The 56,254-nt window shown below is 69.7% G+C and carries 55 protein-coding genes and 2 tRNA genes (2 of these 57 only partly in view); 32 read left to right on the top strand and 25 right to left on the bottom strand.

Translation table 11 applies throughout. From position 1 onward, the window contains the following. The 3 genes in view from AB0K12_RS09205 to AB0K12_RS09195 are tightly spaced (at most 32 nt apart) and all read right to left on the bottom strand, a layout consistent with a single transcriptional unit that may run on beyond the window. Positions 1–174 carry the 5' end (the start) of a DUF350 domain-containing protein gene (locus tag AB0K12_RS09205; protein ID WP_364557243.1) on the bottom strand. It extends 258 nt beyond the left edge of the window, so the window shows 174 of its 432 coding nt (coding positions 1–174); it begins with the start codon at positions 172–174; its stop codon lies beyond the left edge, outside the window. 32 nt (positions 175–206) lie between these two features. Next, the gene (locus tag AB0K12_RS09200; RefSeq protein WP_364557240.1) at positions 207–1,352 is read right to left on the bottom strand and encodes a glutathionylspermidine synthase family protein; all 1,146 of its coding nucleotides are present in this window, start codon (positions 1,350–1,352) and stop codon (positions 207–209) included. A gap of 3 nt (positions 1,353–1,355) precedes the next feature. Then, complete coding sequence (locus AB0K12_RS09195) at positions 1,356–1,901, bottom strand: hypothetical protein (RefSeq protein WP_364557237.1); 546 nt, start codon at positions 1,899–1,901, stop codon at positions 1,356–1,358. Between the two features lie 129 nt (positions 1,902–2,030). On the opposite strand from AB0K12_RS09195, the gene AB0K12_RS09190 reads away from it, so the two are divergent. Next, a complete protein-coding gene (locus AB0K12_RS09190) occupies positions 2,031–3,053 on the top strand; it encodes a PHP domain-containing protein (protein ID WP_364557234.1) in 1,023 nt (340 codons plus the stop codon). Between the two features lie 221 nt (positions 3,054–3,274). Next, a complete protein-coding gene (locus tag AB0K12_RS09185; protein ID WP_364557230.1) occupies positions 3,275–3,997 on the top strand; it encodes a YafY family protein in 723 nt (240 codons plus the stop codon). A 370-nt stretch (positions 3,998–4,367) separates the two neighbouring features. On the opposite strand, the gene AB0K12_RS09180 is transcribed toward AB0K12_RS09185, so the two are convergent. The 3 genes from AB0K12_RS09180 to aceE all read right to left on the bottom strand — a co-directional run bounded on the left by AB0K12_RS09180 (position 4,368) and on the right by aceE (position 9,572). Then, positions 4,368–5,105: a maleylpyruvate isomerase family mycothiol-dependent enzyme gene (locus tag AB0K12_RS09180; protein WP_364557227.1), complete on the bottom strand. Its 738-nt coding sequence runs from the start codon at positions 5,103–5,105 to the stop codon at positions 4,368–4,370. 10 nt (positions 5,106–5,115) lie between these two features. Beyond that, complete coding sequence (locus AB0K12_RS09175; protein ID WP_364557224.1) at positions 5,116–6,636, bottom strand: alpha/beta hydrolase; 1,521 nt, start codon at positions 6,634–6,636, stop codon at positions 5,116–5,118. A 188-nt stretch (positions 6,637–6,824) separates the two neighbouring features. Beyond that, positions 6,825–9,572: a pyruvate dehydrogenase (acetyl-transferring), homodimeric type gene (gene aceE / locus AB0K12_RS09170; RefSeq protein WP_364557222.1), complete on the bottom strand. Its 2,748-nt coding sequence runs from the start codon at positions 9,570–9,572 to the stop codon at positions 6,825–6,827. 716 nt (positions 9,573–10,288) lie between these two features. On the opposite strand from aceE, the gene AB0K12_RS09165 reads away from it, so the two are divergent. The 7 genes from AB0K12_RS09165 (at position 10,289) to AB0K12_RS09135 (ending at position 13,761) form a co-directional block, all read left to right on the top strand. Next, positions 10,289–10,471 (top strand): DUF1918 domain-containing protein, encoded by a 183-nt coding sequence (locus tag AB0K12_RS09165; protein WP_364557219.1) that lies wholly within the window; start codon positions 10,289–10,291, stop codon positions 10,469–10,471. 9 nt (positions 10,472–10,480) lie between these two features. After that, positions 10,481–10,888, top strand: coding sequence for a secondary thiamine-phosphate synthase enzyme YjbQ (locus tag AB0K12_RS09160; protein ID WP_364557216.1), 408 nt, complete (start codon positions 10,481–10,483; stop codon positions 10,886–10,888). A 117-nt stretch (positions 10,889–11,005) separates the two neighbouring features. Continuing rightward, complete coding sequence (locus AB0K12_RS09155; protein WP_345387640.1) at positions 11,006–11,437, top strand: DUF3052 domain-containing protein; 432 nt, start codon at positions 11,006–11,008, stop codon at positions 11,435–11,437. Positions 11,438–11,473: 36 nt separating this feature from the next. After that, on the top strand, positions 11,474–11,929 hold the full coding sequence (locus tag AB0K12_RS09150; RefSeq protein WP_364557212.1) for a peroxiredoxin: 456 nt from the start codon (positions 11,474–11,476) through the stop codon (positions 11,927–11,929). Positions 11,930–12,001: 72 nt separating this feature from the next. Beyond that, on the top strand, positions 12,002–12,283 hold the full coding sequence (locus AB0K12_RS09145) for a hypothetical protein (RefSeq protein ID WP_364557210.1): 282 nt from the start codon (positions 12,002–12,004) through the stop codon (positions 12,281–12,283). A 447-nt stretch (positions 12,284–12,730) separates the two neighbouring features. Continuing rightward, the gene (locus AB0K12_RS09140; RefSeq protein ID WP_364557764.1) at positions 12,731–13,672 is read left to right on the top strand and encodes an ROK family protein; all 942 of its coding nucleotides are present in this window, start codon (positions 12,731–12,733) and stop codon (positions 13,670–13,672) included. Between the two features lie 17 nt (positions 13,673–13,689). Then, positions 13,690–13,761: transfer RNA gene (locus tag AB0K12_RS09135), tRNA-Val, on the top strand. Here the strand turns inward: AB0K12_RS09135 and AB0K12_RS09130 are convergent. From AB0K12_RS09130 to AB0K12_RS09115, 4 genes are all read right to left on the bottom strand, one after another. Continuing rightward, on the bottom strand, positions 13,721–14,416 hold the full coding sequence (locus tag AB0K12_RS09130) for a site-specific integrase (RefSeq protein ID WP_364557761.1): 696 nt from the start codon (positions 14,414–14,416) through the stop codon (positions 13,721–13,723). The genes AB0K12_RS09135 and AB0K12_RS09130 overlap by 41 nt on opposite strands. Positions 14,417–15,000: 584 nt before the next feature. Beyond that, on the bottom strand, positions 15,001–15,201 hold the full coding sequence (locus AB0K12_RS09125) for a helix-turn-helix domain-containing protein (protein ID WP_319713682.1): 201 nt from the start codon (positions 15,199–15,201) through the stop codon (positions 15,001–15,003). Next, entirely contained in the window at positions 15,198–15,539 is a 342-nt protein-coding gene (locus tag AB0K12_RS09120; RefSeq protein WP_364557207.1) for a replication initiator, read from the bottom strand. The genes AB0K12_RS09125 and AB0K12_RS09120 overlap by 4 nt, the downstream gene beginning before the upstream one ends. After that, positions 15,536–16,678, bottom strand: a complete 1,143-nt coding sequence (locus tag AB0K12_RS09115; protein WP_364557204.1) for a replication initiator — start codon at positions 16,676–16,678, stop codon at positions 15,536–15,538. The genes AB0K12_RS09120 and AB0K12_RS09115 overlap by 4 nt, the downstream gene beginning before the upstream one ends. 110 nt (positions 16,679–16,788) lie before the next feature. Here AB0K12_RS09115 and AB0K12_RS09110 point away from each other — a divergent pair, with 110 nt between their 5' ends. Beyond that, entirely contained in the window at positions 16,789–17,658 is an 870-nt protein-coding gene (locus tag AB0K12_RS09110; protein ID WP_364557201.1) for a GntR family transcriptional regulator, read from the top strand. A 1,597-nt stretch (positions 17,659–19,255) separates the two neighbouring features. Here AB0K12_RS09110 and AB0K12_RS09105 read toward each other — a convergent pair. Next, positions 19,256–19,603 (bottom strand): hypothetical protein, encoded by a 348-nt coding sequence (locus tag AB0K12_RS09105; protein WP_364557198.1) that lies wholly within the window; start codon positions 19,601–19,603, stop codon positions 19,256–19,258. Positions 19,604–19,728: 125 nt separating this feature from the next. Between AB0K12_RS09105 and AB0K12_RS09100 the strand changes: the two genes are divergently transcribed. From AB0K12_RS09100 to AB0K12_RS09080, 5 genes are all read left to right on the top strand, one after another. Beyond that, positions 19,729–20,943 carry a helix-turn-helix transcriptional regulator gene (locus AB0K12_RS09100; RefSeq protein ID WP_364557195.1) on the top strand — a complete coding sequence of 405 codons (1,215 nt, stop codon included), beginning with the start codon at positions 19,729–19,731 and terminating at the stop codon, positions 20,941–20,943. Positions 20,944–20,973: 30 nt separating this feature from the next. Beyond that, positions 20,974–21,450: an NUDIX hydrolase gene (locus tag AB0K12_RS09095; protein ID WP_364557192.1), complete on the top strand. Its 477-nt coding sequence runs from the start codon at positions 20,974–20,976 to the stop codon at positions 21,448–21,450. A 428-nt stretch (positions 21,451–21,878) separates the two neighbouring features. Further along, complete coding sequence (locus AB0K12_RS09090; RefSeq protein ID WP_364557189.1) at positions 21,879–22,097, top strand: hypothetical protein; 219 nt, start codon at positions 21,879–21,881, stop codon at positions 22,095–22,097. 540 nt (positions 22,098–22,637) lie between these two features. Beyond that, positions 22,638–22,874 carry a hypothetical protein gene (locus AB0K12_RS09085; protein ID WP_364557186.1) on the top strand — a complete coding sequence of 79 codons (237 nt, stop codon included), beginning with the start codon at positions 22,638–22,640 and terminating at the stop codon, positions 22,872–22,874. 189 nt (positions 22,875–23,063) lie between these two features. After that, a complete protein-coding gene (locus tag AB0K12_RS09080) occupies positions 23,064–24,632 on the top strand; it encodes a TROVE domain-containing protein (protein ID WP_364557184.1) in 1,569 nt (522 codons plus the stop codon). Here AB0K12_RS09080 and AB0K12_RS09075 read toward each other — a convergent pair. Further along, a complete protein-coding gene (locus tag AB0K12_RS09075) occupies positions 24,629–25,150 on the bottom strand; it encodes a GNAT family N-acetyltransferase (protein ID WP_364557182.1) in 522 nt (173 codons plus the stop codon). The genes AB0K12_RS09080 and AB0K12_RS09075 overlap by 4 nt on opposite strands. A gap of 329 nt (positions 25,151–25,479) precedes the next feature. Then, positions 25,480–26,922 carry an ATP-binding protein gene (locus tag AB0K12_RS09070; RefSeq protein ID WP_364557180.1) on the bottom strand — a complete coding sequence of 481 codons (1,443 nt, stop codon included), beginning with the start codon at positions 26,920–26,922 and terminating at the stop codon, positions 25,480–25,482. 53 nt (positions 26,923–26,975) lie between these two features. On the opposite strand from AB0K12_RS09070, the gene AB0K12_RS09065 reads away from it, so the two are divergent. Then, on the top strand, positions 26,976–27,503 hold the full coding sequence (locus AB0K12_RS09065) for an NUDIX hydrolase (protein WP_364557178.1): 528 nt from the start codon (positions 26,976–26,978) through the stop codon (positions 27,501–27,503). Between the two features lie 33 nt (positions 27,504–27,536). Then, entirely contained in the window at positions 27,537–27,917 is a 381-nt protein-coding gene (locus AB0K12_RS09060; RefSeq protein WP_364557176.1) for a hypothetical protein, read from the top strand. Between the two features lies 1 nt (position 27,918). Here the strand turns inward: AB0K12_RS09060 and AB0K12_RS09055 are convergent, their stop codons facing one another. Beyond that, complete coding sequence (locus AB0K12_RS09055) at positions 27,919–28,608, bottom strand: LysR family substrate-binding domain-containing protein (RefSeq protein WP_364557174.1); 690 nt, start codon at positions 28,606–28,608, stop codon at positions 27,919–27,921. A gap of 54 nt (positions 28,609–28,662) precedes the next feature. Here AB0K12_RS09055 and AB0K12_RS09050 point away from each other — a divergent pair, with 54 nt between their 5' ends. Further along, a complete protein-coding gene (locus AB0K12_RS09050) occupies positions 28,663–29,034 on the top strand; it encodes a DUF5997 family protein (protein WP_364557172.1) in 372 nt (123 codons plus the stop codon). A gap of 51 nt (positions 29,035–29,085) precedes the next feature. Here AB0K12_RS09050 and AB0K12_RS09045 read toward each other — a convergent pair whose 3' ends face one another. After that, positions 29,086–29,766 carry a 1,4-alpha-glucan branching protein gene (locus AB0K12_RS09045; RefSeq protein WP_364557170.1) on the bottom strand — a complete coding sequence of 227 codons (681 nt, stop codon included), beginning with the start codon at positions 29,764–29,766 and terminating at the stop codon, positions 29,086–29,088. A 34-nt stretch (positions 29,767–29,800) separates the two neighbouring features. Between AB0K12_RS09045 and AB0K12_RS09040 the strand changes: the two genes are divergently transcribed. Beyond that, a complete protein-coding gene (locus AB0K12_RS09040; RefSeq protein ID WP_364557168.1) occupies positions 29,801–30,817 on the top strand; it encodes a hypothetical protein in 1,017 nt (338 codons plus the stop codon). Here the strand turns inward: AB0K12_RS09040 and AB0K12_RS09035 are convergent. Continuing rightward, a complete protein-coding gene (locus tag AB0K12_RS09035; RefSeq protein WP_364557166.1) occupies positions 30,807–32,231 on the bottom strand; it encodes a glycoside hydrolase family 28 protein in 1,425 nt (474 codons plus the stop codon). The genes AB0K12_RS09040 and AB0K12_RS09035 overlap by 11 nt on opposite strands. 151 nt (positions 32,232–32,382) lie before the next feature. After that, the gene (locus AB0K12_RS09030) at positions 32,383–32,676 is read right to left on the bottom strand and encodes a hypothetical protein (protein ID WP_355413230.1); all 294 of its coding nucleotides are present in this window, start codon (positions 32,674–32,676) and stop codon (positions 32,383–32,385) included. Positions 32,677–32,939: 263 nt separating this feature from the next. Here AB0K12_RS09030 and AB0K12_RS09025 point away from each other — a divergent pair, with 263 nt between their 5' ends. Next, positions 32,940–33,671 carry a hypothetical protein gene (locus AB0K12_RS09025; RefSeq protein WP_364557164.1) on the top strand — a complete coding sequence of 244 codons (732 nt, stop codon included), beginning with the start codon at positions 32,940–32,942 and terminating at the stop codon, positions 33,669–33,671. A 120-nt stretch (positions 33,672–33,791) separates the two neighbouring features. Beyond that, positions 33,792–33,929 (top strand) — tRNA-OTHER (locus tag AB0K12_RS09020). 134 nt (positions 33,930–34,063) lie between these two features. On the opposite strand, the gene AB0K12_RS09015 is transcribed toward AB0K12_RS09020, so the two are convergent. Next, positions 34,064–35,404, bottom strand: a complete 1,341-nt coding sequence (locus AB0K12_RS09015) for a hypothetical protein (protein ID WP_364557162.1) — start codon at positions 35,402–35,404, stop codon at positions 34,064–34,066. Positions 35,405–35,514: 110 nt separating this feature from the next. On the opposite strand from AB0K12_RS09015, the gene AB0K12_RS09010 reads away from it, so the two are divergent. Both AB0K12_RS09010 and AB0K12_RS09005 read left to right on the top strand, forming a co-directional pair. Further along, positions 35,515–35,994: a hypothetical protein gene (locus AB0K12_RS09010; protein ID WP_364557160.1), complete on the top strand. Its 480-nt coding sequence runs from the start codon at positions 35,515–35,517 to the stop codon at positions 35,992–35,994. Between the two features lie 38 nt (positions 35,995–36,032). Beyond that, complete coding sequence (locus AB0K12_RS09005) at positions 36,033–36,497, top strand: hypothetical protein (RefSeq protein WP_364557157.1); 465 nt, start codon at positions 36,033–36,035, stop codon at positions 36,495–36,497. A gap of 178 nt (positions 36,498–36,675) precedes the next feature. On the opposite strand, the gene AB0K12_RS09000 is transcribed toward AB0K12_RS09005, so the two are convergent. Continuing rightward, positions 36,676–37,653: an aldo/keto reductase gene (locus AB0K12_RS09000; RefSeq protein WP_364557155.1), complete on the bottom strand. Its 978-nt coding sequence runs from the start codon at positions 37,651–37,653 to the stop codon at positions 36,676–36,678. A gap of 118 nt (positions 37,654–37,771) precedes the next feature. Here AB0K12_RS09000 and AB0K12_RS08995 point away from each other — a divergent pair, with 118 nt between their 5' ends. After that, positions 37,772–38,239 (top strand): GNAT family N-acetyltransferase, encoded by a 468-nt coding sequence (locus AB0K12_RS08995; protein WP_364557152.1) that lies wholly within the window; start codon positions 37,772–37,774, stop codon positions 38,237–38,239. A gap of 64 nt (positions 38,240–38,303) precedes the next feature. Here the strand turns inward: AB0K12_RS08995 and AB0K12_RS08990 are convergent, their stop codons facing one another. After that, the gene (locus tag AB0K12_RS08990; protein ID WP_345387581.1) at positions 38,304–38,594 is read right to left on the bottom strand and encodes a hypothetical protein; all 291 of its coding nucleotides are present in this window, start codon (positions 38,592–38,594) and stop codon (positions 38,304–38,306) included. 201 nt (positions 38,595–38,795) lie between these two features. On the opposite strand from AB0K12_RS08990, the gene AB0K12_RS08985 reads away from it, so the two are divergent. The 7 genes from AB0K12_RS08985 to AB0K12_RS08955 all read left to right on the top strand — a co-directional run bounded on the left by AB0K12_RS08985 (position 38,796) and on the right by AB0K12_RS08955 (position 48,548). Continuing rightward, entirely contained in the window at positions 38,796–40,106 is a 1,311-nt protein-coding gene (locus AB0K12_RS08985) for an MFS transporter (protein ID WP_364557148.1), read from the top strand. Continuing rightward, positions 40,093–42,120, top strand: coding sequence for a molybdopterin oxidoreductase family protein (locus AB0K12_RS08980; protein ID WP_364557145.1), 2,028 nt, complete (start codon positions 40,093–40,095; stop codon positions 42,118–42,120). The genes AB0K12_RS08985 and AB0K12_RS08980 overlap by 14 nt, the downstream gene beginning before the upstream one ends. Further along, on the top strand, positions 42,117–43,511 hold the full coding sequence (locus tag AB0K12_RS08975; RefSeq protein ID WP_364557142.1) for an FAD-dependent oxidoreductase: 1,395 nt from the start codon (positions 42,117–42,119) through the stop codon (positions 43,509–43,511). The genes AB0K12_RS08980 and AB0K12_RS08975 overlap by 4 nt, the downstream gene beginning before the upstream one ends. After that, complete coding sequence (gene nirB / locus AB0K12_RS08970) at positions 43,508–45,934, top strand: nitrite reductase large subunit NirB (RefSeq protein ID WP_364557139.1); 2,427 nt, start codon at positions 43,508–43,510, stop codon at positions 45,932–45,934. The genes AB0K12_RS08975 and nirB overlap by 4 nt, the downstream gene beginning before the upstream one ends. Next, positions 45,931–46,329: a nitrite reductase small subunit NirD gene (gene nirD / locus AB0K12_RS08965; protein WP_364557136.1), complete on the top strand. Its 399-nt coding sequence runs from the start codon at positions 45,931–45,933 to the stop codon at positions 46,327–46,329. Before nirB ends, nirD begins: the two co-directional genes overlap by 4 nt. 302 nt (positions 46,330–46,631) lie before the next feature. Beyond that, positions 46,632–47,153: a nuclear transport factor 2 family protein gene (locus AB0K12_RS08960; protein WP_364557133.1), complete on the top strand. Its 522-nt coding sequence runs from the start codon at positions 46,632–46,634 to the stop codon at positions 47,151–47,153. A gap of 723 nt (positions 47,154–47,876) precedes the next feature. Continuing rightward, positions 47,877–48,548, top strand: coding sequence for a hypothetical protein (locus tag AB0K12_RS08955; RefSeq protein WP_364557130.1), 672 nt, complete (start codon positions 47,877–47,879; stop codon positions 48,546–48,548). A gap of 3 nt (positions 48,549–48,551) precedes the next feature. Here AB0K12_RS08955 and AB0K12_RS08950 read toward each other — a convergent pair whose 3' ends face one another. Next, a complete protein-coding gene (locus AB0K12_RS08950; RefSeq protein WP_364557127.1) occupies positions 48,552–49,211 on the bottom strand; it encodes an FCD domain-containing protein in 660 nt (219 codons plus the stop codon). Positions 49,212–49,272: 61 nt separating this feature from the next. Then, positions 49,273–50,316 (bottom strand): ADP-ribosylglycohydrolase family protein, encoded by a 1,044-nt coding sequence (locus tag AB0K12_RS08945; RefSeq protein WP_364557124.1) that lies wholly within the window; start codon positions 50,314–50,316, stop codon positions 49,273–49,275. A 71-nt stretch (positions 50,317–50,387) separates the two neighbouring features. Here AB0K12_RS08945 and AB0K12_RS08940 point away from each other — a divergent pair, with 71 nt between their 5' ends. Then, entirely contained in the window at positions 50,388–52,310 is a 1,923-nt protein-coding gene (locus tag AB0K12_RS08940) for a Xaa-Pro dipeptidyl-peptidase (protein WP_364557121.1), read from the top strand. A 34-nt stretch (positions 52,311–52,344) separates the two neighbouring features. On the opposite strand, the gene AB0K12_RS08935 is transcribed toward AB0K12_RS08940, so the two are convergent. The 3 genes in view from AB0K12_RS08935 to AB0K12_RS08925 are tightly spaced (at most 60 nt apart) and all read right to left on the bottom strand, a layout consistent with a single transcriptional unit that may run on beyond the window. Further along, a complete protein-coding gene (locus AB0K12_RS08935) occupies positions 52,345–54,315 on the bottom strand; it encodes a hypothetical protein (RefSeq protein WP_364557119.1) in 1,971 nt (656 codons plus the stop codon). Between the two features lie 60 nt (positions 54,316–54,375). Beyond that, entirely contained in the window at positions 54,376–55,593 is a 1,218-nt protein-coding gene (locus AB0K12_RS08930) for an FAD-dependent monooxygenase (RefSeq protein WP_364557116.1), read from the bottom strand. Beyond that, positions 55,590–56,254: the 3' portion of a hypothetical protein gene (locus AB0K12_RS08925; RefSeq protein WP_355413268.1), read on the bottom strand. It continues 82 nt past the right edge of the window; the window shows 665 of its 747 coding nt (coding positions 83–747); its start codon lies beyond the right edge, outside the window; the stop codon is at positions 55,590–55,592. The genes AB0K12_RS08930 and AB0K12_RS08925 overlap by 4 nt, the downstream gene beginning before the upstream one ends.

The raw sequence follows: 56,254 nt of genomic DNA, 5'->3' as shown, positions 1-56,254 counted from the left end.
GGAGGTGGCGAGCAGGGTGGCGTTGGGGTTGCGCTCGGAGCGGATGACCTCGCTCAGCTTGCCGGGCGTGGCCCAGTCGATCACGTAGAAGCCGATGATCAGCAGGATCACGCCGACGGCGGCGTACGCGGCGATGGCGCCCGAGCCGCGGGCGAGGGTCTCAAGGAGGGTCACGGAAGATCCATTCGAAACGGGTCGGTAAGGGGTCAGGTCTGGATGCGGTGCGGGACGAAGGAGGAGGTGTCGTCGGTGATGTAGCCGGTCGTCTCCCTGATGCCCAGACCGGCCGCCTCGTCGGCGACCATCCAGGCGCCGAGCACCGGCCGCTGGCCCTCGAAGACGGGCAGCGCCTCGAAGCCCTGGTGGACGTAGCCCTCGCGGCCGTACTGGCCGGGCGTCTCCTGGACGCCCTCGGGGGTGACGATGCGCATCGATGCGCCCTCCCTGCCGAGCAGCGGCTTGCTGATGAACGAGGTCAGGTCGCGGGGCCCGTCGAGGTAGGCGGGCAGCAGGTTGGGATGGCCGGGATTGAGCTCCCAGAGCACGGCGAGCAGCGCCTTGTTCGACAGCAGCACCTTCCACAGCGGCTCGATCCAGGTGGAGTGGCGTACGGCGTGGCGTCCGAACTCGTCGGACAGCATCCACTCCCACGGGTACAGCTTGAACACCGAGCGCATCACGCGGCCCTCGGTGTCCACGAACGTGCGGTTGAGCGCGTCCCAGCCGATGTCCTCCATGGCGACGGCCACGGTCGCGAGGCCCGCCTGCTCGGCGGTCTCCTGGAGGTAGGCCACGGTCATGGCCTCTTCGCCGGTCTCGTCGGCGCTGGTGAAGGCGAAGTGGGCAGGGCCGGACGGCAGGCGCAGCTCCCGCCAGCGGTCGATGAGCCGCTCGTGCACCGAGTTCCACTGGTCGTCGCCGGGGAAGACGTCCTGCAGCCAGAACCACTGCACGACCGACGACTCCACCAGCGACGTGGGGGTGTCGGCGTTGTACTCCAGCAGCTTGGCCGGGCCCGTGCCGTCGTAGCGCAGGTCGAAGCGGGCGTACAGGTGGCCGTCGCGGCGCTCCCATGAGCGGGCGACGTCCTCCCACGCCCATGCGGGGATCGCGAAGTCGGCGAAGCGGCCGGTCTCCACCACGTGCCCGGCGGCGTGCAGGCACATCTCGTGCAGCTCTTCCACCTGGCGTTCGAGCTCTTCGACCTCGTCCATGGAGAAGACGTAATGGACGGACTCGTCCCAGTAGGGGCGGCTCAGCCCGGCCGGGTGGGCGGCGCGGTGGTAGGCCAGGCCCTGGCCTTCGATGATCTTCTCCCAGCCGTCCCTGGGAGCGGCGTGCTCGCGGCGCATGGCTCAGCTCCCGCCGCTCCAGCCGCGGCCGAAGCCGCCGCGCTGGATCGACTTGCCGCTCCTGCTGCTGATGTTGACGTCGGACGGCTTGAGCGTGGTGCCGCCGCGTACGCGGGTGCCGACGCGGTGGCCGCCGTAGTACCAAATGTAGGCGCCGTGGGAGCCGCCGTAGTGGTGGCCTCCGGTGGCGGAGGAGCGGCTGTCGTCGTCGCAGTAGGAGTCGTCCACGACCTGGTAGGAGCCGTCGGAGGAAGTGCTCGTGGCCGTGGGGCTGTTGGTCGGGGTCGGGGAGGCGGTCGGGGTGGCGCTGTCAGTGGCGGTCGGTGTGGCGGTCGGGGTCGGGGTCGGGGTGGGGGTCGGTGTGGTGGGGAAGTCGCCGCTGCCGGTCGGGCTGCCCAGCAGGACGCAGTCGGCCGTGACCTCCTCGTCGTCGTCGACCGCCGCGCAATAACCCACGACCATCACCGAGAGGACACCGAGGACCGCCAGCGGAACGATCTTGGACGATTTGCGCGGCGGTTGCTTCGGTGCCTGCGACGGGTGTGGCATGAAACTCCTGCTTTCCTGGGCCGATCAGACTAGCGGCGGCCCTCGGCCCTGATCAATGGTCCCTGGCCGATCTGCCCTGATCAGGGTTGGTGCTCCCGGTCGCCGCTTCCCTGGGGTAGGACTGGACGCATGGATCCGGTCGAGGCCCTGCGCGAGATCGCCTTTCTGCTCGAGCGCGCGGATGAGCCCCCGTACCGCGTGCGTGCCTTTCGCCGCGCCGCCGCGGTGATCGATGAGCTGTCCCCCGTGGAACTCGCCCGTCTGGCCCGTGACGGCGGGCTCGGTGATCTGCCCGGCATCGGGAAGGTCACCGCCCTTGTGGTTAACGAAAGCCTTATGGGTGAGGTTCCAACTTATTTGCGGCGAATGCGGGCAACTGCCGGGATGGAGCTCGACGCGGAGACCGCGGAGCTGCGCGCGGCGCTCAAGGGCGACCTGCACAGCCACTCCGACTGGTCGGACGGCGGCTCGCCGATCGAGGAAATGGCGCGGGCGGCGATCGCGCTCGGGCACGACTACCTGGCTCTGACCGACCACTCGCCGCGGCTGACCGTGGCCAAAGGGCTGTCGGCCGAGCGGCTGGAGCGCCAGATCGACGAGGTGGCCGCGCTGAACGAGCGGCTGGCGCCGTTCAGGATCCTGACCGGCATCGAGGTGGACGTGAACCTCGACGGCTCGCTCGACCAGGAGCCCGAGCTGCTCGACCGGCTGGACGTGGTGGTCGCCAGCGTGCACTCCAAGCTGCGCATGGGCGCGGAGGACATGACCCGCCGCATGGTCACCGCCATCGCCGACCCCCGCGTGGACGTGCTCGGTCACTGCACGGGCCGCGTCGTGCGGGCGGGCGGCAAGCGGGGGGTGAAGCGTCCCGAGTCGGAGTTCGAGGCGGAGCTGGTCTTCGAGGCGTGCCGGCGGTTCTCGGTGGCGGTCGAGATCAACTCCAGGCCCGACCGGCTCGACCCGCCCAAGCGGCTGATGCGGCTGGCGTACGAGATGGGCTGCCTGTTCGCGATCGACTCCGACGCGCACGCGCCGGGGCAGCTCGACTGGCAGCGCAACGGCTGTGAGCGGGCCGCGAGGTGCGGGATCGAGGCTGACAGGATCGTCAACACCTGGCCGCTCGACCGGCTGCTCGGCTGGACGCGCGGCTGACTGCGGTGCTGACGGTTCGGCTGACGGGAAGAACCGCGGATCGTCACGCGGCGGAAAGGCGAGCAGGGCTCACATGTCGCCTGGAAGGTCGTTCCGCTTCTCTCCAGGGTCCCCGCGGTGGTGACGCGGGCGTCAGACCCCTGTGGCGGCGCGGTTAGGTGGGTGTCGCGGGGCTGCCGCGCGGCCCGCGATTGTCGGTGGCGGCGCGTAGCGTTCCGCTTGTGAACCGTACCGACCGGCTCTACGCGCTCGTCGAAGACCTGCGCGCCATCGCGCCACGCTGCCGCTCCGCCCGCGAGCTGGCCGCGCGGTTCGAGGTGAGCGTACGCACGATCGAGCGTGACATCACCGCGTTGCAGGAGTCGGGCGTGCCGATCTACGCCGAGCCGGGTCGCAAGGGCGGCTACGCGATCGACAGGAAGGCATCCCTGCCCCCGCTCAACTTCACGCCGACCGAGGCGGTGGCCATCGCGGTGGCGCTCAGCCGGGCCGGCGACCAGCCGTTCGGCCGCCAGGCGCGCAGCGCGTTACGCAAGGTGGTGGCCGCCATGCCGGGCGCCGAGGGCGAGCTGGCCAGAGAGCTGGCCAGGCGCGTGCAGCTCGCGCGCCCGCAGGACGAGCCGGAGGTCCGGCCGATGGGCGGCGAGGGCATCTCCAGGGCCATCGAGGAGGCGCTGCTGCGCCGCCGGGTGCTCAGGCTCGACTACGCCGATGCCAAGGGGGCGCTGACCTCGCGCGACGTCGAGCCTGGTGTGTTCCTGGGCGGGCGTGGCGGGTTCTGGTATCTCGTGGCGTGGTGCCGGCTGCGCGACGACGTACGCGTCTTCCGCCTCGACCGCATCGCGGCCGCCACCGTCACCGGCGAGCGCTGCCCCGACCGGCCCCTTGAGGGCTTCGCCACCGACGTGCCCGAGATGGTCGTGCACGGCACGGTGCTCGACTGACTGATCCGAGAGTTTTTTCGAAAACACCGACAGGGGGTTGTCGCCATAGGGATACATCCTTGTGGTGTTCGAACAACGAGGAGCGCATGATCTTCCATCCCAGGTGATCATCCGCTCGCCGGCCGGAGAGAGCGCCTTCCCCGCGAGATCCCGGTCCCGGCGAGCGGGCCGCCCCGCCCGTGCGGGGCGGGTCACCCGTCGCCCTGGACACGCCGCCGATCGCCGAGCGGCGGCGCGTCCAGGGCCCTTGCGCTCGCGGCGATCGGGCGGTGCCCGGAGTCGATCCTCAGAGTCGATCCTCAGAGTCGGTGCTTGGAGGCGGTGCTCAGAGTCGGTGCTTGGAGGCGGTGGTCAGGGAGCAGGGCGGTGGTCAGAGGGAGGCGGCCGACAGCCAGCGGTCGAGGAGGTCCTGGTCGCCGTGCACGGTCACCGCGGCGGGTGAGCGGCGGCCGTAGAGCACGAGCAGCAGGTCGGCAACCGGGCCGCGCACGGCCACGTCGCCCTTGGCGTGCCCGCGCTCCCAGGTGATCGTCCCGGCGGGGCCCTGCGTGATGGTCCACTCGCCGTCGGCGTCGCTCGCGTGGAGGTGGATCGTGGCCCCCTCCAGGCCGAGCTCGGCCAGCGGCTTGGTGACCCACCTGGCGGACGGCAGGTTGTGCAGCAGCTCTTCGATGCCGTCGATCGCGGTCTCCGCCGGGATCTCCGGGTCGATGCCGAGCGCGAGCTCGGCGTCCACCCGGTGGATCAGCAGCTCGAAGAACATCCGGCGCGGCCACCACGACGCCTGCTTCTCCGGCCCCCACGACCACACGGGCGTCGAGGGGTCGGTGGCGCGCAGCGTCTCCAGCAGCTCGCGGGCCCCCGCCGTCAGCCACGCCGCGTCGCCGGGGACGCCCTCCGGCAGGCCGGTCGGCACCTGCAACGACCAGATCCGCTCCTGCACCTGGTTGCCCAGCACGTGCACGCTCCAGCGGTGCAGCCGCCCGACGTGGGTGACCAGGTCGGCGATCGTCCAGCCAGGACAGGTCGGCACCGGCACCGACAGATCGCCCGACAGCGCCGCCAGCCTGGTCGTCTCGGCTTCGATCTTCGCGAGGTAGTCAGTCACCCGATCTACATTAGGCCGCGGGGCAAGTCGTGCCCTTCTGCGGCATCTTGCCGTCGATCAGGTACGCGTCCACGATCCCCTGCACGCACTTGCTGCCCGACAGGTACGCCCCGTGCCCCTCGCCCTCGTACGTCACCAGCGTCGCGGTCTTGAGCTGGGCCGTCAGCTTGGGTGCCCACTCGTACGGCGTGGCCGGGTCGCCCTTGCCGCCCACCACCAGGATCGGCGCGGAGCCGGTGGCGTCCACGTGCCTGGCCTCGTCGCTGCCCTTCGCCGGCCAGACCCGGCACAGCCCGCCCGAGCCCTCGCTGCCGAACAGCGGCGAGATCTTCAGCGCCGCCGCCTCCGTGCGGCGCAGCGTCGCCTCGTCGGGCCGCTCGGCGGTGTCGACGCAGGTGATGGCGGGGAAACTGGTCATCTGCGTGGAGTAGTTGCCGTTCTGGTCGCGCCCGGTGTAGGAGTCGGCGAGGTACATCAGCGCCTCGCCCCGCCCCTTGAGCGCCTCGCCCAGCGCCTGCTCAAGGAACGGCCAGGTCAGCTCCGAGTAGAGCGCGGCGGCCACGCCGGTGGAGGCCAGGCCCTGGGTCAGCGCACGGCCGCCCACCTGCAGCGGCTTGGTGGTCAGCTGGTTCATCAGCCGGGCCACGTTCGCGTTGGCCTCCTCGGGCGTCTTGCCGACCGCGCAGCTGCCCTCCTTCACGCACGCCTTGAGGAAGCTCTCGTACGCCTGCTGGAAGCCGCGCGTCTGGGCCAGCGTGCGCTGCTCGAACGTGACCGTCGGGTCGAGCGGCGCGTCGAGCACCATGCGGCCGACGTTCTTCGGGAACAGGGTGGCGTAGACGCCGCCGAGCTGGGTGCCGTACGACATGCCGACGTAGTTGAGCTTGGGGTCGCCGACGGCCTCGCGGATGCGGTCCATGTCGCGGGCGGCGTTCACGGTGCCGACGTAGGGCAGGATCTTGCCGGAGTGCTCCTGGCAGAGGGCGGCGAACTCCTTGTTGGCCGCCTCGGCCGCCTGGTGCGTCTGCGCGTCGGCCGGCAGCGTGTTGAGCGAGGTGAACCTGTCCATCTCGGCGCCGTCGCCGCAGCGCACGCCGGAGCTGCGCTCGACGCCGCGCGGGTCGAAGCTGATCAGGTCGTAGCGGGCGCGCAGCGCGGTCAGAGCCTTGGCGGCCTGGTCGAGCGTGTCGACGCCGGAGGCCCCTGGCCCGCCGAAGTTGAACACCATCGAGCCGAGCTTCTTCGCCTTGCCGGTGGCGGGCAGCTTGATGAGCGCGAGGTCGATCTTCTCGCCGTCCGGCTTGGCGTAGTCGAGGGGCACCGCGAGCTTGCCGCACCGGACGGAGGCGTCCTGGCGGGCGGGCGGCTCGCCGTCGGGACGCTTGATGTCGGTGCACGGCCCCCAGGCGATCGACCCTGATGCGGCGGGCCCGGGGCTCGTGCCGTCGAGGGCCTCCGAGGCCGGCTGGGCGGGTGCGGTGGAGCAGCCGGCGGCCGCCAGGACCAGGGCGGCGGCTATAACGCGACGCATGACGAAACTTCCCCTCACATCTCTTCAGGGGGAAGTAGTGCCCACAATACGGCAACGTGCACCAATGGTGAGTGAGGCGGCACGTACCCCCTCCTGAACCTGCCGCCTCAGATGCCCGGCGGCCGGGACGGCCTGATACGACGGCGCTCCCGCGAAGATCTTCGCGGGAGCGCCGTATCTCGGTCGGGTCAGACGCCCATCGACTGGGTGTCGTTGCTCTCCGCGCCGCCCGCCTCGGTGACGCCGTTCTTGAGGTGGTAGCGGGCGATGGCCTCGCGCAGCACCTCGCCGTCGAGCTCGCCCCGCTTGACCAGGCTGCTCAGCACGGCCAGCGTGATCGAGGCGGCGTCGACGTGGAAGTGGCGGCGCAGCGCCGACCGGGTGTCGGACAGGCCGAACCCGTCGGTGCCCAGCGAGGACCAGTCACCCGGCACCCACTGCGCGATCTGGTCCTGCACGGCCTTCATGTAGTCGCTGACGCCCACGAACGGGCCCTGTGCCTGCGACAGCACCTGCGTGACGTAGGGGACGCGGCGCTCGGCGTCGGGGTTGAGCAGGTTGTGCTCGTCGCACGCCAGCGCGTCGCGGCGCAGCTCGGACCACGACGTGGCCGACCACAGCGTGGCCGACACGCCCCAGTGCTCGGCCAGCAGCCGCTGCGCCTCCACGGCCCACGGGCCCGCCACGCCGGAGGACAGGATGTTGGCCTTGGGCCCCTGCGTCTCCGGGCCGTCGGCGAACTTGTACAGGCCCTTGAGCAGCCCCTGCACGTCGAGGTCGGCGGGCTGGGCCGGCTGCAGGTAGGGCTCGTTGTAGACGGTCAGGTAGTAGAAGACGTCCTCGGGCTGGTCGCCGTACATGCGCCTGAGCCCGTCCTTGACGATGTGGGCCACCTCGAACGCCCACGACGGGTCGTAGGAGACGGCGGCCGGGTTCGTCGAGGCGATGAGCGGCGTGTGGCCGTCTTCGTGCTGCAGGCCCTCGCCGTTGAGCGTGGTGCGGCCCGCGGTGGCGCCCAGCAGGAAGCCGCGGCCCATCTGGTCGCCCATCTGCCACATCTGGTCGCCGGTGCGCTGCCACCCGAACATCGAGTAGAAGATGTAGATCGGGATCATGTGCTCGCCGTGCGTGGCGTAGGAGGTGCCGGCCGCGATCGCCGAGGCCATCGAGCCCGACTCGCTGATGCCCTCGTGCAGGATCTGCCCCTGCGTCGCCTCCTTGTACGACAGCAGCAGCTCCCTGTCGACGGCCTCGTACGTCTGCCCGTGGGGCGAGTAGATCTTGGCCGTCGGGAACATGGCGTCCATGCCGAACGTACGGGCCTCGTCGGGGATGATCGGCACGAACCGGTGGCCGATCTCCTTGTCGCGCATGAGGTCCTTCAGCAGCCGCACGAACGCCATCGTGGTGGCGACCTGCTGCTTGCCCGAGCCCTTCTGGAAGGTGGCGTAGACCTCGTCGCCGGGCAGCTTGACCGGCTTGGCGCGGATGACCCGCTTGGGCAGCACGCCGCCGAGCGCCGCGCGGCGCTCCTTCATGTATTGGATCTCGGGGTCGTTCTCGCCCGGGTGGAAGTAAGGAGGCAGGTCGCCCTCCAGCGCGGAGTCGGGGATCGGCAGGTAGAGCCGGTCCCTGAACTCCTTCAGCTCGGCCTTGGTGAGCTTCTTCATCTGGTGGGTGGCGTTGCGCGCCTCGAAGTCCTTGCCCAGCGTCCAGCCCTTGATGGTCTGGGCGAGGATCACCGTCGGCTGGCCGACGTGCTCGCGGGCCGCCTTGAACGCGGCGTAGACCTTGCGGTAGTCGTGGCCGCCGCGCGACAGCTTGCGGATGTCGTCGTCGGTGAGGTGCTCGACCATCTTGCGCAGGCGCGGGTCGGAGCCGAAGAAGTGGTCACGGATGTAGGCGCCCGACTCGACCGAGTAGGTCTGGAACTGGCCGTCGGGGGTCGTGTTCATCTGGTTGACCAGCACGCCGTCGACGTCGGCCGCCAGCAGCGGGTCCCAGTCGCGGCCCCAGACGACCTTGATCACGTTCCAGCCGGCGCCGCGGAAGTACGACTCCAGCTCCTGGATGATCTTGCCGTTGCCGCGTACCGGGCCGTCGAGCCGCTGCAGGTTGCAGTTGATCACGAACGTGAGGTTGTCGAGCTCCTCGCGCGCGGCCAGGCCGATCGCGCCCAGCGACTCGGGCTCGTCCATCTCGCCGTCGCCGAGGAAGGCCCAGACGTGGCTGCGGCTGGTGTCCTTGATCTGACGGTTGAACAGGTAGCGGTTGAACCGCGCCTGGTAGATCGCGCCGATCGGGCCGAGACCCATCGACACCGTCGGGAACTCCCAGAAGTCGGGCATGAGCCGCGGGTGCGGGTAGGAGGGCAGGCCGTGGAAGCCGTGTGACAGCTCCTGGCGGAACGCGTCGAGCTGGGCCTCGTTGAGCCGGCCTTCGAGGAACGCGCGCGCGTAGATGCCCGGGGCCGCGTGACCCTGGAAGAAGACCTGGTCGCCGGACTCGCCGTGGTCCTTGCCGCGGAAGAAGTGGTTGAAGCCCACCTCATAAAGGGAGGCGGCCGAGGCGTAGGTGGCGATGTGGCCGCCGACGTTGGTGCGGGCGTTGGCCCGGGACACCATGACCGCCGCGTTCCAGCGGATGTAGGCACGGATGCGGCGCTCGACGTGCTCGTCACCCGGGAACCAGGGCTCGCGCTCCGGCGGGATGGTGTTGATGTAGTCGGTGCTGCGCAGGCCCGGCACGCCGACCTGGTGCTCGCGGGCCCGCTCCAGCATGCGCAGCATGAGATAGCGGGCTCTGGTGCGGCCCTCGGTCTTGACGACGTTGTCGAGAGACTCGAGCCACTCGTTGGTCTCGCTGGGATCGACATCAGGCAGCTGGCTGGGTAGGCCGTCGCTGATGATCGAGAATCGCTGGCGTCCGGAAGCCACTGGGTCTCGCCTTCCGAGATGGACTGATGTCTGGTCTGGGTCGCCTTCCATCCTGGTCGCTAGCCGGAGAAAACGCATCTCTACTAGCCAGTAACCAGAGTGTCCCTGCTGGCAGGGCCGCCCCTGATGGCCTAGACCACCGATGGTAGGACGAATCGCCACCAAAGGTTACATCCCGGGAGCAATTTAACAAGACCAGAAAACCAACGAAATTTCGCTCGATTCCCGGCTGCTTCCGCGATGTCTCCTCCGTAGCCTTAGCCTCCCCTCGGGGGAGGCTTCTCACTCGCGGCGGGCGAGTCTATCCGGCCAGGTCGGCCGGGCGCTCAGAGCGGGATCGCGCCGGTCCGCCGGCCGCTCCTGGCCGGACCGTTCCTGGCTGTGATCATTCACGTGGCCAGGGCGGGATCACGCGCCGGCTTTCGGCGCCGGCGGGCGGCGGGCTCGGCCTGTTCCCGGGCTGCCCGCCGCGGCCTTCCTTCCGCTGTGGGGCCTGGCGCCGGTGCGCCCTGGAGGCTTCTCCTCGCCCTCTGCCCGGTGCCCCACAGCCCGGGCGCGTCGCCGCCGATCGGGGCTCCCAACCGTCGCTCTCGCGGTGGCGACGTTCGCTCCATGCACCGTAACAATCCGGTCATGATTCTGGAGCGCTCTCCAGACCCGGCAAAACTTAGGAATCTCACTTTTCGTACGGCATTCCACGTACCAATGTGAGAGGTATGAACGCGACGGTTGGCGACCGCCTCTTGGTACATGGCAATACCGTGGGCGAAAGGGACAGGAGTGGCGTAATCACTGAGGTCCAGGGCGTGGACGGCGCGCCCCCGTACCGGGTTCAGTACGACGACGGGCACACCTGCCTGGTCTTTCCCGGGCCCGATGCCGTGGTGCTGCATCAGTAAGATTTTCGCGTGAGATCTGAAATCATCGCTGTGGCCACCGGTTCCCGGGAGACCGTGCACGACATCACGGCCGAATGCGCCGAATTCGTACGCGGTCAGGGCGGCGACGGGCTGCTGCACGTCTTCGTGCCCCACGCCACGGCCGGGGTCGCGCTGCTGGAGCTGGGCTCGGGCAGCGACGACGACCTGCTGGCCGCGCTGCGCGACCTGCTGCCCGCCGACGATCGATGGCGTCATGCCCATGGTTCGCGCGGTCACGGCAGGTCCCACGTGATGCCCGCCCTGATCCCGCCGTACGCCACGATCCCCGTGCTGCGCGGGCGAATCGCACTGGGCACGTGGCAGTCGGTCGCCTTGATCGACCTGAACGTCGACAACCCGCAACGCCAGGTTCGGCTGTCGTTTTTGTCTGATTGATTCTGGCCGACCAGGGCCGTACCCGTGGCGACCGTTGACGACTGAGGGTCACAGCGTGTGGACTGTGCCGAAGCGATAAACCGCATAAGCGGGGCCACTCAAGCAGGAGGGATAAACGTGAGCGCGACCGCGGGTCAGGCGCAGGGCGAGCGCGGCCTGGCCGAACGACTCGGCCTCAAGCCGGGTCAGGTGGTGCAGGAGATCGGTTGGGACGAGGACGTCGACGACGAGCTTCGCGACTCCATCGAAGACCTGACCGGCAACGAGCTGCTGGATGAGGATAGTGATGACGTCGTCGACGTGGTGCTGCTGTGGTGGCGCGACGGTGACGGCGACCTCTTCGACGCTCTGACCAACGCCATGCGAGCACTCGCCGACGGCGGCCAGATCTGGCTGCTGACTCCCAAGGCCGGGCGCGATGGCCACGTGGAGCCGAGCGACATCGGGGAGGATGCCGCTACCGCGGGTCTCTCGCAGACGAGCAGCATCTCCGCCGCACCCGACTGGTCCGGGACCAGGCTCGTCCCGCCGAAGGGCAGCCGCCGGTAGGAGCCTCGAGCGCCTGCCGTACGGCAGGATGGACCTGTGAACGCACATCCTGCCGAGGTCGGCGCCCAGGCTCCCGATTTCGAGCTACAGGACCAGCACGGCACCCCGGTGAGCCTGCGACAGTTCCGGGGCGAGAAGGTCGTGCTGGTCTTCTACCCGCTGGCGTTCAGCGGCATCTGCGGCAGCGAGCTGTCCGCCCTGCGCGATCAGCCCATCGAGGGCGCGCGGTTGCTGACCGTGTCCGTCGACTCGGTCTTCACCCACCGTGCGTGGGCAGATCGCGAGGGTTACACATTCCCCCTGCTCTCTGATTTCTGGCCACACGGACAGGTCGCGCAGGCGTACGGTGTGTTCGATGAGGCGAAGGGGCTCGCGCAGCGGGGGACCTTCGTCATCGACGGTGAGGGCGTGATCCGGTGGTCGGTGGTCAATCCGATCTCCTCAGCGCGTGACGTCGCCGACTATGTCAAGGCGCTCGCCGATATCGCATGACGTTCAAGGACATCGCCGACTTCGGAGGAAACGATGCCCTGCTTCCGGTGCGGGGCCCGGCAGACGGACCCGGTGCGCGGAGCCAGCCCGTGGCAGCGCGGGGTGCGCCACGAGTCCCAGGTGCTCATCTGCCCTGACTGTCAGCGGCTGCACGACCTCGACCTCGACTCCTGCTCGACGTGCGGGTCCACGGCGCTGTTCTGCCGGCTGGGCGAGGTGGAGTGCCGGGGATGCGGCGCCGTCTGGATGGCCCGCTCGTCCACCGACCCCGTCCATCCACCCACCGTCGCCGCGCCCCCAGGGCTGTCGGCCGAGGTGGAGGCGGCACTCAACCGGGTCCTCGGGCGGGCCTGAGGGGGCTTGTGCGGGGTTGTGGGTGTGTGGCGGGCTTGGGGGGCTCCACTTGGGTTCGCGGAGCTGTGTGATGGTCTGGGGCGTCTTGAACGGGATGCGCGCCTCAGCTTGATCGTGTCCGGGACGCCGCGCCGAACCTGTCCGGGACGCCGCACCGAACCTGTCTCGGAGGCCGCACCGAACCTGTCCGGGACGCCGCACCGAACCTGTCCGGGAGGCTGCACCGAACTTGTCTGGGGCGCCGCGCCGAACTTGTCTGGGAGGCCCTGCCCTCGGACCCCGCACAGGGTCGTGGGACCCCTGCCACGGACCCCGGTTCGGCTGGTTGATCAAGGTCGTGGTCGGCGGCCGATCGATGTCGCGTTCACGTGCTGATCTTGTGCCTGGGGCCGGACACCCTTTCCGGACATTTGCTGAGCTGCGCTATCGTCTCCTTCCGTGTCCGCAATGAGTTCGTTCGTCGTCGCGCTTGACGTCGGTGGCACGTCCATGAAGGGCGGCCTGGTCAGCGAGTCCGGCGCGGTGCTGCTGAGCGAGCGGCGCCCCACCCCTCGGACCGAGGGACCGGAGGCGGTCGTGGCCGCGATCTCCGACTTCATCAGCCACCTGGCCGGATCGGGTGACGGCATCCCCGCCGGCGTCGGGCTCGCCGTACCGGGGCTGGTGACGGAGAGCACCGCCGTATACGCGACGAACCTGGGCTGGCGCGACGTCCCCGCCACGAACTTCACCACCCTGGACATCCCGGTCATGCTCGGGCACGACGTACGCACCGGGGGCCTGGCGGAGAGCATCCTCGGCGCGGGCCGCGGCGTCTCCGACTTCCTCTTCCTCCCCATCGGCACGGGCATCGCCGGCGCCTCGATCATCAACGGCGAACCGTACGGCGGCGCCGCCGGCTGGGCGGGCGAGATCGGCCACACCCCCGTCTTCCCCGACGGCGAACAATGCGCCTGCGGGCAGTTCGGCTGCCTGGAGACGTACGCGTCGGCGGCCTCCGTCGGGCGCCGCTACAGCCAGCGGGCCGGCGTCGAGGGCGTCAAGGCCGAGCAGGTGGTCTCCTCCGACGACCCCATCGCCATCGAGGTCTGGGACGAGGCCGTGGAGGCGCTGTCGCTGGCGCTGGCCACGTACACGCTGCTCCTGGACCCGTCCGTCATCGTCCTCGGCGGCGGCCTCGCCGAAGCCGGCCCCGCCCTGTTCGACCCCGTACGCACGCGCCTGATCAAGCGCCTGGCCTTCCGCGAGGCGCCCCCGCTCGTCCCCGCCGCACTCGGCGTGGACGCCGGCATGCTCGGCGCCGCCCTCCTGGGCTGGCGCGCCGCCGGCCGCCCCGAGCTGGGGCCCGGGTGGGTGGTGGATGTGCGATCGGGGCCGTTGGTGTCGTAAGGTGTAGTGCCGATCAGGGGCGGTTAGCTCAGCGGTAGAGCACTCGCCTTACAAGCGAGGGGTCACTGGTTCGAACCCAGTACCGCCCACCTGCGAAAACATTGGATATCTGATCTTGAAAACGGCGTCTGAGTGACTAAGTGAGTGACTAACTCCCAAAGATCTTGTCCATCGCCGCAGCCCCTGCATGATCACGGGCCTGATCTGGTGCCGGTAGACGGTCTCGGTGACCACCGTGTTGGAGTGCCCGACGAGGCGCGAGATGTCCTCGATGGGGACGCCGGAGTCTGACAGCACGGACACGAAGCTGTGCCGCAGCTCGCGAGGCGACCACTCCCGCCCGGTGAGCCCTGCCGCTTCCACGACCTTCCGGAAGTCACGCCGTACGTTGTGGGCCGTGACGGGGGTGCCGGTCCGCGTGCAGAAGACGAGGTCCGTGCCCTTCCACTGGTCCCCTGCCTTCTCCTGAGCGATCTCTTGGGCTTCCTTGAGCAGGCGTAGCGCTTCCACGCAGCGCCTAGGCAGTTTGAGAGACCGGCGGGACTTCACCGTCTTGGTGTCGCCCTTCTGCCGGACGGACCGCCAGACGTAGATCGCGAACTCCTCGTGTTCCCAGCCCACCTCGCCCACCGGGAGCCACGCGGCCTGAGCCTCGTCGTAGGCCACGACGTGCGACCAGAGCAGCGCCCTAAGCTCCTCCGTACGCGCGCCGATCAGGAGTGAGAGGACGATGTAGGCCCGCATGCGCTCGCCGCTCTTCTCTGCCTGTGTGAGGATGGCGAGAGCTTGAGCCAGCGTCAGGGCCTTCGACGGCCGACCCGTGCGCCCCTCCGGGATATCGCAGAGATCCACGACGTTCCGCTTGACCTTGTCGCGGCGCATCGCGCTCTTGACCGCCCGGTTGAGGATGCCGTGGATCAGCTTGAGCGATCGGGTGCCCAGTTCGCCCGTCTTACTGGCCAGCCACTTGTCCACGTCCTCCACGGACAGGTCTCGCAGCTTGCGGGCGCCGAGGGCAGGTATCACGTGCGTGTCGGCGTAGGTGTTGTACATCTTGACGGTTGCGGAGGAACGCCCGCCGAGGCCGTGCTGAAGCCAGTAGCGGACGGCGTCGGCCACTGTGTAGTTGGTAGGCACGATGGCGAGGCCGTCCTCATGGTCGCGGACGATCTCTTTGAGCTTGGCCTTGGCTTCGGTCTTGGTCTTGCCGCTGGCCTTCTTGACGATGCGCTTGCCGGCCGGGGTGTAGCCGACCGTCACTGAGGCGATCCAGCGTTGCCGCTGCTCGTCCCAGTGCAGGCCGCCGTCTCCTCGGCTGCGTCGTTCGGTCATGAAGCCTCCTGTTCGAGTAGGGAGATGTAGTCCTCTATGGCTGAGGCGGGGATGAGCCGGGTGCGCCCCTGGGTTACGGAGCGGAGGCGTCCTGAGCGGATGAGTTCGTAGATCACACTTCGACTGAGGCTGAGCAGGTGCATGGCCTCGCAGACGCGGTAGAGCCGCCGGTCGTGGGCGGGTGGGGGTGGGGTCATCCATCCGCCTGCTCTGCCGCGATCTTGCGGGCGGTCTGGACACGCTGGCGGATGTGTTCGGCCATGATCGCTTCGCCCGGGGTGTAGCCGATTCCGGCGAAGCGCCAGTGGCCCAGGACGAGCGTGGTGGCGTCACCGAGGGCGGGCAGGCCGTGGCGTTCGCGGGCTTCGGCCGCGCGATGGGCGGCGCGGGCGTTGCGCAGGTCGGTGAGGTTGAGCGAGTAGGCGCGGCTCTTGCTGGAGAAATGGCCGCGAAAGCCGAGCGTGTGCGCCCACGGACGGAGCCGCAGCGCCCTGAACTCAGGACGCGCGCCGAGGTCCCAGCAGGTGCGGATCATGCGCCGTGCGTGGTCGGTGACTGGCAGGCGTCGAGGCTCAGGCCGGGCTTGAGGCCCGTGCCGTGGCAGTGCCCGCAGGCGGCCATCAGGCTCAGCCGTCCGCGTCCGGCGCAGGCTCGGCAGGACAGGCGGTGATCGACGGTGCCGGAGGCTTCGGCGCCCTTGGTGGTGTACTTGGCGATATAGGAGGCGACGGCTCGTTCACTGAGCCCGTCGGCGCTGGGGTCGAGCAGGATAGGGCGGATGTCGAGTTGATCGCCCCAGGTGAGGGTCCACCGGCCGAGATCGCTCGGCGGTGTGGTGACGGTGACTTGATGGGCGGCGGGTGGGATGGCCTGGGTGAGCAGGTGGTGGTCTGCCCAGTCGGGTGGCGGCTGGCTTGGTCCGGCGGGGCCGTCGAGGCGGATGATGGCGTGGAAGTGGATCAGGCCGCGCCGCTGGTACTCGGCGACCTTGGCGAAGGACACCTTGACATGCTCGGCGAAGGCACGGCGGGTCATCCCGGTCTGGTTGGCCAGCTCCTGACGGATGGCCAGAGTGAAGCGATGCCACAGCGCACCCGCGTGCGCCTGCCACAGCACCGCGCCCGGGTAGTCGTAGCAGTCGGGGCAGATCGGCTGGCCGAGCCGTTCGTCCTGGGGCTTGTGTAGGAGGTGGCAGCCGACTGGCCGCCCGTGCCCGCACAGCCTGTCGCGATGGCGGGGACGGCAGGGACGGCCGTCGCGGTGGGAGTGGACGGGGCCGAAGGAGGGGGCGGTCAGGGTGACGAACGCCCGAGGGTGTGCGCTGACCGTCTCGGGTACGCCCTTGCCGCCCGACAGGCCCGCCCGGATCAGGTGGAAGGTGTCGGCCTGGTAAGTCTGCGAGCACGCTGGGCACACCAACGCGCGGCGGTTGCCGCAGGCCACCAGGAGATGTCCCGCGGGTTCCCCATCGGTGGTGTACGCGTGCAGGATCTCGCCCGTGCCCGCGTCCACGATCATCGACTGTCCGGCCAGGTGCACTGGATGGGCGCATCCGCCAGTCGCCGCGACCATAGAGCGCCACCGCGCATAGCCTGGCGCGTTGACCAGACGGGCCAAATCGGCCATCCACCCGGTGCCGGATGGCTGATCGTCGCGCTGTTCCTCCTTGCTCATAGGGCACCACCTCCTTCGCATAACTACTTGTACTACAGGTTGACAGACATGGCGCTTGCTCGTCAACCTGTAGTACAAGTAGTCCTGAGGATTTACCGAGGAAGGCCACCATGGACACCAACCCCGACGACAAGGACGCCCGCTGGCGCGTCATCGCCACCGACCTACGAGCCGCCATCCTGGATGGCCGCTATCCCCCCGGCGGCGCACTGCCCAGCGAACCCGAACTCGTCAGGAAGTACGACGTCTCCCGCCCCACCGTCCGTAAGGCCATCGAAACCCTCGTCTCCGAAGGACTGGCCTACGTCATGCGCGGACGCGGCTCCTTCGTCCGCCCCATGCCCGAACGCCGCACCATCCTCATCACTGACCGAGACCGACCCGACCTCGCCGCCCCCGGCAACCATCCCGACATCCAAGCATTCGGCTGGGACCTCGCCCAACGCGACCGTGAAGCCCCGCTCTTCACCGGCGAGAAGACCCCCGCCAATCGCGACGTTGCGATCATGCTCAGCGTCCGCCCCGGACACCTGGTCATCCACCGCCGCAGCATGTGGCACCGGGGCCACACCGCCGCCATCCACGGCGCATCAGCCCGCCTGGAGATCAACTCCTACACCAACGCCGACATGCTCCCCGACTGGGACGACCCCAAGCGCCACGCCCAGTACCGCAAGCGCCCCGCCCTCTTCTACCAATCCCTCATCCGCGAACACGGCCCCGTCCGCTGGATGACCCTCACCACCGCCCGCATCGCCTACGAAGACGAACGCACCGCACTCGGCATGGACTACGCCGAAGCCGTCCTCATCATCCGCCGCACCATGGCCCACCCCAACGGCCACCCCATCGAAGTCACCGAGGTCAAAGCCCCCGCCAACCGCTATGAGATCGGCTACCACCGCGAACTCTCCGACGCCCCCGAAGCCGACCTCACCCCGCAGGAACTCAGCGACAACGGCATAGACCTGATGATCTAGGCTCGAGTGCTGCGCCACTGCGAAGTCATCGCGATCAACGTGGCCTGCTACCGCTTCAAAACCCTTGCTGCCATCTTCACGACAGCCCCACCGCCGACAACCGGACCCCGCGCTTGGACTGCTAGCCATACGATCGCCCATCCCGGCAAGCACGCCACAACAGCCGAGAGGAGATGCCTTGAACGCACATCACGAACGCCTTCGCGCCCGGTTCCGCAACGTAGCGCCTCAACCTCCACCGCCACCGTGGCGTCCCCTTCCCCCGATCGCGGTCGGCGGCCTGACCGGTGTCGGATTCGGCCTTCATCCGGATTCGAGCGAAGATCTCATTCTCGTGACCTCTCATCAGGGGAGAGGCGTCATCGACTGCATCACCGGACAGCGAATAGCGCGCGATCCTGACCCAGAACATGCCTGGCCTGACGACTCCACCCTGACTTGCGTAGGGATAGGCCCTCTCGCAGACATTGCCATCCCGATCGCTGGTCTTATGGGTGGCGGGCTGCACACAACCACCGTGAACGGATGGTCACTGGACGTCATAACGCCCGACTGGCCCGACGAAAGCGTCCTGCTGTCCAAAGGGGGCGATCCCTACCGCGACGAGGCTGGATCGACCTGGTGGCACATCCACCGCGAAGAGAGCTGCGAGATCCGCGCAGCGGGCTTCTCACCCACCGGTCATACTCTGGCCGTCGCTTCCAGTTGCGCTCTTACCCTCTTCGCCCACCCTTGACGATCTCTGCACTATGGGGGCCCGGACTGGCTCAGAGTTTCTTTACTGGTTTCAAGGGCTCGCTGCGCTCGCCACGGGGCCGTCGGCCCGCTTAGCGGTCTGGCGGGCTTGCGCGTGCGGCCTGGGGGCCGTTCGCGCCCGCCACCGCACGCGGGCCGGCGGCCCCGACGATGAGCTTTCAAGATTCTGCCGCCCCGCTTCCGGTGCTCGGGCCTGGAGGCCCTGCGCTCCGGGTCGGGTTGCCATCGATTCACCCGGGTTGCTGCCTATGGTGGTGCCCGGCGTGGCGCAGGGCCGTTTCAGACCGACCCGCGAAGAGACCTCTGCTTGTTCCCTAGCCTGGTCTCCGCTTGCAGGTTCGCAGCCAGTTCATCCAACGTCGCCCCACAACGGACGTTGGACTGCCCGCTTGTACGGGGAACGGACTGTTTCCGAATGGCCGCCCACCCTGCTGCCATGTCGTGAACCTGCCACTCCGGGTACTCGGCGATCAACTTCGCCAAGGTCATGGGCACGGTTGGACTCCGGCGAACGGCGTACAGAGTGGCTGAGTCTCTCGGAGTTGGGCGTAGCGGAGAGCGATTCGGTGGGCGGCCCGAGTGGGCTCGGTGAGGGGGTGCCAGGCGTAGGTGACTCGCTGTCGTCTCGCGTCCCATGCTGAACGCCACCAGTACCGCTCGCCGTGACACCTGACGACCGGTCCGACCCAGACGGACACCAGCGCAAGCGTGCCTCTGCGCAGGATCTCCTTCACCGTTCCGCGCTGCCCCAGCAGCAAATCGCCAACGGCCCAAGTGCGAGCGGGACTGTGCAGCATGGCCACGAACTCGATCCGACATCCCGACTTTTCGCGAGTCTCCTTCACTGAGGGCTCGCTTCCGTGGATTCCGGGCGCAGACTGCGGATCGTCTCCGAGAGGGGGTGGCGTCGCTGAAGGTCCGCGTAGCGGAAGGCGACCCGGCGCGCGGCTCTCGACGGTTCGATGGCCGGATGGCGGGCGTACAGCACTCGTTTGCGGCGGTCGTCCCAGCCTGCCCGCCACCAGTACCAATCGCCGTCGCACCAGACGACGAGCCCGACCCACACGGACACCAGGCTCAGGCCATAGCCGTCATGAACGTCTGCGGATACGCCGTGAGCGGCGAGGGCGTCGGCCAGGGCATCGGCGGCGTGCTTCTCTGGTGTGGGGTGTCGGTTCTGCGGTTGCATGAGTGACCTCCCATCACGTACAGCAGTGACGTAGCGTGACGGTATGTGTCGGCTGAGCTGTGAGGCCGGAAAGAAATTCAGGGGTCCGTCGTAGGCATCCGATGAGGATGAAGTGCATGCGAGGAATGACCAGCAATCTGTCCATCGGCCAGCGCGTGGCCTGGTATCGGCGACGGCGTGGGATGTCGCAAGACGTACTGGCCGGGCTGGTGGGACGGACTACCGATTGGCTGAGCAAGGTAGAGAACGACCGCATCACCTTGGACCGTCTGTCCGTCATCAAGTCCCTGGCGAGCGTGTTGGACGTGTCCCTCGGTGATCTGCTGGCCGAGCCGCACCTGTTCGAGTGGACGGACGGAAGCGGCGATCAGACCATCCCCGCGCTGCGAGCCGCGATCACCGACTATCGGCAGCTCTCGCCGATGGCCGGGCTCGTGGAGAACGCGGAGCCCTCCGGGCAGGCCGACCTGCGACGTGCTCTTGCCGAGGTGTGGCGGGCGTACCAGGGCGCCCGGTACAGCTACGTGATACGGACTCTGCCTGGACTCCTCGGGAAGGCGCATCATGCCGCGCGCGTCGCGAACGGTGACGCGCGCATGGCGGCATCGGGAGTGCTTGGGCAGGTCTACCACGCCGCTGCCAGCATCCTTAGCAAGGTTGGTGAGGCTGATCTCGCGTGGATCGCCGCCGAGCGCGGTCTGTCCTTTGCACGGGAGTCCGGTGATCAGCTCGTTACGGCCTCCTTGCTTCGCTCCGTGACCCACGCCCTTCTGTCCAACGGCCGTTACGAGGCAGCCAAGCAGCTCACGATGGACGCCGCCGACCTGCTGTCTCCTGACCTCCCGCACGCCACGGCTGAGCTGCTTTCGGTGTACGGCACGCTGTACCTCGCCGGGTCGATGGCGGCGGCGCGAGACGACGACCGCAGCACGACACGCGCGTTCCTCGCCGAGGCGCAGGAAGCGGCGGTGCGGCTCGGCGGTGACGCCAACCATGTCTGGACCGCGTTCGGGCCGACGAACGTGCGTATCCATCAGGTGGCCACGGCAATCGAGCTGGGAGACATCCAGGTGGCTGTGGAGCTCGGGCCGACGCTGGATACCAGCGGGCTTCCGATCGAACGTCGCGCTCGTCATGGCCTGGCCGTGGCGCATGCCCTGAGCCTATGGAACCGTACCGAGGACGCGATGGCCGCGCTGCTGGAGGCCGAGACCATCGCTCCCGAGCAGGTGCGCCATCACTACCTCAGCCGCCAGCTCACGATGTCGTGGATCAGAAGGCAGAAGGGTAAACCCAGTTTCCAACTCGCAGCTCTCGCGCGGCGACTGCACATCGTGTGAAGGCAGTCCCTGTGGCGTAAGGTCGGGGCTGTGAACGATCAGGAGGCTCCGCCGTTCGCCCGGGCCCGTGCCGCTGCCGGTGCGCTGTTCTTCGATGACAGCAGTCGTGTGCTTCTCGTCCGTCCTACGTACAAGCCCTCCATGGACATCCCGGGCGGGTACGTTGAGCCGGGGGAGACCCCGTACGAGGCGTGCGTTCGAGAGGTGCAAGAGGAGCTGGGCATTCAGCCGGCCATCGGTCGCCTCCTCGTGGTCGATTGGGCGCCTCTCCCTAAGGAGGGCGACAAGGTCCTGTTCGTGTTCGACGGAGGCACCTTGGACGGCGAGTTGCTCAAGCAGATCAGGTTTGTGGACAACGAGCTGAGCGCCTACGAGTTTCATCCCGTCGAGGAACTGGACGGGCTGTTGATCGAGCGGCTTGCTCGTCGCGTCAAGGCCGCCGCTACTGCACGCGAGCTTGGCAGGACCGTCTATTTGGAGCACGGCCAGGCCGCTCCCACTGAGTGACTATCTGAGTGACAACGGCCCAGGACGAGCGTGGACGGTCGAGGACCAGGGCGGAACGTTCGCCGAGGTGGGACCCCGAATCACCCGAGGTCCCACCCTCTCGCGGCGAGCCTTACAAGCGAGGGGTCACTGGTTCGAACCCAGTACCGCCCACCTGCGACATCAGCCCCGTCTCCGATCACGGAACGGGGTTTCGTGCCAGTAGCGTGCCTTCCCGTGTTCCCTGTGCGGGACCGGGGTCTTCACGGCCGCTTCAGAGGGCGAGTGCCGAGGTCCATGTCCCTGACCCGGCACTGACCGTCTTGCTCATCTCGGAGGTAGGCCGATGCAGCACTCTGTCAGCGAGGCAGATGTTCTGCGAGAGCCGACTGGGGTCACCGCGCATGCATACTAAGAGGTTGTTAGCTGTTTCCATCCGGGCTGGGCTGATGTTGGTGTTCGCCCTGATGGGTGGAGGCGTGCTCACTGCGTTGGGCATAACGGCCGGCGACTTTTTCGGTGCCTCCTCCGGGAAAATTCTTGCGCTTGTCGGCGTCGGGGTGGTTCTGGTGATGCTGGTCTGTTGCGCACTTCTGGCGGGCGTCACCATACGGCTTTCGAGGTGGCTTCTAGAGCACTTCGTCAATTCCGGTGACAAGGAGATGTGACCCGGCATCGGGGACTCGTTCTGTGCTTCTTCTGAGCCTACGACGCGTTGAGGCCGCCGTGGACATGCTGACCAGCGGCCACTGGGCCGTGTCCTTTACCAGCGGGATCACGGGCTGAGCCGAGCGACGAAGAGCAGGTGACTCCAGCCGGCAAGGCGTATGAGGGGTACCGCTCCAGGCGCTCGCCGTCGGTCGGGCTGATCCGGAGTTTCCGATCCTCTTGCTCGCGGCTATTCGCGAGACGTCCTCTTGGAGATCGTGTCATCAGGCCCCCGGGCGCGGCCCTCGCCCGCCTGGAGGCGGGGGCCCGTTCGCCGCGATGACCCGGGACGTACGGGCACTCGAACTCGTCGGCAGGCCCGCCGCTCCCCCCAGCAACAGCCGCAGCGCCCTGGCCGAGCTGCCCCTGCGCGCCGTCCGCTCATGATCCATACTTTTCCGACAAGATCCATAATCGGGGATTTTCTAGATCAAAAAGCCGTAGCGTGAGGTCATCCGTACGGGCGGCGCGTGTGTCGCCCATAGAGAAAGGACGATGTCATGCGACGCAAAGCCGCACGTTTCGGCGTGACACTGGCCATGGCCGGCGCTCTCGCCACCGGTACCCTCACCGCCGCCCCGGCCAGCGCCGCGGCTGCCGGCTGGTTCCCGTACCAGGGCTTCCGGACGCTGACGACCTGCGTCCAGGCGGGGACGGCCAAGCTCATCATGGAGAATTACAAGGAGTACGACTGCCGCTGGGACAGCCCGTTCTACATGCTCTGGCTGAGGAAGTAGCGGGATAGGATCTCCGGGAACGTGCCCGGTGCGCAGGCGAGGAATTCTTCTCCCGTGTGTCGCAGGTTCGAGTCCTGCCCGCAGGCTTCGGCCTCGGTAGCTCAGATGGCAGAGCATCGGTCGTGACGCTTCGCCGCTTCGATCTCGGGCACGTTCTCCTGACCTCGGGCTACGTTCGGGAGGCATTTCGTGGTGCTCGACCGTGGCACGTCTCCGGCCGTGACGGAGCGGGAGCCGTCCTCCGGCACGTACGAGGGCGCCTCCGGCTACGTACGCGACCCCGAGAGCGAGCTCTTCCTCATCGCGGTCTCGAACATGGTCGGCGAGGACACCTTTTACGAGCGGGCCGATGATCGCGACGGCCGGTTCCGGCGGCTGGTCCACCGGGTGGCCGTCGAGGACGGTGAGTGGCTGGCCCGGTTCCTGCCGTGGCTGCGCTCTGAGGCGAACATGCGCTCCGCGTCGCTCGTCGCCGCGCTCGAAGCGGTCAAGGCGCGGCTCGCCGCAGGTCAGCATGGGCTGAATCGGGGGCTCGTCGCCAGCGTGCTCCAGCGCGCCGACGAGCCAAGCGAGGCGCTTGCCTATTGGACATCCACGTACGGGCGATCCATCCCGAAGCCGGTCAAGCGCGGCGTCGCGGACGCCGTCCAGCGGCTCTACACCGAGCGCAACCTGCTCAAGTACGACACCGCCTCCCAGCCGTACCGCTTCGGGGACGTCATCGACCTCGTCCACCCGGCCCCACACCCGGACAAGCCGTGGCAGGGGGACCTTTTCCGACATGCCCTCGACCGGCGTCACCATCGGGACAACGCCCTTCCCGACTCGCTGGCGATGCTGCGGCGGCGCGCGTACCTGATGGCGATCCCCATCGCCGAGCGGCGCGCGCTCATCACCCAGGGCCGGCCCGCGGCGACGCTCGCCGGCGCGGGCATGACCTGGGAAGCGCTCGCCGGATGGCTCCAGGGGCCCCTGGACGCGCAGGTGTGGGAGGCGATCATCCCGAGCATGGGGTACATGGCCCTGCTCCGGAACCTGCGCAACTTCGACGCGGCCGGCATCAGTGACGCCGTCGCCGAACAGATCATGGCGAAGCTCGCGGATCCGGACGAGGTGGCCAGGTCGCGGCAGTTGCCGTTCCGGTTCTACTCCGCGTACCGGGCCTCCTCGTCGTCGCGGTGGGGGCCCGCGCTGGACCGGGCGCTCACGCTGGCGACCTCGAACGTGCCGTCGTTCAAGGGGCGGACGCTCGTCCTCGTCGACACGTCCGCGTCCATGACGTCGGGAGCGGTCGCGGCGCGTTCGTCGGTCTCGCCGATGCAGGCGGCGGCGCTGTTCGGCGTCACGCTCGCCGTCCGGGGCTCACAAGTGGATCTGTACGGCTTCGCCGACGGGGTCTTCGAGCACGCCGTTCCTGCGGATGGCTCGGTGCTGGCGGAGGTGCGGCGGCTCTGCCGGCGAATCGGAGCGGTCGGGTACGGTACGCGGATCGCGGAGGCCGTGCGGAGCACCTACCGAGGGCATGATCGCGTCGTCATCCTGTCGGACATGCAGACCATGACCCGCTCCATCGGGCCCGGCGTCACGTCGGCCGTACCTGAGCATGTCCCCATGTACGGCTTCAACCTTCAGGGTTATCGCTACGCCGCGATGCCGACCGGGCGGGGGAACCGGCACGAGTTCGGCGGTTTCTCCGACTCCATGTTCGCGTTGATTCCCTTGCTGGAGGCCGGGAGTGACGCCGGCTGGCCGTTCTAAGCGGTCGGGACCCAATAGCGGCGCTTGTGGTCGGTGAGGTCGATCAATTGCCCGCCGTTGGCTTCGATGACCCGCCGGGAGGCGATATTGGTCTTGTCGCACATGACCAGCGTCTGGGAAATGCCCAGGCTTTTGGCGATCGGGAGTGCCGCCGCCAGCATGGCCGTCGCGTGGCCCTGGCGGCGTGCGCTGGGCCGGACGTCATAGCCGATGTGACCGCCCCACTTCTCCAGAGCCGGAGTGAGGTGGTGGCGGATGGCCATTCGTCCGAGGAACTGCTCGCCGTCGGCCCACCACAGGGTGGTCATCGGCACGAATCCTGGGCGTACGCCGGATGCGGTCCGCTCGTTGATGACGCGCATGGTGTACGCCTCGAAGGCCGCCGGATCCACGAGAGCCTGTGGGTCGACGTCCTCGACGAACCACGGCACCGGATAATCCTGGTCCGCGCGGAACTCTTTCACCGCGGCCACGAACGATGTCCTTAGCCTGCTGGTCGGGTCGATGAGTTCCGGCATGGCGACCATGATGCCCGGAGGGGTGTGGGGAACCAAGCGGGTTACGGCGGCGTGGGAAAGGACGGGACGTGCGGATCTGGGTGGAGTCCTCGGGCGGACCGCTGGCACTGGTGCCTGCGGAGGCGTTGCACGAGTGGACCGGTGTGAACGGCGCCGACTACGACGCGGTCATCGGGTTCGGAAAGGACCAGTCGGCATTGATTCTCTGGGATGAGCCTGCGCGGACCACGTTCTCGGGTGGACTGCGGCGAAGTCAGCCCGGACGAACGCACCTGCTTTCACTGTTACCGCTTCGAGGCAACTGCCGTAGGACGTAGCGGCAACTTCGGTTACTCCGGAAGTCTCCGGTAGGTCGTCGGCCGTCCTTTGCCGCCCAATTGCTCAACGAGACCCCTCGATCTCAGTTCTCGGAGTGCTTTGCGGATGTTGGGTGCGGACAGGTTCAGCTCTTGTTTGAGGTCCGCAACACTGCGTGTGCCAGTAGCCAAGACGTCGTAGACGCGTAGCTGCGTCTCGTTCAAGCCATTGCCGGGATATGCGCCGGCAACAGTCTGCTGCTTGAGGACGACGGTGAACCGGATGGCGGAGTCGATGTAATGCGCAGGGGGAAGACCGGCCTCAGCCAGAGCGTCGCTCACTATCGGTATACCGGTCGCCAGGGCCTCGACCACCCGCGCGCCTGTTTCTGGTGAGCGAGCGTGTTGGCAGATGGCGATGAGCCGCGCGTTACGGGCGGACGTAACGGCATCCCGGCCGAGCCGATCGACCGTGATGCCGTACAGGCCGCCAGGGTTCGAGACGATCAACCGATCACGCCGGAGCCGGACTTCGACGGCCATACCCGCCGACCAATGATCGAGGTCACGATGGAGAAGGGCGTTCGCGATGATCTCGCGAAAAGCGATGTATGGATAAGCCGGTCGGTCACGGACGGTACCGTCCGGCGCAGATACGACGCTGGTGTCGAAGGTTCGGCGAGCCCAGTTCAGGGCCTCCTCCAACATCCTTGGAATCGCGCCCGTGATCGTCGTCTGGTTCCTGGCGCGTGATCCCGCAGGATCAGTCGGCAATGGCTCGGCCGAAGCCTGGATGACAAAGCGTGGAAACCACTCCTGTGGATGAACTCCCAGGGCCAACAGCCCTGCGACCGTTGGGGTTCCGTCTGGCAGGGTGACTCCGGCGCGGCGAAGCAGCTCCGCATCGTCAGAGAAACGGCCCAGACCATGGGGATCCCGTTCCCGGACCGAACGAAGGTACGTTTCCACAAGGTCGCTGTCCAGGTCGGCGCGGGTTGCGCCCGTCACGGGCTGCCGGTCGAAGAGCGGTGGTCTCCTAGCAGCGAGGAATGCCTGCTCTTCCAGGACCGACAGTGGGAAGTCGCCGTCGTACCCGCGCATGTAGGCCGTCCCCGATGCTGCGATCCGACACGGCTTGGCCGACGGATCACACTCATGAATTCTGGCGACGATGACAGGTACCCCATCCACCTCCGCGTCACTGATCGTCATCTGGACAGGCGGTGAGAAGGAGCGCGCCTTATGAGCGAGGCCCTGCTTGAGGGCTTGCGGATCCTGCAGCTGGACTGGACGAAAGCCCGTGGCCTCGTCCAAACCGAGGATGATCGTTCCGCCGCCCGGAAGGTTGGCGAGCGCACTCAACGTCGAGGTCAACGACTGTGGCAACCCGCCTGCCGCGGACTTGACCTCGACATCGTCGTAGTCGCCCCCAGATGCTCGAAGACGCGCGATCAACTCGCTCAGGTGCCGGTCCATAGGCAAATGTAACCACGACCTGGTTACATTTGCTCGGGATCTGGTTACATTAGGTGGCCCCTGCGAAGGGGTGCGGAGCTGTCACAGGGAGGCGGCGTAGGGTCGAGGGTGTGAGTGATCAAGGGGGTGTGCGGTTCGCTTGGGCTCGGGCTGCCGCTGGGGTGCTGTTCTTCGATGAGGGTGGCCGGGTGATGGTGGTCACGCCTACGTACAAGCCCACGCTCGACATTCCGGGTGGGTTCGTGGAGCCGGGGGAGACCCCGTATGAGGCGTGTGTCCGGGAGGTGCGGGAAGAGCTGGGGATCGAGCCCCGTATCGGGCGGCTGCTCGTGGCCGATTGGGCGCCTGATCCGGTGGCGGGCGAGCTGGTGTTGTTCGTGTTCGACGGCGGGGTTGTGCAGGGCGAGGTGCTTGAGCGGATCACCTTCGTGGACGGCGAGCTGAGCGCCTTCGCTTTTCATTCCGTTGAGGAGCTCGACGGGTTGCTGATCGAGCGGCTCGCTCGTCGGGTCAAGGCCGCCGTCACCGCACGGGAACGTGGCCTGACCGGCTATCTGGAACATGGCCGGGCCGTTCGGTAGCGCTACCTCTCGTGGTCGCGGATGATCGAGTGCGTGTACGTGAGGTTTCAGAGCCCTGTCCCGAATGCGCGGGGCGTCTATCCCGGCGTGTTCGGCCTCGTCAATGTGCTGGCCAAGCATGGGCGGTTGTCTCCCGAGGAGCAGCGCTTTCGGGACGAGAACCATGCGTGGTTCCACGCGAATCTGGTCGATCCGAGCGACGTCGACCCCCACGTCTACGATCGAGTGTTGAACCCGAAGGCCATGGCCTGGTTCAAGCTGGCGGCCACCCATTTACTTGAGCGGGTGCCCGGTTATCTGGCGATTCTCGCCGCTCATGGTGTGGAATGCGTGCGCGTCGAGATGGCCGACCCCGGAAAGGTCATTTATGAGGACGCTCATCAAGTCGTCGTGATCCCCTACGAGGCCAGGTAACTTAGCGGCGTCGGCCTCTGCGGTTTTTGGGGGCAGGGGTGCGGCGGTTTTGTGCCGGCTTTTTGGGTTTTTCGGGGGTGGTGGGGCGGGGGCGGCCGCGGGAGCTGTTGACCGTGCGGCCGCGGACTATGCCGATGAAGTCCTCCATCATGTCCGTCGTCGCGTCCGTCAGCCAGGTCAGGCCGATCTGGGATTGCGGGGCGTCCGTCACCGGCCGGTACGTGAGGTCTTTGCGGTGGTGCAGGCGCGCCAACGACTGGGGGACCAGGACGAGGCCGGTGCCGGAGGCCACCAGCGGGATGGTGTCGGCCGTGGTGGGCGGGCGGGTGAAGGCGGGGCGGCCGGGGAGTGTCGTCCACTGGAGGGCGTCGTCGAGCGGGTGGAAGATGTCGTCGTCGGCCAGGTCGGCGAGCGTCACCTCGTCGGCGGCGGTCACCGCGTGGTCCTTCGGCGTCACGACCACCGTGGTCTCGACGTAGAGAGGGATGACGTTGAGGCCGTCGCGGTCGATCGGGAGCCGGACGAAGCCGGCGTCGGCGCCGCCGTCGCGCAGGAGCGCCACCACCTCGGGGGTGGGCGCCATGGACAGGGTGATCGGTACGTCGGGCAGCCGCTCGGTCCAGACGTTCACCCACTTCGCGGGGGTCACGCCGGGCACGTACGCCAGCCGGAACGTCTCACCATCGGTCACCGCCACAGCGTACCGATGTCAGCGAACCCCTCCCGACTGGCTACGCTTGGCGCCATGACCTCGTCCAAACCGAAGAGCATTCAGACGATGAAGCCCGAGACGGCGGCCAAAAAGCTGGGTGTCCTCTTCTCGGCCACCCCCGCCGAGTTCCGCGCGGGCGTCGTCTCCAGGGACGAGCTGAACGCGCTGCAGGCCAACCCGCCCGCCTGGCTCACCGACCTGCGCCGCAACGGCCCGCATCCCAAGCAGGTCGTGGCCGCCAAGCTCGGCGTCTCCATCTCCGGCCTGGCCAGGGCCGGCATCACCGAGCCGCTCACCACGGCCGAGATCGAGCAGCTGAAGGCGGAGAACCCGGAGTGGCTGGAGCGCGAGCGGGAAATCCACGCCGAGGCCCGCAAGGAAGCCGCCCGCCTCAAGCAGCGCTGATCGTCCGGCCGGCCCCTCCCGTGGGCGTCCGGCCGATGGCCTTGCGGTCGCTCAATGTCGTGGGTGGACGGTGAGGAAAGGGCCGCTGGCCTTGGTGCCGTCGGAGTTGGACCAGGGGCCGGTGATGTGGCCGGTTGTGGCCGGCGGGGCCGCGGGCTGGAGGACGCGGTGGAGGCGGAGAGCTGCGCCGGACGGGCCGGGGAGAATCGTGCCGTCTCTGTCGTCGGTGGTGCCGGTCTCAGCGGGGCCTGCCGGAGTCGCGGTGTAGGAGACGGTGATGGTGGGGTCGGGGGTGTCGGTGGTGTTCTGGTCTTGGGCTGTCACCTGGCCTTCGAGGAGGGCCGTCAGCTGGGCGATCAGGACGGGGTCGTGGCAGCCGTCGTAGACCCAGCGCCGGCCCAGCACGCCGTGCTCGGCGGTGCCGATCAGGGCGTGTTCGGCGTCCGCGAGCGGAGCTCCCCGGTACGTGAGCGGCACCAGGTACGCCGTCGCCCGGCCGCCTGACGTGTCGTTGACCACCATGAACTCGATGCCCACCGCGCCCTCGGGATCGTCCAGCCGGAAGCCGCCCGCCTTCGACAGCTCGGGCGCGATCGAGCCGCGGTACCACGGGCGGGTGGGGAGCCAGGCGGTGAGCAGCTCCAGCTTGGTCGGCTTGAGGGTGGTGTGGTGGATGACGGCCATGGCGGGGGTCTCTTTCGTCGCGTCGTACCTGCACCAGGATCTTCGCATGCTACGAGAGAGGGTTTTCCGGTAGCTTCTCCGCATGTGGGCGGGCAGGGTGGGGCTGGTGCTCGTGCTGCTGTTCGCGGTGGGTTGTGCCGCTGCTCCCCAGGCCGGACGGGCCACGGAGAGCCCACGGCCGAGCGGAATCCGGTTGCTGGTGGGCGGCACGAGGATCGTGGACGTGGACACCGGCGCCGCGACGCCTGTGACCGGGCTGCCGGCGGATCGAAGGGTCACCCTCGCGGCCACCGTCCACGGGCCGCACACGGTGATCGCCGCGAGCGGTCCTGGCGCTAACCAGGTGCGGCTGTACCTGCTCAAAGGGTCAAAGGCGGTCGAGCTGGCCAGCGGCTGGAACGCGTTCCCTGCTGCTGACGGCTCGGGCTTCTGGGTGATGGATCAGCCGGAGTACGGCGGTCCTTGCACCGTACGCGAGCAGGCCGAGGACGGGACGATCCTGCGCCGCCCCAGGTGGAGCCCCTGCGGTGCCCTGCCCTACGCCGACACGCCTTACGGGCTGCACGCCAGGCACCGGCGCGAGTCGCTGCTCCTGACCCATGACGGTCTGCGGAAGACCGCCCGCTATCCGCGGATCGTCGCCGCGACATCCAGGGAACTGCTGGTCGAGCGGAAGGACGGGCGGCTCGCCTTGGTGGTGCCAGGTGAGAAGGAACGGCCGGTCGGCAGGCCGAGCGGCACGGGCGTGGTGGCCGAGGGCGAGGTGAGTTCGGACGGCACGTACGTCGCCGTTCCGTTCCTCACCCCCACCCCCGGCGCGCACGAGTCGCTCGACGTCTGGGTGCTGGACACGCGCTCGCTCGCATGGACGCACGTCCCGTCCATGCCCCTTCCCGTGGACGTCAAGAGCCGCCGCATGAGCTGGACGCCGGGCGGTCGGCTGGTGCTCGCGGGCGGCTTCGTCACCACGGCGGACGACCACCCCCGCGAGAGCGACCACGCGGGTGTGGTCGTCCTGTGGAGGCCGGGCGAGGCGAGCCTGACCAGGTACGAGATGCCTGTGGACTGGCGGGAGAGCTTGGCGATTCTCAGGCCGTGACGGGGACGCCGTTCGCGGTGACGTTCTCGAGGACGAGGTTCTCGACGTTCTCGAGGACGTTCGGGGTGGCGGTGGCGCCGAAGTCCACGTCGGTGAGGGTGACGTCGCGGATCGGCGCCTCCGGGTAGCCGCGCAGGTTGAGCGCGCGCCTGGCGGTCCGCACGGTCACGTGCCTGACGTCGATCCCGCGTACGGACGGGTTGAACCCGTGCCCAGGCCCCTCCTCGTAGAAGAAGTTCACGTCGATCACCGAGCCGCCGACCTGCCCGATCTCCAGGTCCCTGGCGTGGAAGCCCTCGATGAACCCGCCGCGTACGGAGTTCGTCTTGAACCGCAGCGCGATGTCGAGGTTGGGGCTGGACATCGCGCAGTCCCTGATGAACACCTCGCGTACCCCGCCCGACATCTCGCTGCCGATCGTCATGCCGCCGTGCCCGTCGCGGAAGGTGCAGTTCTCGACCAGGATGTGCTCGCTGGGGACGTTCAACCGGCGGCCGTCGGCGTTGCGGCCCGACTTGATCGCGATGCAGTCGTCGCCGGTGTCGAACGTGCAGCCCCTGATCACCACCATGCGGCTGGACTCGGGGTTGCAGCCGTCGTTGTTGGGGCCGTGGGAGACGACGGTGACGTTCTGGACGAGGACGTTCTCTGACAAGGTGGGGTGGATCTCCCACATGGGGGAGTTGACGATGGTGACGCCCTCGATGAGCACGTTGCGGCACCGGTACGGCTCGATGAAGGAGGGCCGCAGGTAACCGCCCTCGCCGTAGCGGCGCTGCGCGACCGGCACCCCCTGCTCGGCCTGGGCGAACAGGGCGGCCCGCGCGGCGGCCTGGGTCGGCTCCCCAGGCTCCCAGCCGTGGTCGCCCGACCCCTTCCACGGCCACCAGTGCTCGTCGCCGGCCTGCCCGTCGAGCACCCCCGACCCGGTCACGGCGATATCGCTGCGGCCGTAGGCGTAGATGAGCGGCGAGTAGTTGAGCAGCTCGACGCCCTCGAACCGGGTCGGCACCAGCGGCAGGTACGCCTTCGGGTCGCTGCTGAACAGCAGCGTGGCGCCCTCCTTGACGTGCAGGTCCACGCGGTCGAGCAGGTGGATGGGGCCGGTGAGCCAGCGGCCTTCCGGCACGTCCACGTGGCCGCCGCCCGCCCGGTGGCAGGCCCTGATCGCGGTGCGGATGGCGGCGGTGCAGTCGGTCGTGCCGTCGCCGCGCGCGCCGAAGCGAGTGATGTCGAAGCGGCGGTGCGGGAAGGCGGGCGGGCGGACGCGCGCGGCGATGCGGTTCGCACGAGTCCAAGCAGTGAGCGTTCCAGGCGTTCCGGACTCGCGGGCGAGGGCGGCTTCGGGGGTGAGGATGGGGACGGCGATGGCGGACATCGCCAGGGCACGCATGGCGGCGCGGCGGCTCAGCACGGGCGACTATCCCTGTCACGCTCGGGACCGCCTGGAGCATATGCCGACCCATTGCGGTGATCCAGACGCTCGCCGCCTGTTTCCGCTGGAAACGCGGTGCAACCGGTTGCAGATCACGGCGAGGCCAGGCGGCCTCGCCGCGCTCACGAGGTCAGCAGGAGTTGGCGCCGTCGAACGTACGGACGCCGCGGGCCACCTTCGACCAGATCGTCCCGCCGGGGCGGACCGTGTGGCACTGGCCGTCGGTGCCGTGGGCCCACACGATCTTCAGGCGCAGCGTCCTGCTGCAGTCGTTGCGCGCGTAGCCGGTCTTGGTGATGGTGCCGGTCGTCTGCCAGACGACCACGCAGGAGGGCGCGTTGCCGGCGGGGGCGGCCTGGGCGGGGGCGGCGGCCGCGCCCAGGGCGCAGCACGCGGCGGCGAGGGCGGTGAGAGTCTTGCGCACGGAACGTGTCCTTCCTGCTGCCATCAGTTACCCAACGAGTAGTAATCGATTGACTACACAAAGTCAATGTAGCGATGGCGCAGCGGAACGGTCCGCTTATCTTCACAAAACGGACATGAAGCTACTAATCTGGCATCGCTCCAGTGGGGGCCCTGGAGCGCCAACGTCCGTCGGACGTCGGGGTCCCTCCTTGTCGGGAGGGATCCCGACGTTTGGCAGAAAACCGGATGTGTCCGAGTTCGCCGGACCTCTAGGGTTGATCCGTGACCAAGCTCAACCAGATCCTCGCGGTCGAGAAGGGCGTGAAGTCGGACGTCCAGCGCAAGGTGACGGACGCCTACCACCAGATCCAGAAGGCGCCCCTGCTGTCCGGCCTCTCCCGCACCTACCAGCCGATCGACGACGAGGGCGAGCAGCTGCCGCCCGAGTCGACGCGCGTGCAGGTGCAGGCCGAAGAGGTGCTCAAGGGAGTCGGTGCGACGCTGACCCGGCTGTTCGACGTGACCGCCACCAAGGACTGGGCCAACTGCGAGGCCAAGGCCAGCGTGCGGGTCGACGGTGAGGTGCTGCTGGAGGACGTGCCGGTGACGTACCTGCTCTTCCTGGAGAAGCAGCTCACCGACGTCTACACGTTCGTCTCCAAACTGCCGACCCTCGACCCGGCCGAGACCTGGTCGCGCGACGAGGCCACCGACACGTGGCGCACCGACCCGGTCAAGACCACCCGCACCAAGAAGGTGCCGCGCAACCACGTGCTCGCCGAGGCGACGGAGAAGCATCCGGCGCAGGTGCAGGTGTACAACGAGGACGTCGTGGTCGGATACTGGACGAAGGTCGCCTTCTCCGGCGCGCTGCCGCAGCGGCGGGTGAACGAGCTGCTGGCCCGCGTACAGAAGCTGCAGGACGCGGTGAAGTACGCGCGTGAGGAGGCGAACGGCACGCAGGTCGTCGACCGTAAGATCGGCGACAAGGTGTTCACCTACCTGTTCGGGTGAACCCTCCCCAAGACCCCCTCGCCTTCGGGCGGGGGTGCGCCAGGAGCGCAAGCTGAGGCTGACGCCTGAAGCTGATCGGCGGTGACATGGAGGTTCGAGTCCTCCCCGGGGCATTCACGCGCCCCGGTGGCCCAATTGGTAGAGGCAACCGCCTGAAACTCAGATTCTCGCTCCAGATTCAGCATTCGCCGCCAGGTGCCAGATCGACCGAGGACGGGCTGTGATGGTGAGATACCGGTTCGAATCCGGTTCGGGGCTCTTTTCCTGCCCCGATGGTTCAATGGTCGAGCGCACGTCGTGATGACTGACCCGTCCTCTTAAACGCCGCCGGCACCGCGATATGGCGGCCTCTCTCAGGCCCCCCGGTAGGGTAACCGGGGGGCCGCCGCCTTTCACCGCGGCGTCAGCTTTCCGGTCGCCAGGTCGAGCGAATAGGAGCGGTCCTCGTACGCGCTGTGCAGCAGGAATCGCCCGCCCTTCGACCAGCCCGGCACATTCTCCAGCCAGTCTTCACCGGGAAAGCGATACGTGACCGCCGACAGGCGTTTTCCGGTGGCCGGGTCATAGGTTTCCGCGCGATCCTTCGCCCACCGGATGACGACCAGCCGGCGGCCGTCGGGGCGCAGGTGATAGTCGTCGCCGCGTTTTCCGGCCGGGAGCCGCATGCGTACCCTGCCTCTGAGGTCGAGGACGAGCACCCGATCGCCCTTGGTGACGACGACGCCGGCCGCGTTGACGTCGTGGACCTTCCGCGCGCCGGCGAGCATCAGCGGCGTCCAGGTGCGGGTGTCGACGATCTGCGCGCCGGCTCCCGACATGATCACGAAACGGTCTTTGAAGGTGACGGTCGGCACATCGGCGTCGGCCAGGGGCGGGGTGAGAGGGCGGCTGCCGCCGGCGTCCTGGTACGTCAGACGGCGGTCCTCCGCGTGCAGGTAGACCACCGCCTTGCGGTTCGGGGCGACGGCGAAGGGGGCGCTACGGGGTGCCTTGCCCGCCTCGGCGACATAGAGGGCGGCCTGCGGGAACGGCTCGCCGTTGACCTGCCAGAACCGGCACGGGGCCACGGTCTCGTCGAACCACGGGCAGGTCGGGGCGTCGTGCTCGTCGACGGTCTCGAACGTGGCCGGGGTCGCCCGCACCTCGGCGGGCCCGTTGTGACCGGGCGGTTCGTCCTGGGGCGGGCGTCCTGGGGCGAGCAGGACGCTCGCCAGCACGACCGCGCTGCCCGCGAGGTGCACGTTCCGCGCCGACCATGCCGCCAGCGCCCGCGCGGCCTGATCCTGGTCCGGTACGCGCGGCCTCCGGTCCGCGAGCGTCACGGCTGCCGCGACGGCGAGGGCCACGGCGGCGTGCGGCAGCAGGGTCCGGCCCGGGTCCTCGGACACGACCAGGTGGACGCCGGCCAGCGCGGCGGCGGTCAAGGACGTCAGCCACAGGGCACGCGGCACATTCATCGCGAAGAACGGCACGCGCCGCGCCGCCAATAGCGGTCCTGTGCACCAGCCGGCGACGAGATAGAACGGGTCGCCGGTGAGACCCGCCACCGGAACGGCCAGGACGACGGCGGCCAGCCGCCGGCGGCGTAATCGCGAGAAATAGTCGATGACCTGCGGCGCATTTTCCATGGTGACCGGATAACCGCTCAGCGTGGCGAACCTCGTGAGCATTTCCCGCGACACCGTCATCGCCGCCGCGGAAATGGCGGCGAGCCCCAACACCCAGATCATCACCGGGCCACGATATAAGGTGCTGTGCCATGCATCCTGATGAAATATGGCGGCGATTAGGCATCGGTAGTCGGCGCTTATCCGGGTCCGGGGCGGTGGGCTGGAGTGGTGCGGTGCTCGCCGTCGTCGCCGCCATTCTGTCGTGGGCGGGCGCGACGGAGCCACGGGCCGCCTGGACGGCCGACGAAGGGTTGTCCTACCGCGACGAGGCCGGGCGGCTCGTCACCTCCATGACGCTCGAAGTCTGGAACGAGGGGCCGGTCCCGTTCACGGTCACGGGGATCGCGCTCGACGTCCCCGGCCTGCGCCTGCTGCCTCCTGACGGGACGAAGCGCGAGCGGGCGACGGTCAGGGTGGCGGCCTACGAGTTGGTCTCGATCTCCAGAAGCGTGCACGTCGGTGACTGCGCGAAGGTGCCGAGGGAGCCGCGGCCGGTGCGGTTCACCTACCGGACCCCGCTGTGGTCGGGGGAGTCGGAGGCGGTGCCGGACTCCTGGCGCTATTCCGGGCTGGGGGACGACGTGACGCTGGCCTGGCAGCGCGGACTCGCGGCCGAAGCGTGCAACGAGGCGGTGAACGACGAATGGTCCTGACGCGGCCTCTGCACCCGGCGCCGCCCGCACGGCCGGGCTTGAAGATCGCCATGGGGCTGGTGTTCGCCTTCGTGGCCATCCGGTTGGGCGCGTTCGATCTGCTGCTCGACCCGATCGGCTGGTGGTTGTGCCTGCTCGGGGTGGGCGACCTGCGGCCGGGCAGCAAGGCCGGGTGGCTCGCGCTCGGCATGGCCGTTCTGTCGGCTTTCGCGCTGATCGATACGGAACCCATGGCCGGGAGCCCGGCGGCCGGGGCCCTGTACACCGCCGGGTCGTACCTCACGGTCTGGGCGGTGGTGGACGTCGTCGTCGGGCACGTCCACCGCGCCGGCGACTCATCCACGGCCGCGCTGCTCGACGTGCTGCGGTGGGCCGTCGTGGGGCCGGGGGCGATCGCCGTGCTCTCGGGGCTCGGCTACGCCCGGCTCGGCGAGGTCGCGCTCATCGTCTCGTTCGGTGCGCTGGCCGTGCTGATCGTGGCGCTCTGGCGGCTTCGAGCATGAAGGCCCTTGCCGGGGCGGCGTTACGGGACGAAGGTGGAGGGAGACCCGGCCGGGGCGTGGCCCCGGCGGGTAGTCCCGCCCGGACGGCGAGATGGGTGGCGGTGACCGGCGAGGTCACCAGACCTGCCGCCGCTTGACGGTGCCTCTGCCGCTCCGGGCGGGACGCCGAACCGCCCTTTCACCAGCGGTCGTGGACCTGGGGGCGGATGAGCTCGTCGTAGACCTCGCGGACCGTCGAAAGCGCCGCGTCGTCCAGCGGGGTGAGGGCGTCGGCGGCGGCGTTGGCCTGGGCCTGGGCGGGGTTGCGGGCGCCCGGGATCACCACCGAGACCCCTTCCTGGTCGAGGATCCAGCGCAGCGCGAACTGCGCCATCGTCGCCCCCGGCGGCACCAGGGGCGCCAGGCGGCGGACCGCCTCCAGGCCGGTGGCGAAGTCGACGCCCGAGAACGTCTCCCCGACGTCGAACGCCTCCCCGTGCCGGTTGAACGAGCGGTGGTCGTCGGAGGAGAACGTGGTGTGCTCGTCGTACTTGCCCGACAGCAGGCCGCTGGCCAGCGGGACGCGGGCGATGATGCCGACCCCGGCGGCGCGCGCGGCGGGCAGGACCTGCTCGAGCGGCTTGAGCCGGAACGCGTTGAGGATGATCTGCACGGTCGCCACACCGGGACGGGCGATCGCGGTCAGCGCCTCCTCGCAGGTCTCGACGCTCACGCCGTACGCGGCGATCTTCTTCTCCGCCACCAGCGTGTCGAGCGCGTCGAACACCGCGTCCGTCGAGTAGACGGGCGTCGGCGGGCAGTGGAGCTGCACCAGGTCGAGGGTGTCGACGCCGAGGTTCTGGCGGGAGCGCTCGTTCCAGGCGCGGAAGTTGTCCATCACGTAGTTGGCGGGGATCTGCTCCACCCGCCGGCCCATCTTCGTGGCCACCGTGAGGCCGGGGTGGTTCTTGGCGAAGCGGCCGACGATCTGCTCGCTGCGGCCGTCGCCGTAGACGTCGGCGGTGTCGATGAAGGTGACGCCCGCGTCGACCGCCGCCTCCAGCGTGGCGACCGCGTCGGACTCCGTCACCTGGCCCCAGTCGGCGCCGAGCTGCCAGGCGCCGAGGCCGACCACACCGACCTGGCGTCCGGTACGTCCCAAAACGCGCTGTTCCATGGGTGTCTGCCTTTCTCGAACGTGACCGGCACCAGTCTTCCGGATGCCGATACCCACCACGCACGCCGGGGCCTCGGCGAGGCACGGGCGATGGACCGGGGCACGTACCCTGTCTGCCATGATTCGTCCCGCCACACCCGCTGACGTGCCCGAGATCGTCAGCATGATCCACGAGCTAGCCGAGTACGAGAAGGCCGCACACGAGGTGCGGGTGACCGAGGAGCAGCTCCACGACACCCTCTTCCGCGACCACCCCGCGGCCTTCGCGCACATGGCCGAGCAGGACGGCGAGGTGGTGGGCTTCACGCTGTGGTTCCTGACGTACTCCACCTGGCGCGGCGTGCACGGCGTCTACATGGAGGACCTGTACGTCCGCCCGCGGCACAGGGGCGGCGGCCACGGCGTGGCGCTGGTGCGCGAGCTGGCCCGCATCTGCGCCGAGCGCGGCTACGAGCGCCTGGAATGGGCGGTCCTCGACTGGAACGAGCCGTCCATCGCCTTCTACGAGAAGCTCGGCGCGGTCAACCAGAACGAGTGGTACCGCTACCGGCTGACCGACGAGCCGCTGCGCCGCCTGGCCGGCTGAAAACACCCCCGCACACGGCCACGCAGGTCACGCACGGTGACGTGACCTGCGTGACACAAACGGTTCAGACGCCGGCGTGCGTCCTGCTCCGCGTGCTCTCGGACTGATCGAACATGCCCATCTCGGACTCGTCGAGCTCGCGGTGAGTCTCCTCCATCCGCAGCGCGACGCCGATCGCGAAGAACGTCGGCGCCCACTCGCCGACGAAGATGCCCCACCGGTCGGCCCGGTCGAGCCCGGCCTTCTCGGCCTTCGTGGACACCGCCCAGCTGGCGAAGGCCAGCGCGATCGACGCCAGGCCGCAGGTGTACATGTGGCCCGACTTCACGCCCATCTTGTGCAGCTGTTTGATCATGTTTCCCCCCTTGTCTGAGTGCTGTTACCCCAGCAAGAGGCCGATAACCGATCATTAACATCATGTTTCGCGGGTGACGGTTGTGCGGAGCTTGTTACCGCGGTGAATCACCCGTAACGAACGCACAGCCACGCACGGTCATCGTGCGTAATGAGCCCTTCCTACCTTGGGGATCCCGGACGCCGAGTGTAGGAGAGGTCGATGGCGCGCTGGATCGCCGAGTGGCACCCCGATGACCCAGCCTTCTGGGAGAGCTCAGGCCGGCGGGTGGCCCGGCGCAACCTGGTCTTCTCGATCGTGGCCGAGCACCTCGGCTTCACCGTGTGGACGCTGTGGAGCATCGTGGCGACCAAGATGGGGTCGTACGAGTTCTCCACCGACCAGCTGTTCTGGCTGGTCGCCCTGCCCAACCTGATCGGCTCCGTGCTGCGGGTGCCCTACACGTTCGGGCCCGCCAGGTTCGGCGGGCGCAACTTCACCGTGGTCAGCGCCGTGCTGCTGCTCATCCCCGCGGTGCTGCTCGGCGTCGCGGTGAACAACCCGGCCACGCCGTACTGGCTCTTCCTGGTGATCGCGGCCCTGGCCGGGGTGGGCGGCGGGAACTTCGCCTCCAGCATGGCCAACATCACCTACTTCTACCCGCGCGACAAGCAGGGCGTGGCGCTCGGGCTGAACGCGGCGGGCGGCAACGTCGGCGTCAGCTCGGTGCAGCTCGTCATGCCGCTGGTGATCGGCTCGCTCGGGCTGGCCGCCGCCGGGTGGTTCTGGATCCCGTTCATCGTGGTGGCCGGAGCCTGCGCGTTCTTCTTCATGGACAACCTGACCAGCGCCAAGGCCGACCCGCGGGAGCAGTTCGCGGTGGCGGGCAAGGCGCAGACCTGGGTCATGTCGTTCCTCTACATCGGCACGTTCGGCTCGTTCATCGGCTACTCGACGGCCTTCCCGCTGCTGAGCCAGAACCTGTTCCCCGACGCGCCGTACGCGGCGGTCGCCTTCGTCGGGCCGCTGCTCGGCTCGCTGATCAGGCCGGTCGGCGGCTGGCTGGCCGACCGGCACGGCGGCGCGCCCGTGACGCTGTGGAACTTCGCCGCGATGGGCGGCGGCGTGCTGCTGGTCTGGCTGGCCGGCACGGGAGGCAACTTCTGGCTGTTCTTCCTGGCCTTCCAGCTGCTCTTCGTCACCTCGGGCGTCGGGAACGGCTCGACGTACCGGATGATCCCGGCCATCTTCCAGGCCAAGGCCGTGGCCGAGCGCGGCGAGGGCGAGGAGGCCCTGATGCACGGCAAGCGCCAGGCCAGCGCCGCCATCGGCATCATCTCGGCGGTCGGGGCGCTCGGCGGGTTCCTCATCAACCGGGCGTTCGGGATGTCGTTCGCCGCCTCCGGCAGCCCCGCCGCCGCGTTCCTCGCCTTCGGCCTGTTCTACGCCTCCTGCTTCGCCCTGACCTGGTGGTGCTACGTGCGCACGGTCGGCGTCAACGTGGTGGCGAGCCTCGCCCATGCCAGGGTCTGACGTGACGGCGACGCACTGCCCGTACTGCGCCCTGCAGTGCGGCATGAAGATCGGACCCGGGCCGGCCATCAGCCCGCGCACCGACATCCCGGCCAACGCACCGGGAGCGCTGTGCCAGAAGGGGTGGACGGCGGGTGAGCTGCTCACGAGCACCGAGCGCCTGACCACTCCGCTCCTGCACGGCGAGCCCGTGGACTGGGACGTCGCGCTGGACTACGTGGCCTACCGGCTGTCCGCCATCCGCGCCGAGCACGGCCCCGACGCCGTGGCCGTGTTCGGCGGCGGTGGGCTGACGAACGAGAAGGCGTACTCGCTGGGCAAGTTCGCCAGGGTCGCGCTCGGCACCAGCCAGATCGACTACAACGGCCGGTTCTGCATGTCGTCGGCCGCCGCCGCGTCCATCAGGGCGTTCGGCATGGACCGGGGCATGCCGTTCCCCGTCACCGACCTCGCGGAGGCGGACGTCGTGCTGCTGGCCGGCGCGAACGTCGCCGAGACCATGCCGCCGTTCGTCCGCCACCTCGACGGGCCGCGGCTCATCGTCGTCGATCCGCGCCGCTCGCCGACCGCCCGGCTGGCCTGGCTGCACCTGCAGCCCACCCCGGGCACCGACCTGGCGCTCGCGCTCGGGCTGCTGCACATCGCGGTCGCCGACGGGCTCGTGGACGAAGCGTACGTGGCCGCGCGGACCACCGGCTTCGACGACGTCCGCACCTCGCTGGCCTCCTGGTGGCCCGAGCGCGTCGAGCGGATCACCGGGGTGCCCGTGCACCAGATGCGGCAGGCGGTCAGGGCGCTCGCGGCGGTGGAGCGGGCGTACATCCTGACGGGACGCGGCGCCGAGCAGCACGCCAAGGGCACCGACACGGTCACCGCGTTCATCAACCTGGCGCTCGCGCTCGGCCTGCCCGGCACCCCGGGCTCCGGGTACGGCTGCGTGACCGGGCAGGGCAACGGCCAGGGCGGCAGGGAGCACGGGCAGAAGGCCGACCAGCTGCCCGGCTACCGCAAGATCGACGACCCGGCGGCCCGCGCGCACATGGCCGGCATCTGGGGCATCCCGGCCGAGGACATCCCGGGGCCAGGGCGGTCGGCGTACGAGCTGCTCGACGCGCTGGGCACCCCTGAGGGGCCCAGGGCGCTGCTGCTGTTCGGCTCGAACCCGATCATCTCGGCGCCCGCCGCCGAGCACGTCGCCGAGCGGATCGGCTCCCTGGACCTGCTGGTGACCTGCGACTTCGTGCTGTCGGAGACCGCCGCGCTGGCCGATGTGGTCTTCCCGGTGACGCAGTGGGCCGAGGAGACCGGCACGATGACCAACCTGGAGGGCCGGGTGCTGCTGCGCCGCAAGGCCCTGGACCCGCCGCCGGGGGTGCGCAGCGACCTCGACGTCATCGCCGCGCTCGCCGAACGGCTCGGCCACACCTTCGGGACCGAGCCTGTCGAGGTCTTCGACGAGCTGCGCCGCGCCAGCGCGGGCGGCCCCGCCGACTACTCCGGCATCACCTACGAGCGCATCGCGGACGAGACCGGCGTGTTCTGGCCGTGCCCGTCGGAGGAGCACCCGGGGACGCCGCGGCCGTTCCTCGACCGGTTCGCACACCCCGACGGGCTGGCCAGGTTCGTGCCCGTCCAGCACCGGCCCGCCGCCGAGGAGATCGACGCCGACTACCCCGTCTACCTCAGCACCGGCCGGGTGCTGGCCCACTACCAGAGCGGCGCCCAGACCCGCAGGATCGCGCCGCTCGTCCAGGCCGCCCCAGAGCCGTACGTCGAGCTGCACCCCGACCTGGCCGAGCAGCTCGACATCACGGCGGGGGACGTCGTCCGCGTCAGCAGCAGGAGGGGCGAGAGCAAGGCCGTGGCCAGGATCAGCGACGCCATCAGGCGCGACACCGTGTTCATGCCCTTCCACTGGGAGGGCGCCAACCGGCTGACCAACCCGGCACTCGACCCCACGTCGAGGATGCCGGAGTTCAAGGTCTGCGCCGTCAGGGTGGAGAGGGACTCATGAGGCTCGTCGTCGTGGGCAACGGGATGGCCGGGTCGCGCCTGGTCAGCGAGGTACGCACCCGGGACCCGCACATGAAGATCACCGTGTTCGGCGCCGAGGCGTGCCGGCCCTACAACCGGATCCTGCTGTCCAACGTCCTGGCCGGCAGCTCCCGGCCCGAGCAGGTCCGCCTGGTGGACCCCGCCTGGTACGACGCCCACGACGTCGAGGCCGCGTTCGGCAGCCCCGTCGCGCACGTGGACAGGGAGACCAGGCACGTCGTGACCGAGGACGGGCGGCGCGAGCCGTACGACCTGCTGGTCCTCGCGACCGGCAGCGACGCGATCGTGCCGCCGATCCCCGGCGTCGAGCGGGCCATCCCCTTCCGCACGCTGGACGACTGCGAGCGCATCCTGGGCGAGGCCGAGCGGGCCCGTACGGCGGTCGTGATCGGCGGCGGGCTGCTCGGCATCGAGGCCGCCCGCGGCCTGGCCGGGCGCGGCCTGCCCGTCACGCTGCTGCACCTGGCGGGCCACCTCATGGAACGCCAGCTCGACGTGGAGGCGGGCGAGGTGCTCGGCGAGACGCTCGCCGGGCTGGGCGTGCACATCCGCACCGGCGTCAGCGCCGCGGGCATCGAGGACGACGGCGTCAGGCTCGACGACGGCGAGCTGGTCGAGGCCGACCTGGTCGTGCTGGCCTGCGGGGTGCGGCCGGTCACGGGCCTGGCCGCCGACGCCGGTCTCGAAGTGCGGCGCGGCGTCGTCGTGGACGACGAGCTGCGCACCGACGACCCGTCGATCTTCGCGATCGGCGAGTGCGCCGAGCACGACGGCACCGTGTACGGCCTCGTCGCCCCCGCATGGGAGCAGGCCACCGTGGCCGCCGAGGTCATCACCGGCGGCAAGGCGCTCTACCGCGGCTCCCGCCTGGTCACCAGGCTCAAGGCCAAGAGCGTCGAGCTGGCCGCGATGGGCGAGACCCAGCTCGGGGAGGAGCACGCCGAGGTGGTGCGCTTCAGCCACCGCGCCCGCGGCACCTACAGGAAGCTCGTCATCAGGGACGGCCGCCTGGTCGGCGCGATCCTGCTGGGCGAGAGCGACGCCGTCGGCACCCTCACCCAGCTCTTCGACCGCGGCGGGCCGCTGCCGGGCGACCGCGCCGGGCTGCTGTTCCCCGGCCTCGCGGCGGCGCCCGTGGCCGACAGCCCGACGCTGATGCCGGACGCGGCCATCGTCTGCCGCTGCAACAACGTGACCAAGGGCCGGATCAGGGCGTGCTGGGAGGCCGGCGCCCGTGACGTGGCCGGAGTGGCGGCCTCGACCAGGGCCACCACCGGATGCGGGACCTGCCGCGACGCCGTGGAGGGCATCGTCGGCTGGCTGTGCGAGCAGGAAGGGATCTCAGTGTGAACAGGATCGTCGTCGTCGGGTACGGCCCGACCGCCCACCGGCTCGTCGAGACCCTCACGAGCAAGGGTTTCAGCGGCAGCGTGACCGTCATCGGGGAGGAGCCACGACCGGCCTACGACCGGGTGCACCTGACCTCCTACCTGAACGGCACCTCGGCGGAGGACCTCACCTACACCGTGCCCGGTGGCGTCGTCACCCGGCTGAACACCCGGGTCACCGCCATCGACCGGCAGGCCAGGCAGGTCACGCTCGCCGACGGCGGCAGCGAGCCGTACGACGTGCTCGTCCTGGCCACCGGATCCGCGCCGTTCGTGCCGCCGGTGCCCGGCGCCGAGCACGCCTTCGTCTACCGCACCATCGAGGACCTCGACGCCATCAGGACCGCCGCCAAGGACGCCGAGCAGGGCGTCGTCGTCGGCGGCGGGCTGCTCGGCCTGGAGGCCGCCGACGCGCTGCGCGCGCTCGGGCTGAAGACCCACATCGTGGAGATGAGCCCGTGGCTGATGCCGCGCCAGGTGGACGAGGGCGGCGGCTCGGTGCTCAAGTCGCACATCGAGGGGCTCGGGCTGACCGTGCACGCCGGCGCCGGCGTGCAGGAGATCGTGCACGCCGGCGGCGAGGTGAGCGGCCTGCGCAAGCCCGACGGCACGCTGATCGACGCGCAGGTCGTGGTGTTCTCCGCGGGCATCAGGCCGCGCGACGAGCTGGCCAGGGACGCCGGCCTGGAGGTCGGGCCGCGCGGCGGCATCGTCGTCGACGCCGCCATGCGCACCTCCGACCCCGCCGTCTACGCCGTCGGCGAGTGCGCGCTGGCCGGCGGCATGGTGTACGGGCTCGTCGGGCCCTGCCAGACCATGGCCGAGGTGGCCGCCGACCAGATCATGGGCGGCACGGCCACGTTCGGCGGCGCCGACCTGTCCACCAAGCTCAAGCTGCTCGGCGTCGAGGTCGCCCAGTTCGGGGCCATGGAAGGGGCGCTCGACGTCACCTACCTCGACCCGGTCGCCGGGGTCTACAAGAAGCTGTTCATCAGCGACGACGCCCGCACCCTGCTCGGCGGCATCTGCGTGGGCGACGCGGCGCCGTACACCTCGCTGCGGCCCTTCGTGGGCAAGGAGCTGCCCGCCTCGCCGTCGGACCTGCTCTTCTCCGGCGCGGGCGTCGGGCTCGACCTGCCGGACGACGCCCAGGTCTGCTCCTGCAACAACGTGTGCGCCGGCGACATCCGCACCGCCATCGCCGACGGCTCCGCCACCGATGTGCCCGCGATCAAGGCGTGCACCAGGGCCGGGACGACCTGCGGCAGCTGCGTGCCGATGCTCAAGCAGCTGCTGGAGAAGTCGGGCGTCGAGGTCAGCAAGGCACTGTGCGAGCACTTCACGTACTCGCGGGCCGAGCTGTTCGACATCGTACGGGTGCGCGGCATCACGACCTTCTCCGAGCTGATCACCCAGCACGGGCAGGGCCGCGGCTGCGACATCTGCAAGCCCGCCGTGGCCTCCATCCTCGCCTCCCTGCACAACGGGCACGTGCTGGAGGGCGAGCGGGCCGCGCTGCAGGACACCAACGACGCCTTCCTCGCCAACATCCAGAAGAACGGCACGTACTCGGTCGTCCCGCGCATCCCCGGCGGTGAGATCACCCCCGACAAGCTCATCGTGATCGGCGAGGTGGCCCGCGACTTCGGCCTCTACACCAAGATCACCGGCGGGCAGCGCATCGACCTGTTCGGCGCCCGGGTCGAGCAGCTGCCCGAGATCTGGCGGCGGCTCGTGGACGCCGGGTTCGAGTCGGGCCACGCGTACGGCAAGGCCCTGCGTACCGTGAAGTCCTGCGTCGGCTCCACCTGGTGCCGCTACGGCGTCCAGGACTCCGTGGGCATGGCCATCGCGCTGGAGCTGCGCTACCGCGGCCTGCGCTCGCCGCACAAGCTCAAGTCCGCCGTCTCCGGCTGCGCCCGCGAGTGCGCCGAGGCCCGCTCGAAGGACTTCGGCGTCATCGCCACCGAGCAGGGCTGGAACCTGTACGTCGGCGGCAACGGCGGCTTCAAGCCCCGCCACGCCGACCTGCTCGCCAACGACCTCACCACCGACGAACTGCTCAGGACCATCGACCGCTTCCTGATGTTCTACATCCGCACCGCCGACCGGCTGCAGCGCACCGCCGCCTGGATCGAGTCACTGGACGGCGGCCTCGACTACCTACGTGAGGTGATCATGGAGGACTCGCTCGGCATCTGCGCCGACCTCGACGCCCAGATGGAGCACCACATCGCCACGTACACCGACGAATGGGCCGCCACCCTGGACGACCCCGACAAGCTGAGCAGGTTCGTCAGCTTCGTCAACGCGCCCGGGGTGCCCGACCCGTCGATCGTGTTCGCCAGCGAGCGCGGCCAGATCAAGCCGGTGATGGCCCGATGAGCTGGACCGCGATCTGCGCCTACGACTCCCTGCCGCCCGAGCGCGGCGTCTGCGCCCTCGTCGAGGGCACGCAGGTGGCCGTCTTCCGCACGTACGACGGCGAGCTGCACGCGCTCGGCAACCTCGACCCGTTCAGCGGCGCCTACGTGCTCTCGCGCGGCATCGTCGGCACCAGGAAGGGCGAGCCGACCGTCGCGTCGCCGCTGCACAAGCAGGTGTTCTCCCTGCGCAGCGGCCGCTGCCTGGACGACCCGGGCGTCTCGGTGCCGGCCTATCCGGTACGCGTGAACGCCCTCGGCCACGTCGAGGTCACGCTGGAAGCCGCACGGGAAGTCACCCGGGAAGAGCCCGCCTACGCGCTGGCCTCCACGGCGGGCGCCTCGACCGGTGGGTAGACGTGGGGGCTGCGATGCGCCACCGGGAGCACGCAGCGCCGTCCTGCTTCGACACTGTCGCAGCGTTCGGCGTCTTCGCGCTGGGGGAGGGGGTCGGCGTTCGCCATGATTCGCGGCACTGTAGGCACGCTATCGGCGCTCTCCGGGCCGCTGGTATCAGGACGGCAACGATCGAACCTCTGACGCGTCTCTCCCTGATCCGTTAACCGTTACCGTCCGGACCACCCCGACCAGGTAAAGGCGTCGTGCGGAGTGCCTAAACCCCGCATTCGCCACTCATCGGCGGGGGCATCAAAGCGGCCATGAGCAAGATTTCTCAGCGCAGGGCACTCCTGCTGGCCGCGATCGTCCCCGCCCTCCTGGTTGCGGGCTGCTCCGGCAACACCCAGGCCATGAAGGGGGCGGCGAGCCCCACCGACATGGACTCCATGGCGCCCGACACCTCACCCGACGACTCGCCCGAGGCGTCACCGGGCGGCGGCCAGGCGGAGACCGCCGTCCAGGGCTTCTTCGACGCGCTCAAGTCGGGCGACGTGGACCAGGTCACCGACACCTTCGCCGACGACGCGGTGGTCCTGCTCGCCGGGCAGCCCACCGCCGAGGGCGGCGAAGCCATCAAGTCGCTGTTCCAGAAGCAGCTCCAGGGCGGCAACGGCATGAAGCAGGCCACCCACACCATCGACGAGACCCGCACCGCCGGCCCCGACGACGCCATCGTCAGGGCGACCAGCAAGCAGGGCAACGACAACATGCGTGAGCTGTTCGTGCTCACGAAGGAAGGCGAGGAGTGGAAGATCTCGCAGTTCATGAACAACAAGGGCTGACGAGGCCGGTGACGCCCTGACGGGTTTTCCGAGGGCGGGGGAGGCGGCGGGTCGCAGGCGACCGGCCGCCGACCGGACCCGCCCCTCGGGGAGCGGTTGAGCGGCCCGCCCCTGCTGGCGCGACGAGCGCCGGAAGTATGCACTTTTCGAGCCAATGATGTGGAGTATCGCCGGGGACGCGGGGGCTGATGCGGCGCTGGACCACCAGCGCGGGGTAGACCGCGAAAGCACCCCGCGTCCACGCGTCGGCCTGCTGATCCCCCGGTCGATCCCCCGGTCGATCCCCACGGTCGATCCCCACGGTCGATCCCCACGGTCGATCCCCACGGTCGATCCCCACGGTCGATCCCCACGGTCGATCCCCACGGTGGACCAGGAGGGGCATCGGGAGCCGGAGCGGCCATGATCTGGGTCCGGAAGACGATCGTCGGGCGCTGGGCGGGGTGATCAGGGTTGAAGAAAGTCGAATTCTCGCCCTCGCCCTCTTGAATTCCGTTGTGCGTGCCCTTGTCAGGAAATGTCGCCCGCTGATTACGCGGCCTCCAGAACCTCCGGCACTCCTGCGGTGTATGCACACCGGAGGTGGCTTTCATGCGAAAGACGATGGTCGCGTTGGCGGCCCTGGCACTTGCGGCGGCCCCGGTCCTCGCGCCGGTGCCGGTGTCGGCGTCCCAGACGGCATCCCGGACGGGGGCCCAAGCGGGGGCCCGTGGGGGATGGGCGGTGACGTACCTGGATCCGGTGCCGGGGCGGTTCGAGGCCGGGCACACGTACACGGTGGGGTTCTGGGTGTTGCAGCACGGCACCCATCCGTTCGAGGGCGTGCTCGACCGTGTCGGGCTGCGGCTCACCCGGGCGGACGGCCGCAGCGTGACGTTCGAGGCCACGCCGCTGCCCGAGGCGGCACACTACGCGACGTCCCTGGCGGTCCCGCGCGGGGAGTGGAAGGTGGAGGCGCTGCAGGGCTGGTTCCCGACGTACGAGGTGGGCGTCCTGAAGATCCCTGGAGACATGCGCGTCGCGCCCGTGCCCGCCGAGATGGTGGGAGGCCAGCGTACGGAGGAGCGCTGGGGCGCGATCCGGCCCCCGAAGGTCGTCCCCGGCGAAGTCCCCACCTTCGTCCCCGCCTCTCCCGACCAACTGGCGACGGCGCCCAAGCCAGGAGCGGCGACCTCGCAAGAGACAGTGCCCACGAACGGAACAGCGAACGGAACAGCGGCCGGAACCGGCGGCGAGGCGGCTGGGACAGGTGGCGACGTGGTCAAGGCCGGCGCTCAGAGCGCGGCCACCAGCGCCGGGATCCCCGCCTACACCCTGCTGCTCGCCGCCGCCGGAGGTGCGGCACTCGCGGCGGCGGCGCTGTGGGTGACGGCCCGCCGCCGGTCGCGTCGCTGAGGGTCAGAGGTCGCGTTCCTGCTTGTCGAGGAGGGCGATGGCAACGGCGACCGCTTCGGTGGCGTCGCGGTTCTCGATGGCCTTGAGCAGCTCGGCGTGCCAGGGGTCAGGGTCGAGGGCCGCCTGTTCCTGATCTCTGACGCTGTCGCGCAGGGCCGCGCTCATGCTGCGGTAGAGGTCGCCGAGGAGGGCGTTGTGTGCTGCATCAGCGACGCTCAGGTGGAAGGCCACGTCGGCGTCGGCGAAGCCGTCGAGGTCGCCCGCCTGGGCGGCGGCGTCGCGGCGGGCCAGGGCGGCGCGCATCGCGGCCAGGTCGTCGTCGGTGCGCCGGCCCGCCGCCAGCCGGGCGGCGACGAGGTCGAGGCCGCGGCGTACGTCGATGATGTCCATGGCGGCCGCCGTGTCGAGCCGGCGGCGCAGCGCGACCTCGGACTCGTCGGTGGCGGTGACGTACGTGCCGTCGCCCTGCCGGGTGTGCAGCAGCCCCGCGTGGGCCAGGACGCGTACGGCCTCGCGTACGGACAGCCGGCTCATGCCGAGGCTCTCCGCGAGGCGGCTCTCCGACGGGATCTTGGTGCCGACCGGCCACACCCCTTCGGCGATCTCCCGGCGGAGCTCGGCGATGGCGGCGTCCACGAGCGAGGTCCGAGCGACGTTACGCATCCACCTTCTCCTCAACGGCTGACGCCCACCACCCTAGATGCTGCGGGGCGGGGGCGGACGATCACCCCGGGGCGGCGGCGAGTTCGGCGGCCAGCCGTTCGATCGTCTCGCGGCCCTCCAGCGGACGCAGCCAGGCGGCGGGCAGGGCGTCCGTGCCGTACAGGGCGCCGACGAGGTTGCCGCACACCGAGCCGGTCGAGTCGCTGTCGCCCGAGTGGTTGACCGACAGCAGCAGGGCGCGGTCCACCTCGGGCTCGGCGAGGGCGCAGTAGACGCCGATGGCGAGCGCCTCCTCGGCCACCCACGCGCCGCCGAGCGACTCGATCGCCTCAGGGCTGGGCTGTCCCTTCGCGGCCAGCTCCAGGGCGGCGTGGAGGGCGGCCGTGGTCTCCTCGTGGCCGGGGTAGGTGGCGAGGAGGGCGAGGGTGCGGCGTACCGCGGGCTCCAGAGCCTCGCTCGCCATGAGCTGCGCGATGATCGCCGCGAACGCCCCGGCGGCGAGGTACCCGGTCGGGTGCCCGTGCGTGATCTGCGCGCACACCGCCGACAGCTCGAACGCCTCCCGCACCGCCCGCTCCCCGCTGTCGGCAGGCGCCTGATGGGCGAGGGCGGCGAGGAGGCCGAAGGGGGCGGAGCGCATCACGGTGCCGCAGCCCTTGGAGTCGGGGTTCACCGGGCCGGGCTCGCCCCACGCGGCCGGGCCTGGGAAGGGCCGGTGCAGGCCGGACAGGCAGGCGTTGCCGGGGGCGCGCCGCGAGTACAGCCAGCCCTCCTCGCGCAGCCGTCCCGTGTGGTGCGGCAGGCTCGCCGGGGGCGGCGCCTTGTGGTCCTGCGTGTCCAGCCACCGCAGATAGGCCGCCCGTACGGCCTCCACACCCGCAGAGCCACCGTCGGTCAGAAGTCCCTCGACGGTGAAGAGGGTCATCTGGGTGTCGTCGGTGATCAGGCCGGCCTTACCGCGCCAATCCGTGACGTAGTCGCTGACGCCCTCTTCCCCGTACGCCCTGCGGATCTCCCGCAGCGACTGGAACTCGATCGGCGCCCCCAGCGCGTCACCGATCGCGCCGCCCAGCAGACAGCCCAGCACCCGATCCAGAACATTCATAGTCGGATCTTGCCACCTCTCAGGCCGTCTGAGACGGTGGCGTTTGTTGTCAAATGTCCCGGAGGTCACGCGTGTCACAATTACGCCCAGCCCTCTTCGCCGTCGCCCTCACCCTCGCGATCGCGACTCCGGCCCAGGCCGCCGCCGGCCCGGCCCTCACCGTCAAGAACGGCCGGACGCAGCCGGTCTTCTCGTACGCGGCCGCCGTCCGCGAGCACGTGTACGTCGAATCCACCGTCGACAGCGACCTCGACGGCGCCCTCGACAAGGTCAGGGTGGACATCATCCGGCCCAAGGAGTCCGGCCCGGGGTTCAAGGTCCCGGTGATCATCGATGAGAGCCCGTACTACGACAACTCGGGCCGCGGCAACGAAGGCGAGCGGAAGGTCTACGACGCCGCCGGAAATGTCGTGAAATTCCCGCTCTTCTACGACAACTACTTCGTCCCCCGCGGCTACGCCGTCCTCAACGTCGACATGCTCGGCACCACCAAGTCCGACGGCTGCCCCGACATCGGCGGCAAGGCCGACGTGCTGGGCGGCAAGGCCGTCATCGACTGGCTGAACGGCCGCGCCAAGGCTTTCTGGGCGGACGGCAGCCCCGCCGTGGCCGACTGGACGACCGGCAAGGCCGCCATGATCGGCAAGTCGTACGACGGCACCCTCGCCAACGCCGTCGCCGCGACCGGCGTGGACGGCCTGAAGACCATCGTGCCGATCTCGGCGATCAGCTCCTGGTACAAGTACCAGCGCTCGAACGGCGTGATCTACAACTACGACTACGCGTCCTGGCTGGCCAACTACGTCGACACGGACCCGGAGGACAAGTGCCGCCAGGTCCGCGACAAGATGGACGCCGAGGACGGCGACGACACGGGGAACCACAACACGTTCTGGGCCGAGCGCGACTACATCAAGGGCCTGCTCGGCGACGTCTCCAAGGTCAAGGCGAGCGTTTTCGTCATCCACACGGTCAACGACCTCAACGTCAAGCCCGACAACTTCTCCGTCTGGTGGAAGGCGCTGGCCGACAGGAACGTGCCGCGCAAGATCTGGGTCGGCCAGACCCAGCACGTGGACCCGTTCGACTTCGAGGGCCGCAGGGACCTCTGGGTGGACACGCTGCACCGCTGGTTCGACCACTGGCTGCACGGCGTGCGCAACGGGATCACGAACGAGCCCCGCGCGGACGTCGAGGTGGCCCCGGCGAAGTGGATCACCCAGCGCGACTGGCCGGCGCCGTACGCGCTCAAGGTGCCGCTGCGCCCGTCGGCCGACGGCACGCTCGGGCTCAAGCCCGCCAAGCGCAACAGCACCGCCTCCTTCACCGACGTCCGCATGAGCGAGAACGACATGGTGGCCGACGTGGGCACGGCGAAGCCCGGCCGGGTCGCGTTCACCACGGGCCCGCTCCCGCTGAGCCTGCGCCTGTCCGGCACACCCACCGCCGACCTGCGGGTCAAGCTGGACAAGCCGACCGCCAACCTGACCGCGCTCCTGGTGGACTTCGGCACCGACACCCGCGTCGACTGGCGGACCGGCCAGGGCATCACCACGCTCACCGAGGAGTCCTGCCACGGCGAGAGCACCGCTGACGACGACGCCTGCTACCGCAAGGTCGTCACGAACGTGGCCACCCGCCCGCTGGAGATCGTCGCCCGCGGCTGGATCGACGTGCAGAACCGCGACTCGCTCAGCCAGGCGAAGCCGCTGACCCCCGGCACCTACGGCACGGTCAAGTGGCTGACGCTGCCGCAGGACTACACGTTCAGGAAGGGCCACCGCATCGGCCTGATCGTGGCAGGCACCGACGGCACCTACACCGGTGAGCAGGGCACCGGCGCGAACGTCACCCTCGACCTGACCAAGAGCAGCGTCAGCGTGCCGTTCGTGCTCGGGACGCCGCTCGCCGACGTGCCGAAGGACGCCACCACGTTCCGCGGCCCCGAGAAGCTGGACCTGCCGGAGCCCGAGCCCGGGTTCCACTTCTTCTAAGAAGTCCCTGGTAGGGGGCCCGATCCCGGGCCTCCTACCCGCAGCTCGCGTCGGGGGAGGGCGTCCAGGTCACGTTCATGGTGAGCGTGCCGCTCGCGGTGGTGGTGCCGCCGGTGCGCTCGCCGTCGCCCTTCGCGGTGCCCGCCCACTTGACGGTGATCTTCCCGCGCCGTACGGCCGGTGCGGGGTCGCAGCTCTCCAGCCGGTCGGCGACGCGGAAGCGGGTGCCCGACACGGCGACGCCGGCGGTGCCGGCCGCGGAGACGACCTGGCAGCGGCCGGTGCACGCCAGCGCGAACGACCCGGTGCGCCGCTCGCCCAGCCACGCCGACGACGGCGACAGCCTGGCCACCGGCGCGGCCGGCTTCGGCAGCGCGCTCTTCCTCGGCACCGCCGTCAACCCGGACCCGGCGCTCTCCTCAGCCCCGCCTCCCGAAGCCTCCCGCCCGGACGCCTCCCGCCCGGACGCCTCCCGCCCGGACGCCTCCCGCCCGGACGCCTCGCGCCCGGCGGCGTCAGAACCGGCCGCCTCGCGTGCCGGCTCATCGGGCTGGGCGCTGCTCTGCGGCCCGCTCTTGGCCTCGTTCCCTGCTCCGGCCTGGGCGCCCGTCCGGGCCTCGGGGTCGGCGCTGGACTGGGCGGCGGCCTTGGTGAGGGCCGGGGCGCCGGCCTGGCCGTTCATGATGGCCCAGATCAGCCCCGCCGCCAGCAGCCCCACACCGAGGATCAGCGCCAGCCTGGCGACGGCCCTGATCGGGGTGCCCTGATCGGGATCGTCGTCGGGCGGCTCCCGCCAGTACTCCTGCCACTGCCCGCCGTCCCCGCCCCCGGGCGGCTGGACGAAGTTCGACACCGTGATCCCGCCGTACCGGATGACCGGGGCGTCGTGGGGCACGCCGTTGCTCTCGCCCTTGAGCGCGGTGCGGTAGACGAGCTTGTCGCCGCCCACGCCGCCGCGGAAGGCCCTGGTACGGCTCGGCGGCGTGAACGGATGCCGCCCCCGCACGGCCGGCGCCGCGATGGGCTCCTCGGCGGCCTCTTCCGGCGCCTCGGTGTCGTACTCCGCGTACGTGGGAGCCGCCAGCGGCATGGACATCGGCCGCGGAAGGGACTCCAGCGGCAGCCGCGCCGCGGGAATGGTCGGGGGCTCCTGGTCGGAGGCGGCCGCGCCCGCCTCCGACCAGGGCTTTCCCGTGGTCGCCGTCGTGGGGCCGGCGACCGGGGCGGACGGCATGGCGTCGGCGGCCGGTGGAGCCTGCGACGAGGAGGTCTCCACCAGCGTGCGGGCCTGCACAGGAAAGCCGTCGGCCCGCCAGAGTGGCCCCTCGCCGGGCAACGGCTGCGCCGACGCCAGCCGGTTGGGAAGTGTGCCGGGCAGTGTGGCGATGGGCAGCCGGCGCAGCAGCGCCGCCGCCGTCATCGTCCTGGGCGCGGCCCGGCAGGTCGCGCACGCTTGGATGTGCCGGCCGATCCTGGCCCTGGCCCGGCGGCCCGGCGCGGCGACCCACGCCTCCATCCGGGCGGTCAGGTCGGGGCAGCCGTCGGGGGAGCGGGCCGCGACGATCGCGGCGAACCACTCCTCCAGGCCGGACGCGGCCCTGGTGACGATGGCGTGCACCTCGGCCGCGGGCAGCTCGAAGATCGCGGCCAGCTCGGGGTCGGACAGGCCGTGACGTACGGACAGGTCGAGCAGCTCCCGCTGGGGCCGCTCCAGGGACAGCAGGGCCTCGGGCAGCAGCTCCGACATGCGGCCTGGCCGCGACCACGAGCCGATGCTGGCCGGCTGGGCGACGAACGCCCGGTGCGCGCGGGCCACCGCGTACAGCCAGGGGCGGCGCAGGGCCGGGTCCACCACGCGGTCCGCGTACAGGTGCGCCGTCATCGCGGCGCCGGCCACGGCCTGCTCGGCGTCGCCGGCGGCGAGCTCGGTGCGGCAGTAGTCGTAGAGCCGGGCTCCGTGCTTGTCGCACAGGTCACGAATGGCCTGGCGCGCGTCGTCTGACAAGGTTCGCCACATCCGGTGTCACCTCCTCCATTCGGTACGCGGTCGGGTGGTGTTCAAGCGTCAGGCCCTCCCCACGGCCTTCCGCACGGGCACCTGGTTCGGCACCTGGTTCGGCACCTGGTTCGGCACCGGGTCGAGCAGCGACGCCTGCGCCAGGTAGGCGCGGGTGGCGTCGGGGTCTCCTGCGATGGCGCGTAACCCGGCCATGGCCGCGGCGAGCCGGGCACTGTCACGTTCCCGTACGCCCGCGGGACGCGTCTCGCCGCGCGGGATCACCCGGTGCATCAGCACCGAGCGCCGCCGCCAGGCCCACGCCTCCAGCGCGGCGGCCGGGGCGTACCCGCCGATCACCGCCGCGATGACCTGGGCGGCCTCGGCGGCGTCGTGGATGCCGGCGTTCATGTTCAGCCCGCCGATGGTCGAGGTCAGGTGCGCCGCGTCGCCCACGAACAGCACCCGCCCGCACCGGTACGAGGTCAGCACCCCCCGGTTCAGCCCGAACCGGTCGCCCCCCGTGACCCTGATGGGCTCGGTGGCGCCCGGCAGGGACCGGCGGACCAGCAGCGACAGGTTCGACGGCGACAGCGGCTCGTACGCCTCGCAGGGGATCTTGAAGATGATCCGCCAGTGGTCGGGCAGCTTGAGCAGGGTGCACGACTGCTGCACGTCCCGTACGTACGTCAGCGGCGCCAGGCTCGGCAGCAGCCGGTCCAGCGGCGCCTCGGTGAAGACCCGCAGCGCCTGGGCCGGGCAGGCGGCCCGGGGGAACGGCAGCCCCAGCGCCCCGCGCACGCTGCTGTCGGCGCCGTCGGCGGCGATCATGTACCGGGCCCGCGTCCAGGTGTGGCCGACGCGGACCCGGACGCCCGTGCCGCCCTCGGCGACGCCGTCCACCTGCGCGCCGAAGCGTACGTCCACGTCGGGGTAGACGTTGAGCGCCTCCAGCAGCAGCGGCGTCAGCGCGCTCTGGTCGGCGTGGATCCTGAAGGGATGCTTGGTCAGGCCGTCCAGGCGGTTCATGCCCATCTCGGCCAGCACGAGCCCCGACCTGTCGCGCCACTGCACCCGGTCGACCACCCGGCCGCCGGCGACCAGCCTCGCGGCCACGCCGAGGTCGTCGAGCAGGTCGAGGGTGGCGGGGTGAAAGGTGCAGGCCCGGGGCTGCCGGGGCAGCTCGCTCTCGCGCTCCAGCACGGTGACCGGGATCCCGGCCCTGGCCAGAGAGAGCGCCGCGGTCAGGCCGGCCGGCCCGGCTCCGGCGACGATGACGCCGTTCATGCGCGGCCTCCCGTGTGCGCCACCCTCCGCGCGGCCGTCCTGCGGTGGGGGAGCGGGCTGAGCGTCACCTGACGGCCGAACGCCCTGGACAGCGCCCACCAGGCCAGGCAGAGGTTCGTGGTGAGCAGCCGCCGGTCGTTGCCGGTGGTCAGCGGCCCGAGCACGGGCAACGTCGGCAAACCGGTGCCGGTGAACAGCAGCGCCGCGTCATCGGGCGGCTCGGCCGACTCGACTTGGGAGATCAGCTCCTCGGGGGTGACCGCGTACGAGGAGTAGCCGTCGCCCGCGCGGATCTGCACGACCTGCGTGACGGTGACGCCGGCCGTCTTCCAGAACCGCTCGGCGAGGTCGGTCACCCACGGCTCGTACGGCGAGACCAGCACGATGTCGCTCACGCCGAGATGGTCGAGCGCCTCGTGGGTGGCCAGCGTCGCCGAGGCGATCGGCAGCTTGGTCGCCGTGGTCAGCTCCGTGCACTGCCGGCGGTCCTCGTCGGGGCCCAGCAGGTAGCGCGGCTCTGTGCAGGCCATGACCAGCGCGTCCAGCCGCAGGCCGCCGAAGGCGCGCGCCATGGCGGGCAGCGCGGCGTTGTAGCTCTCCAGGCGGTCGGTCAGCGAGGGACGCGGACAGATGGGGAGGCGGGCGACGTACATGTCGGCAC

This window comes from Nonomuraea sp. NPDC049419, assembly GCF_040676995.1.
GTDB classification, from domain to species: Bacteria; Actinomycetota; Actinomycetes; order Streptosporangiales; family Streptosporangiaceae; genus Nonomuraea; species Nonomuraea salmonea.
The sequence above is the reverse complement of the archived record's forward strand: the minus strand, read 5'-3'. Positions and strand labels throughout refer to the sequence as shown.

Bases quoted from the DNA above. Each gene is read 5' to 3' on its own strand.
- AB0K12_RS09165 (WP_364557219.1), top strand. From the start codon at position 10,289: ATGAACGCGACGGTTGGCGACCGCCTCTTGGTACATGGCAATACCGTG.
- AB0K12_RS08990 (WP_345387581.1), bottom strand. From the start codon at position 38,594: ATGATCAAACAGCTGCACAAGATGGGCGTGAAGTCGGGCCACATGTAC.
- AB0K12_RS09110 (WP_364557201.1), top strand. From the start codon at position 16,789: ATGGACACCAACCCCGACGACAAGGACGCCCGCTGGCGCGTCATCGCC.
- AB0K12_RS08945 (WP_364557124.1), bottom strand. From the start codon at position 50,316: ATGAATGTTCTGGATCGGGTGCTGGGCTGTCTGCTGGGCGGCGCGATC.
- AB0K12_RS09125 (WP_319713682.1), bottom strand. From the start codon at position 15,201: ATGACCCCACCCCCACCCGCCCACGACCGGCGGCTCTACCGCGTCTGC.
- AB0K12_RS09200 (WP_364557240.1), bottom strand. From the start codon at position 1,352: ATGCGCCGCGAGCACGCCGCTCCCAGGGACGGCTGGGAGAAGATCATC.
- AB0K12_RS09195 (WP_364557237.1), bottom strand. From the start codon at position 1,901: ATGCCACACCCGTCGCAGGCACCGAAGCAACCGCCGCGCAAATCGTCC.
- AB0K12_RS09090 (WP_364557189.1), top strand. From the start codon at position 21,879: ATGTTGGTGTTCGCCCTGATGGGTGGAGGCGTGCTCACTGCGTTGGGC.
- AB0K12_RS09075 (WP_364557182.1), bottom strand. From the start codon at position 25,150: ATGCCGGAACTCATCGACCCGACCAGCAGGCTAAGGACATCGTTCGTG.
- AB0K12_RS08950 (WP_364557127.1), bottom strand. From the start codon at position 49,211: ATGCGTAACGTCGCTCGGACCTCGCTCGTGGACGCCGCCATCGCCGAG.
- AB0K12_RS09100 (WP_364557195.1), top strand. From the start codon at position 19,729: ATGACCAGCAATCTGTCCATCGGCCAGCGCGTGGCCTGGTATCGGCGA.
- AB0K12_RS09045 (WP_364557170.1), bottom strand. From the start codon at position 29,766: ATGCGAAGATCCTGGTGCAGGTACGACGCGACGAAAGAGACCCCCGCC.
- AB0K12_RS09140 (WP_364557764.1), top strand. From the start codon at position 12,731: ATGAGTTCGTTCGTCGTCGCGCTTGACGTCGGTGGCACGTCCATGAAG.
- AB0K12_RS08995 (WP_364557152.1), top strand. From the start codon at position 37,772: ATGATTCGTCCCGCCACACCCGCTGACGTGCCCGAGATCGTCAGCATG.
- AB0K12_RS08980 (WP_364557145.1), top strand. From the start codon at position 40,093: ATGCCAGGGTCTGACGTGACGGCGACGCACTGCCCGTACTGCGCCCTG.
- AB0K12_RS09120 (WP_364557207.1), bottom strand. From the start codon at position 15,539: ATGATCCGCACCTGCTGGGACCTCGGCGCGCGTCCTGAGTTCAGGGCG.
- nirD (WP_364557136.1), top strand. From the start codon at position 45,931: ATGAGCTGGACCGCGATCTGCGCCTACGACTCCCTGCCGCCCGAGCGC.
- AB0K12_RS09105 (WP_364557198.1), bottom strand. From the start codon at position 19,603: ATGCAACCGCAGAACCGACACCCCACACCAGAGAAGCACGCCGCCGAT.
- AB0K12_RS08975 (WP_364557142.1), top strand. From the start codon at position 42,117: ATGAGGCTCGTCGTCGTGGGCAACGGGATGGCCGGGTCGCGCCTGGTC.
- AB0K12_RS08985 (WP_364557148.1), top strand. From the start codon at position 38,796: ATGGCGCGCTGGATCGCCGAGTGGCACCCCGATGACCCAGCCTTCTGG.
- AB0K12_RS08960 (WP_364557133.1), top strand. From the start codon at position 46,632: ATGAGCAAGATTTCTCAGCGCAGGGCACTCCTGCTGGCCGCGATCGTC.
- AB0K12_RS09190 (WP_364557234.1), top strand. From the start codon at position 2,031: ATGGATCCGGTCGAGGCCCTGCGCGAGATCGCCTTTCTGCTCGAGCGC.
- AB0K12_RS09050 (WP_364557172.1), top strand. From the start codon at position 28,663: ATGACCTCGTCCAAACCGAAGAGCATTCAGACGATGAAGCCCGAGACG.
- AB0K12_RS09040 (WP_364557168.1), top strand. From the start codon at position 29,801: ATGTGGGCGGGCAGGGTGGGGCTGGTGCTCGTGCTGCTGTTCGCGGTG.
- AB0K12_RS09000 (WP_364557155.1), bottom strand. From the start codon at position 37,653: ATGGAACAGCGCGTTTTGGGACGTACCGGACGCCAGGTCGGTGTGGTC.
- AB0K12_RS09085 (WP_364557186.1), top strand. From the start codon at position 22,638: ATGCGACGCAAAGCCGCACGTTTCGGCGTGACACTGGCCATGGCCGGC.
- AB0K12_RS08930 (WP_364557116.1), bottom strand. From the start codon at position 55,593: ATGAACGGCGTCATCGTCGCCGGAGCCGGGCCGGCCGGCCTGACCGCG.
- AB0K12_RS09175 (WP_364557224.1), bottom strand. From the start codon at position 6,636: ATGCGTCGCGTTATAGCCGCCGCCCTGGTCCTGGCGGCCGCCGGCTGC.
- AB0K12_RS09115 (WP_364557204.1), bottom strand. From the start codon at position 16,678: ATGAGCAAGGAGGAACAGCGCGACGATCAGCCATCCGGCACCGGGTGG.
- AB0K12_RS09070 (WP_364557180.1), bottom strand. From the start codon at position 26,922: ATGGACCGGCACCTGAGCGAGTTGATCGCGCGTCTTCGAGCATCTGGG.
- AB0K12_RS09130 (WP_364557761.1), bottom strand. From the start codon at position 14,416: ATGCGGGCCTACATCGTCCTCTCACTCCTGATCGGCGCGCGTACGGAG.